This is a genomic window from Chitinibacter sp. FCG-7, from assembly GCF_040047665.1.
Taxonomy (GTDB): domain Bacteria; phylum Pseudomonadota; class Gammaproteobacteria; order Burkholderiales; family Chitinibacteraceae; genus Chitinibacter; species Chitinibacter mangrovi.
Genome location: NZ_CP157355.1, coordinates 1946532 through 2003019 on the forward strand (window position 1 = coordinate 1946532; position 56488 = coordinate 2003019).

Annotated in this window: 57 protein-coding genes (2 of these 57 only partly in view); 24 read left to right on the forward strand and 33 right to left on the reverse strand. The window is 54.8% G+C overall.

Features of this window, described 5'->3' with window-relative positions; all coding sequences use genetic code 11:
• Positions 1 to 165: the 5' end (the start) of a PAS domain-containing protein gene (locus ABHF33_RS09240; protein WP_348943693.1), read on the reverse strand. Its footprint begins 354 nt before the window's first position; only the first 165 of its 519 coding nucleotides appear in the window; it begins with the start codon at positions 163 to 165; its stop codon lies beyond the left edge, outside the window.
• A gap of 12 nt (positions 166 to 177) precedes the next feature.
• A complete protein-coding gene (locus ABHF33_RS09245; RefSeq protein ID WP_348943694.1) occupies positions 178 to 1476 on the reverse strand; it encodes an HD-GYP domain-containing protein in 1299 nt (432 codons plus the stop codon).
• Positions 1477 to 1693: 217 nt separating this feature from the next.
• On the opposite strand from ABHF33_RS09245, the gene ABHF33_RS09250 reads away from it, so the two are divergent.
• Complete coding sequence (locus ABHF33_RS09250) at positions 1694 to 2098, forward strand: carbohydrate-binding protein (RefSeq protein WP_348943695.1); 405 nt, start codon at positions 1694 to 1696, stop codon at positions 2096 to 2098.
• Positions 2099 to 2174: 76 nt separating this feature from the next.
• On the forward strand, positions 2175 to 3329 hold the full coding sequence (locus ABHF33_RS09255) for a glycerate kinase (RefSeq protein ID WP_348943696.1): 1155 nt from the start codon (positions 2175 to 2177) through the stop codon (positions 3327 to 3329).
• Positions 3330 to 3440: 111 nt separating this feature from the next.
• On the opposite strand, the gene ABHF33_RS09260 is transcribed toward ABHF33_RS09255, so the two are convergent.
• The 5 genes from ABHF33_RS09260 to ABHF33_RS09280 form a co-directional block, all read right to left on the reverse strand.
• On the reverse strand, positions 3441 to 5516 hold the full coding sequence (locus ABHF33_RS09260; RefSeq protein ID WP_348943697.1) for a methyl-accepting chemotaxis protein: 2076 nt from the start codon (positions 5514 to 5516) through the stop codon (positions 3441 to 3443).
• A 218-nt stretch (positions 5517 to 5734) separates the two neighbouring features.
• The gene (locus ABHF33_RS09265; RefSeq protein ID WP_348943698.1) at positions 5735 to 6724 is read right to left on the reverse strand and encodes a TDT family transporter; all 990 of its coding nucleotides are present in this window, start codon (positions 6722 to 6724) and stop codon (positions 5735 to 5737) included.
• 119 nt (positions 6725 to 6843) lie between these two features.
• Positions 6844 to 7248 (reverse strand): FKBP-type peptidyl-prolyl cis-trans isomerase, encoded by a 405-nt coding sequence (locus tag ABHF33_RS09270; RefSeq protein WP_348943699.1) that lies wholly within the window; start codon positions 7246 to 7248, stop codon positions 6844 to 6846.
• Positions 7245 to 7697, reverse strand: coding sequence for a hypothetical protein (locus ABHF33_RS09275; RefSeq protein ID WP_348943700.1), 453 nt, complete (start codon positions 7695 to 7697; stop codon positions 7245 to 7247). Before ABHF33_RS09275 ends, ABHF33_RS09270 begins: the two co-directional genes overlap by 4 nt.
• A 15-nt stretch (positions 7698 to 7712) precedes the next feature.
• On the reverse strand, positions 7713 to 8267 hold the full coding sequence (locus ABHF33_RS09280; RefSeq protein WP_348943701.1) for a YaeQ family protein: 555 nt from the start codon (positions 8265 to 8267) through the stop codon (positions 7713 to 7715).
• A 327-nt stretch (positions 8268 to 8594) separates the two neighbouring features.
• Between ABHF33_RS09280 and ABHF33_RS17010 the strand changes: the two genes are divergently transcribed.
• Positions 8595 to 10733 (forward strand): DEAD/DEAH box helicase, encoded by a 2139-nt coding sequence (locus tag ABHF33_RS17010; protein ID WP_432803931.1) that lies wholly within the window; start codon positions 8595 to 8597, stop codon positions 10731 to 10733.
• A gap of 104 nt (positions 10734 to 10837) precedes the next feature.
• Entirely contained in the window at positions 10838 to 11170 is a 333-nt protein-coding gene (locus ABHF33_RS09290; RefSeq protein WP_348943702.1) for an antibiotic biosynthesis monooxygenase family protein, read from the forward strand.
• Here ABHF33_RS09290 and ABHF33_RS09295 read toward each other — a convergent pair.
• The 5 genes from ABHF33_RS09295 to ABHF33_RS09315 all read right to left on the reverse strand — a co-directional run bounded on the left by ABHF33_RS09295 (position 11167) and on the right by ABHF33_RS09315 (position 13943).
• Positions 11167 to 11955, reverse strand: a complete 789-nt coding sequence (locus ABHF33_RS09295; protein WP_348943703.1) for an EAL domain-containing protein — start codon at positions 11953 to 11955, stop codon at positions 11167 to 11169. The two genes, ABHF33_RS09290 and ABHF33_RS09295, sit on opposite strands and share 4 nt — an antisense overlap.
• 233 nt (positions 11956 to 12188) lie before the next feature.
• The gene (gene bamE / locus ABHF33_RS09300) at positions 12189 to 12446 is read right to left on the reverse strand and encodes an outer membrane protein assembly factor BamE domain-containing protein (RefSeq protein WP_348943704.1); all 258 of its coding nucleotides are present in this window, start codon (positions 12444 to 12446) and stop codon (positions 12189 to 12191) included.
• A gap of 75 nt (positions 12447 to 12521) precedes the next feature.
• Positions 12522 to 12698, reverse strand: a complete 177-nt coding sequence (locus ABHF33_RS09305) for a hypothetical protein (protein WP_348943705.1) — start codon at positions 12696 to 12698, stop codon at positions 12522 to 12524.
• A gap of 49 nt (positions 12699 to 12747) precedes the next feature.
• Positions 12748 to 13116 carry a hypothetical protein gene (locus ABHF33_RS09310; RefSeq protein WP_348943706.1) on the reverse strand — a complete coding sequence of 123 codons (369 nt, stop codon included), beginning with the start codon at positions 13114 to 13116 and terminating at the stop codon, positions 12748 to 12750.
• 341 nt (positions 13117 to 13457) lie between these two features.
• Positions 13458 to 13943 (reverse strand): hypothetical protein, encoded by a 486-nt coding sequence (locus tag ABHF33_RS09315; protein WP_348943707.1) that lies wholly within the window; start codon positions 13941 to 13943, stop codon positions 13458 to 13460.
• A 196-nt stretch (positions 13944 to 14139) separates the two neighbouring features.
• On the opposite strand from ABHF33_RS09315, the gene ABHF33_RS09320 reads away from it, so the two are divergent.
• The 3 genes from ABHF33_RS09320 to ABHF33_RS09330 all read left to right on the forward strand — a co-directional run bounded on the left by ABHF33_RS09320 (position 14140) and on the right by ABHF33_RS09330 (position 16784).
• On the forward strand, positions 14140 to 15078 hold the full coding sequence (locus ABHF33_RS09320) for a methylenetetrahydrofolate reductase (RefSeq protein ID WP_348943708.1): 939 nt from the start codon (positions 14140 to 14142) through the stop codon (positions 15076 to 15078).
• 100 nt (positions 15079 to 15178) lie between these two features.
• Positions 15179 to 15682, forward strand: coding sequence for a TerB family tellurite resistance protein (locus ABHF33_RS09325; RefSeq protein ID WP_157670754.1), 504 nt, complete (start codon positions 15179 to 15181; stop codon positions 15680 to 15682).
• A 142-nt stretch (positions 15683 to 15824) separates the two neighbouring features.
• Positions 15825 to 16784: a TraB/GumN family protein gene (locus tag ABHF33_RS09330; protein ID WP_348943709.1), complete on the forward strand. Its 960-nt coding sequence runs from the start codon at positions 15825 to 15827 to the stop codon at positions 16782 to 16784.
• 115 nt (positions 16785 to 16899) lie between these two features.
• On the opposite strand, the gene ABHF33_RS09335 is transcribed toward ABHF33_RS09330, so the two are convergent.
• From ABHF33_RS09335 to ABHF33_RS09360, 6 genes are all read right to left on the reverse strand, one after another.
• Positions 16900 to 17661 (reverse strand): GIN domain-containing protein, encoded by a 762-nt coding sequence (locus ABHF33_RS09335; RefSeq protein WP_348943710.1) that lies wholly within the window; start codon positions 17659 to 17661, stop codon positions 16900 to 16902.
• A gap of 11 nt (positions 17662 to 17672) precedes the next feature.
• Complete coding sequence (locus ABHF33_RS09340; protein ID WP_348943711.1) at positions 17673 to 18518, reverse strand: hypothetical protein; 846 nt, start codon at positions 18516 to 18518, stop codon at positions 17673 to 17675.
• Positions 18505 to 19371: an ABC transporter ATP-binding protein gene (locus ABHF33_RS09345; protein ID WP_348943712.1), complete on the reverse strand. Its 867-nt coding sequence runs from the start codon at positions 19369 to 19371 to the stop codon at positions 18505 to 18507. Before ABHF33_RS09345 ends, ABHF33_RS09340 begins: the two co-directional genes overlap by 14 nt.
• Positions 19368 to 19730: a GntR family transcriptional regulator gene (locus ABHF33_RS09350; protein ID WP_348943713.1), complete on the reverse strand. Its 363-nt coding sequence runs from the start codon at positions 19728 to 19730 to the stop codon at positions 19368 to 19370. Before ABHF33_RS09350 ends, ABHF33_RS09345 begins: the two co-directional genes overlap by 4 nt.
• Before the next feature lie 241 nt (positions 19731 to 19971).
• Positions 19972 to 21129 carry an iron-containing alcohol dehydrogenase gene (locus tag ABHF33_RS09355; RefSeq protein WP_348943714.1) on the reverse strand — a complete coding sequence of 386 codons (1158 nt, stop codon included), beginning with the start codon at positions 21127 to 21129 and terminating at the stop codon, positions 19972 to 19974.
• A gap of 78 nt (positions 21130 to 21207) precedes the next feature.
• On the reverse strand, positions 21208 to 21822 hold the full coding sequence (locus ABHF33_RS09360; RefSeq protein ID WP_348943715.1) for a TetR/AcrR family transcriptional regulator: 615 nt from the start codon (positions 21820 to 21822) through the stop codon (positions 21208 to 21210).
• 110 nt (positions 21823 to 21932) lie between these two features.
• Here ABHF33_RS09360 and ABHF33_RS09365 point away from each other — a divergent pair, with 110 nt between their 5' ends.
• Entirely contained in the window at positions 21933 to 23123 is a 1191-nt protein-coding gene (locus tag ABHF33_RS09365) for a PilT/PilU family type 4a pilus ATPase (protein ID WP_348943716.1), read from the forward strand.
• Positions 23124 to 23226: 103 nt separating this feature from the next.
• Here the strand turns inward: ABHF33_RS09365 and secA are convergent, their stop codons facing one another.
• The gene (gene secA, locus ABHF33_RS09370) at positions 23227 to 25968 is read right to left on the reverse strand and encodes a preprotein translocase subunit SecA (RefSeq protein WP_348943717.1); all 2742 of its coding nucleotides are present in this window, start codon (positions 25966 to 25968) and stop codon (positions 23227 to 23229) included.
• A 124-nt stretch (positions 25969 to 26092) separates the two neighbouring features.
• A complete protein-coding gene (locus ABHF33_RS09375; protein ID WP_348943718.1) occupies positions 26093 to 26977 on the reverse strand; it encodes a M23 family metallopeptidase in 885 nt (294 codons plus the stop codon).
• A gap of 14 nt (positions 26978 to 26991) precedes the next feature.
• Between ABHF33_RS09375 and ABHF33_RS09380 the strand changes: the two genes are divergently transcribed.
• The 5 genes from ABHF33_RS09380 (at position 26992) to ABHF33_RS09400 (ending at position 32548) form a co-directional block, all read left to right on the forward strand.
• Positions 26992 to 27429, forward strand: coding sequence for a DciA family protein (locus ABHF33_RS09380; protein WP_348943719.1), 438 nt, complete (start codon positions 26992 to 26994; stop codon positions 27427 to 27429).
• A gap of 599 nt (positions 27430 to 28028) precedes the next feature.
• Complete coding sequence (locus ABHF33_RS09385) at positions 28029 to 28853, forward strand: undecaprenyl-diphosphate phosphatase (RefSeq protein ID WP_348943720.1); 825 nt, start codon at positions 28029 to 28031, stop codon at positions 28851 to 28853.
• 231 nt (positions 28854 to 29084) lie between these two features.
• Positions 29085 to 30341, forward strand: a complete 1257-nt coding sequence (locus tag ABHF33_RS09390) for a hypothetical protein (protein WP_348943721.1) — start codon at positions 29085 to 29087, stop codon at positions 30339 to 30341.
• A gap of 383 nt (positions 30342 to 30724) precedes the next feature.
• A complete protein-coding gene (locus ABHF33_RS09395) occupies positions 30725 to 31663 on the forward strand; it encodes a succinylglutamate desuccinylase/aspartoacylase domain-containing protein (RefSeq protein ID WP_348943722.1) in 939 nt (312 codons plus the stop codon).
• A gap of 3 nt (positions 31664 to 31666) precedes the next feature.
• A complete protein-coding gene (locus ABHF33_RS09400) occupies positions 31667 to 32548 on the forward strand; it encodes a DMT family transporter (RefSeq protein ID WP_348943723.1) in 882 nt (293 codons plus the stop codon).
• Between the two features lie 16 nt (positions 32549 to 32564).
• Here the strand turns inward: ABHF33_RS09400 and ABHF33_RS09405 are convergent, their stop codons facing one another.
• The 6 genes from ABHF33_RS09405 to ABHF33_RS09430 form a co-directional block, all read right to left on the reverse strand.
• Positions 32565 to 33521 carry a helix-turn-helix transcriptional regulator gene (locus ABHF33_RS09405; RefSeq protein WP_348943724.1) on the reverse strand — a complete coding sequence of 319 codons (957 nt, stop codon included), beginning with the start codon at positions 33519 to 33521 and terminating at the stop codon, positions 32565 to 32567.
• Positions 33518 to 34093 (reverse strand): hypothetical protein, encoded by a 576-nt coding sequence (locus ABHF33_RS09410; protein WP_348943725.1) that lies wholly within the window; start codon positions 34091 to 34093, stop codon positions 33518 to 33520. Before ABHF33_RS09410 ends, ABHF33_RS09405 begins: the two co-directional genes overlap by 4 nt.
• An 18-nt stretch (positions 34094 to 34111) precedes the next feature.
• Positions 34112 to 34834, reverse strand: coding sequence for an SDR family NAD(P)-dependent oxidoreductase (locus ABHF33_RS09415; RefSeq protein WP_348943726.1), 723 nt, complete (start codon positions 34832 to 34834; stop codon positions 34112 to 34114).
• A gap of 307 nt (positions 34835 to 35141) precedes the next feature.
• Positions 35142 to 35510, reverse strand: a complete 369-nt coding sequence (locus tag ABHF33_RS09420) for a hypothetical protein (protein WP_348943727.1) — start codon at positions 35508 to 35510, stop codon at positions 35142 to 35144.
• Between the two features lie 250 nt (positions 35511 to 35760).
• Entirely contained in the window at positions 35761 to 37770 is a 2010-nt protein-coding gene (locus ABHF33_RS09425; protein WP_348943728.1) for a S8 family serine peptidase, read from the reverse strand.
• A gap of 435 nt (positions 37771 to 38205) precedes the next feature.
• Positions 38206 to 40647 carry a methyl-accepting chemotaxis protein gene (locus ABHF33_RS09430; protein ID WP_348943729.1) on the reverse strand — a complete coding sequence of 814 codons (2442 nt, stop codon included), beginning with the start codon at positions 40645 to 40647 and terminating at the stop codon, positions 38206 to 38208.
• A 237-nt stretch (positions 40648 to 40884) separates the two neighbouring features.
• Between ABHF33_RS09430 and modA the strand changes: the two genes are divergently transcribed.
• The 7 genes from modA to eco all read left to right on the forward strand — a co-directional run bounded on the left by modA (position 40885) and on the right by eco (position 46661).
• Positions 40885 to 41610, forward strand: coding sequence for a molybdate ABC transporter substrate-binding protein (gene modA / locus ABHF33_RS09435; RefSeq protein ID WP_348943730.1), 726 nt, complete (start codon positions 40885 to 40887; stop codon positions 41608 to 41610).
• 2 nt (positions 41611 to 41612) lie between these two features.
• Positions 41613 to 42287, forward strand: a complete 675-nt coding sequence (gene modB, locus ABHF33_RS09440) for a molybdate ABC transporter permease subunit (protein WP_348943731.1) — start codon at positions 41613 to 41615, stop codon at positions 42285 to 42287.
• A gap of 18 nt (positions 42288 to 42305) precedes the next feature.
• Positions 42306 to 42668, forward strand: coding sequence for a DUF2750 domain-containing protein (locus tag ABHF33_RS09445; protein WP_348943732.1), 363 nt, complete (start codon positions 42306 to 42308; stop codon positions 42666 to 42668).
• Between the two features lie 35 nt (positions 42669 to 42703).
• A complete protein-coding gene (locus tag ABHF33_RS09450; RefSeq protein ID WP_348943733.1) occupies positions 42704 to 43294 on the forward strand; it encodes a hypothetical protein in 591 nt (196 codons plus the stop codon).
• Between the two features lie 12 nt (positions 43295 to 43306).
• Complete coding sequence (gene modC, locus ABHF33_RS09455) at positions 43307 to 44389, forward strand: molybdenum ABC transporter ATP-binding protein (RefSeq protein WP_348943734.1); 1083 nt, start codon at positions 43307 to 43309, stop codon at positions 44387 to 44389.
• A gap of 184 nt (positions 44390 to 44573) precedes the next feature.
• Positions 44574 to 46034 carry a sensor domain-containing diguanylate cyclase gene (locus tag ABHF33_RS09460; protein ID WP_348943735.1) on the forward strand — a complete coding sequence of 487 codons (1461 nt, stop codon included), beginning with the start codon at positions 44574 to 44576 and terminating at the stop codon, positions 46032 to 46034.
• A gap of 132 nt (positions 46035 to 46166) precedes the next feature.
• On the forward strand, positions 46167 to 46661 hold the full coding sequence (gene eco, locus ABHF33_RS09465) for a serine protease inhibitor ecotin (protein ID WP_348943736.1): 495 nt from the start codon (positions 46167 to 46169) through the stop codon (positions 46659 to 46661).
• A gap of 211 nt (positions 46662 to 46872) precedes the next feature.
• Here the strand turns inward: eco and ABHF33_RS09470 are convergent, their stop codons facing one another.
• The 6 genes from ABHF33_RS09470 to ABHF33_RS09495 form a co-directional block, all read right to left on the reverse strand.
• Positions 46873 to 48342 (reverse strand): alanine/glycine:cation symporter family protein, encoded by a 1470-nt coding sequence (locus tag ABHF33_RS09470; protein WP_348943737.1) that lies wholly within the window; start codon positions 48340 to 48342, stop codon positions 46873 to 46875.
• Positions 48343 to 48685: 343 nt separating this feature from the next.
• The gene (pilV, locus tag ABHF33_RS09475; RefSeq protein ID WP_348943738.1) at positions 48686 to 49786 is read right to left on the reverse strand and encodes a type IV pilus modification protein PilV; all 1101 of its coding nucleotides are present in this window, start codon (positions 49784 to 49786) and stop codon (positions 48686 to 48688) included.
• A complete protein-coding gene (locus ABHF33_RS09480; RefSeq protein WP_348943739.1) occupies positions 49786 to 50991 on the reverse strand; it encodes a hypothetical protein in 1206 nt (401 codons plus the stop codon). The genes pilV and ABHF33_RS09480 overlap by 1 nt, the downstream gene beginning before the upstream one ends.
• 10 nt (positions 50992 to 51001) lie before the next feature.
• Complete coding sequence (locus ABHF33_RS09485; protein WP_348943740.1) at positions 51002 to 51637, reverse strand: PilW family protein; 636 nt, start codon at positions 51635 to 51637, stop codon at positions 51002 to 51004.
• Complete coding sequence (locus ABHF33_RS09490) at positions 51634 to 52257, reverse strand: GspH/FimT family pseudopilin (protein ID WP_348946627.1); 624 nt, start codon at positions 52255 to 52257, stop codon at positions 51634 to 51636. Before ABHF33_RS09490 ends, ABHF33_RS09485 begins: the two co-directional genes overlap by 4 nt.
• A gap of 108 nt (positions 52258 to 52365) precedes the next feature.
• Positions 52366 to 53826, reverse strand: a complete 1461-nt coding sequence (locus ABHF33_RS09495) for a PLP-dependent aminotransferase family protein (RefSeq protein ID WP_348943741.1) — start codon at positions 53824 to 53826, stop codon at positions 52366 to 52368.
• Positions 53827 to 54006: 180 nt separating this feature from the next.
• Between ABHF33_RS09495 and ABHF33_RS09500 the strand changes: the two genes are divergently transcribed.
• From ABHF33_RS09500 to ABHF33_RS09515, 4 genes are read left to right on the forward strand one after another with little or no spacing between them, the layout of a single operon-like run.
• Positions 54007 to 54528, forward strand: a complete 522-nt coding sequence (locus ABHF33_RS09500; RefSeq protein ID WP_348943742.1) for a GNAT family N-acetyltransferase — start codon at positions 54007 to 54009, stop codon at positions 54526 to 54528.
• A 14-nt stretch (positions 54529 to 54542) separates the two neighbouring features.
• Positions 54543 to 54980 (forward strand): rhodanese-like domain-containing protein, encoded by a 438-nt coding sequence (locus ABHF33_RS09505; RefSeq protein ID WP_348943743.1) that lies wholly within the window; start codon positions 54543 to 54545, stop codon positions 54978 to 54980.
• A 1-nt stretch (position 54981) separates the two neighbouring features.
• Entirely contained in the window at positions 54982 to 55563 is a 582-nt protein-coding gene (locus ABHF33_RS09510) for an FMN-binding negative transcriptional regulator (RefSeq protein WP_348943744.1), read from the forward strand.
• Positions 55564 to 55589: 26 nt separating this feature from the next.
• The gene (locus ABHF33_RS09515; protein WP_348943745.1) at positions 55590 to 56294 is read left to right on the forward strand and encodes a GNAT family N-acetyltransferase; all 705 of its coding nucleotides are present in this window, start codon (positions 55590 to 55592) and stop codon (positions 56292 to 56294) included.
• On the opposite strand, the gene ABHF33_RS09520 is transcribed toward ABHF33_RS09515, so the two are convergent.
• Positions 56291 to 56488, reverse strand: partial view of a hypothetical protein gene (locus tag ABHF33_RS09520; RefSeq protein ID WP_348943746.1) — the 3' portion only. 9 nt of this gene lie beyond the right edge of the window; 198 of the gene's 207 nt are visible here — the last part of the coding sequence; its start codon lies beyond the right edge, outside the window — the gene reads right to left on this strand; its stop codon occupies positions 56291 to 56293. The genes ABHF33_RS09515 and ABHF33_RS09520 overlap by 4 nt on opposite strands.

Below are 56488 nucleotides of genomic sequence, written 5' to 3' on the forward strand. Positions count from 1 at the left end.
AATATTGTGCTGTGCGCCCAGTAGCTCGTGCTCGGTATAGCCGGAGTACTCGATAAAGATGCGGTTGCCGTAGGTAATCCGCCCCTTGGTGTCGGTTTTGGAGACGATAAAATCATTCTCGCGCATGATTTTTTCGTGTTGCGTCGGGGTAATGCGGTTTTTCATGGTGAGCCCGCCTTATGACTGTGTGGCCAGTTGCCAGAATTCGATCAAATCCATGCCTTCCTGATTTTGCGCACGAACCCGCGCGGTTTCCACATCGCCCAGATTGGCCTGTAGCGTGGCAATCACCTGCGGATCGAGTTTGCCCTGCTGCGCCAGCTCGTGCAGGTTGTCGAGCACGGCCGCCGGGCTGAGTCCGGGGCGATATGGCCGGTCTTCGGTCAGCGCGGTGTAGACGTCGGCCACCGCCATAATGCGCGAGCCCAAAGTCAGCTCGGCTCCGGTGCGATGGTAAGGATAGCCGCTGCCATCGAGCCGTTCGTGATGGCAGGCCGCCCATTCAGCGACGTCCTCTAGCCCCTTGATGGCGCCCAGAATATCCAGCGTCAGATAGCTGTGCGAGCGAACCCGCGCCATTTCCTGCTCGCCCAGCGTGCCCTGGCGCTCGATGTATTCGCTGGGAATCGCCAGTTTGCCCAGATCGTGCAAATAGCCTGCCATCCGGATTTTGATGCATTCCTGCTCGCTCATTTGCATATGCCGGGCGATGGTTTCGGCGGTGATGGCCACGCCAACCGAGTGCGTGGCTGTAAAGTGGCTGCGCGAATCAATTACCAGCGCAAAAAACTGGGCAAACTGCAGCATCTGGTCCAGATCCAGGTCGATATTATCGAACGGCGCCAGATCCATCAGAATGCGGTCCAGATTGCGCGAGAAAATATCCAGCCAGAAGCTTTCCTGCTGCGCGGTTTTGCAAAAGGCATCGACAAACAGCGGGTGAAATTTGCTGCCGCTGGCGTCGCAAATCTGCTCGACAATGCCGGGTGCCGCGCCCAGGATATTGTCTTGCCCCTGCGCCAGCACCTCGATGCGGTCGGCCAGATAAATCAGGTGGCTCATCAAGGGCACTGTTTCGCCCTCAAACAAGGCTCCCGCGCCGTAATTCCACTGTATATGGTGGTGGCGTACCAGCGCGGCGTAGCGGTCAAAGCCCGGAAAGCGTGACAGCAAGAGCGCGCCCATGTGTGCATGGGCGTGCGCGTCGTGTTCTTCAAAATCCAGCAGGGCGAGCCGGTCTTGCAGGCCAATTGCGCCAATATCATGAAAAATGGCCGCGCCAAATACATCCTGATAATCGCTGTCGTTCAGCGCCATATTGCGGGCTATCTGCGCAGCGATCAGGCAGGTGCGCTTCTGGTGCGAGCCCAGCGCCGGATCGAGCAGGTCAAGCGCGGTCGACAGCGCGCAAACCATGTCGAACAGGTGAATTCGGAAGGTGGAAAGCGCATCGATTCTGACTTGATGATTGTACATAGCCATCCTGACTAGAGCTGAATGTTTACTCTGGGCTTCAGTATAGGCTGAGGAAATTGATCAATACCGGATTGCTGCAAAGATGCAGCCCAGCGCATAAAGTGGGCAGTGACATCAAGTGAGCAGTGAATATTGCCGCTACGCTTGTGAGCCTGATCATCCGCCGCAGCTTAAATCGCTGCGATACTGTGGCCATCGATTGGCTGGGGAAAATAGCATGATGAAAAAATGGAGCCTGGGTGTGCTGGCTTTGCTCTTGAGTGTCTCGGCGTGGGCCAGCCGCGACTGGCGTGAAGGCGTGTATTACCCGCAAGGCGCGCGCGTGCTTTATCTGGGGCAGAGCTATGAAGCGCTGCAAAGCCATCGGGCGGTGAAGGGGGCCAACTGGAATCCTGAAGCTGCCGCCGCGCTGTGGCGCAAAACGGATGAACGCAGCCACGGCGCAGGCGATGGTCAGTGGCGCGAAGGGCGGCATTACAGCGTCGGCGAACTAAGCCGCTATCGCGGCCACACTTATCGCTGCCTGCAAAGGCACAAAGCCGAAAAAGGCGCAGGCTGGAACCCGGAGCGTGCGCCCAGCTTGTGGGAAAAAGTCAGCCACAATCCGGTTCGGCATCATTAATGTATTGATGGGTATATGCTTCTAGATTAATTAAGATAATGGCTGTAGCAATATACCTTGGTATTTTTGGTTGAAAATGAAAAAAATCGTGATCGCGCCGGATTCATTTAAAGAATCGCTTAGCGCCCGGCAGGTGGCGCAGATGATTGCCGATGCTTTTCGCTCCGCATTGCCTGCGGTGGAGATTGTGGCGATTCCGCTGGCCGACGGCGGCGAAGGCACGCTGGCGGCATTGATCGACGCCACAGGCGGGCAGTTTCGCTCTGCCACGGTGCACGATCCTTTGGGCGATCCGCTGCTTGCGCACTGGGGTTTGCTCGGTGACGGTGAAACGGCCGTGATCGAAATGGCCGCCGCCAGCGGATTGGCGCTGATCGCGCCGCAGCGGCGCAATCCCTTATTGAGCTGCAGCGCTGGCACGGGCGAATTGATCAACGCCGCGCTGGACGCGGGCGTGCGGCATTTTATTCTGGCGATTGGCGGCTCGGCGACCAATGACGGTGGCGCGGGAATGCTGCGGGCGCTGGGTGTGCAATTGCTCGATGCCGCTGGCAAGGCATTGCCTGCTGGTGGTGCGGCGCTGGCGCAGCTTAGCCGGATTGATCTAAGCGGCCTTGATCCGCGTCTGGCGCACTGCCGGTTTGAAGTGGCCTGCGATGTGGATAATCCGCTGACTGGCAGTCAGGGCGCTTCGGCGATTTTTGGCCCGCAAAAAGGCGCAAGCCCGGCGATGGTCGCCCAGCTGGACGCGGCATTAAGCCATTACGCCAGCATCATCCGTCAGCAGGTCGGCATTGATATTGAGCACGCGGCCGGGGCGGGCGCTGCCGGTGGCATGGGCGCGGCGGCGCTGGCGTTTCTCAATGCCCGCCTGCGGCGCGGTGTTGACATTGTGCTGGATGCTACAGATCTGGCGAGACATCTGGCCGACGCCGATCTAGTGATTACCGGCGAAGGCCGTCTGGATGGGCAGACGGTTTTTGGCAAAACCCCGCTGGGTGTGGCGCAACTGGCCAAGCAGTTTGGCCTGCCGGTGATTGCCATTGGCGGCTGCCTGCGCGAAGACGTCGATCAGTTGTATGGGCATGGGATTGATGCGGTGTTTTCCTGCGTGCATAAACCGATGACGCAGGATGAGGCGCTAAGCCATGCCAGCGATAATCTGCAGCGCGTGGCGCGCAATATTGCGGCGCTGATCGCCATCTCGCCAATCGCCAGGGTATTGCCCTGAAGTCCTTGCCAGGGTTGAGCTAGATCTATATACATTGCCATGTATTTTGTTGTTCACGGGCATAAAAAAGCCTCGCCAGTTGTCGCTGGCGAGGCCTTGGCTTGCACTCAATCAGGTGCGGAATTTCGAGACCAGATCGGCCATGCGGCGGGCGAGATTTTCCAGTGCGGTCACCGAATGCGCCACTTCTGTGATCGAGTGATTGTTCTCCTGCGCCATATTGCTGATGTGTTCGATATTTTTGGCAATATCGGTACTGGCCGCCGCCTGCTCGCGCGTGGCATCGGCAATCACCGCTACGTCGGAAATCAGGCTGCGTGTCTCGCCCGAAACCGCGCCGATGGCTTCGCTGGCCTGATTCGAGATCGTCAGGCAGCTGGCAATCTGTTTGCGGGTGACCTGCATATTCTGATCCGAGCTGGAAATTTCGCCCTGAATATCGCCGACGATATGGCTGATTTCCTGTGTGGCTTCGCTGGTTCGCGCCGCCAGCTTGCGCACTTCGTCGGCCACGACGGCAAAGCCGCGCCCCTGCTCGCCAGCGCGCGCCGCTTCGATGGCGGCGTTGAGCGCCAGCAGATTGGTTTGCTCGGCAATATCCTTGATCACGCTGACAATGGTATCGACTCTGGCCGATTGCTGATTCAGTTTGCCCATCGAGCCCGATAGCGCATCGACCGATTGATGCAGCTTGTCGATTTCCTGCGCCACATTCTGCACCAGCGATTGGCCTTCTTCGGTCGAGCGGCTGGTGCTGGCCGCGCTGGTTTCAAAATGATGCGCGCTTTCGGCAATATGCTGGATGCTCACCGTCACTTGCTCGACGCTGGCGGCGGTGGCGGTTGACGATTCGGCTTGCTGCTGCGAGGCATGGGCGACTTTGTCGGCCACGCCGCTGAGCTGGCGTGCAGCCATGCCAACCGATTCGCTTTCACTGCGCACCTGCACAAACATCTCGCGCAGATGCTCCATAAAGTGGTTGAAAGCCTCGCTGGTGCGGCCGATTTCATCGTGCGACTTCACCTCCAGCCGCCGCGTCAGATCGCCCTCGCCATGAGCCAGCGTTTCCATCGCGCTGGCCAGCCTGCCCAGCGGCGCGGTCAGGATGGTCAGCATAAAGGCCAGCACCGCCAGCAGCAGCACACCGGTAATCAGGCCAATAATAATCGCATCACGCCGCGCATTGACGGCGTCGGCCACGATCACGTCTTTGGGGATCGACACGCCCAGACCCCAATATTGCCCGGTATTGCCCACCGTGATGGCGCGCCAGACGTGCAATGCGCCGTCGCGTTCAAATTCCAGCGTTTTGCCCGCCTGCATTTGCTGCAGCAAATCAGTAGGATACAGGCTGGCATTGATCGGTTTGCCCAGCAGGCTGCTGTTCTGGTGGACGACGTACAGTCCGCCATTGGAGACCAGCGTCAGATGGCCAACGCCGAATGGCTTGAACTGGCTGAAAATGCTCTGCAGCCGATCCAGCGGCAAATCCACCGCCGCAACGCCCTGAAATGCACCGGCCTGATTTTTAATCACCACGGCCAGCGACGACATCAGAATGCTTTTGCCTTGCACATCGTAGGGGAAAGGCTCGGTAATCGTGTCGCGCTGGCGCGATTTGGGGACAAAGTAAAAATCACCCCAGCCTGCCTGATCATAAGGCGGTTTGTAGCCGGCCGGATTGCTGCGAAACGGCATGGCTTCCTGTTGCTGTTTTTCCCCCATCATGACGTCCTGCGCCACCTTGTCGCCCGAGCGAGTCATATAGGGCATATAGCGCCCGGTTGGATCGTGGCGAGGCCAGTCACTGGCATATTCGGCGTCTTTGCCGTCCAGCGCGTTGGCCTCCATCAGCATCCATAGCCCCGAAGCGTCGGGAAAACCGCCGAGCAATTTCAAAATCAGCTGGTCTATGGTTTTGCGCGGTGGGAAATGCTCGCCCTGCATGCCGGTAACGGCGTCGGCTAGATGTTGCGGCAAGGCAAAACCGATACTGAATTGCGCCTCGATCTGTTTGGCGTACGATTCGGCCTGCTCCTGCGCGCGGATTTTGCCGACGCGCTCGGCATCGGCGTAAACCTGGCTGGCGATCATCCAGATCATCACGGTCAAACCCAGCCCGATGGCCAGCGTGGCGGCAATCAGCACCTTGGTGCGCATTTGAAGGCGGGCAAAAAGTGGGTGCATGATCTTTCCTTCACGTGCTGAACAATCGGCGGATTATCTTGTTCATAGCACGTCGCGCCGCGTTTTGTTACCGTGATCTGACATAGTCGCAGGGCGATAGGGCGGATGCGATGGTGCGTGCGCAGCGGGGAAGTGAGCGTGGTGCGAAGAGCCTGGCCTGGTTTTAATACGGGGTGGATGTATTGCTCTGTAAGTGAATTTGAATAATGACTATAGAGCTATACCCTTGATTTAATCCATTGCCCGAATGATAAGGCATAGCGCAGCGCCACATAGCTAATTACTGCACTGGCAATTGCCAGCTCCAGCGCAGCCATCCAGCCGATTTGCTCGATCATCGCGGTGGGTAAATGCCAGCTGATAAACAGTGCGTGCACTTTGTATAGCGCTGTTGCACCAATCGCCATCGGGAAAGTCAGCGCCGCGTAGCCGGGGGAAAAAGGCAGGCGCAGCAAATGGATAAACGCCGCGTACACGATCAGCGTCATCGTGATTGCCAAGCCCAGCATCACAATCACCAGCAGCGGCTGCGGCGTGATGGCGACGCGCAGATAGGCGGCCAGCGTCAGGCTGGCGGGCGCGGCCAGAATCGCGATGGTTGGCTGCGCGCCTCGGGGAATAGTGTCACGGAAAATCAGGCGGTAAAACATCAGCGGCATCATCAGCGCATAGCAGGCCAGCGCAAAAGCCATACAGGCCCAGGCGATACCGTGCGACCAGCTGCCAGCTTCGCCAGACCAGGTGACGGCCGCCACGGCGATGCCTACAGGTGGCACAAACCAGCTGGGCACCATATGCTGCAGCGAAAAATCGCGGCGGCGATAGCGGATAAATTTCACCAGAAAAAAGACATGCACCCCAATCGCGGCTAGCCAGACAAGCAGGCCACAGGTGAGCAGATACAACGCAATGCCGTGGCTGACGACCATCAGTGCCATGGCAAAAGTGGGTGCCACGCTGCCGACTACCGGATGTTTCAGATCGGTTTTCAGCGTATCAAAATGCAGCGCAAAGCGTCCGCACAAGAGCAAAAGTAGCAGGGCCGACAACAGCATCGTGGCGGTTTCAATCCGCCCCTGTGCTTGCAGCGCCGAGTCAAGACACATACCCAGGCCACCAATACCCAGCGCCAGCCCGCCCAAAGCGGTGGGCAGCTGGCGCAGCTGTTGTGACAGGGCCGATAAATGGCGAAATAGGGTACTTGGCATTTCATTCTCCTTATCGTATTTGTGGATTAATTAAAAAATACGATCTGTTTTATGAATGATATGCCGATGGCAAAGTGAGGGCTAGGCGAAAAATACCAAGGCCGCCACTGCGTGATCAATTACATGATTTTCAGCAATTCCACTTCAAAAATCAGCGTGGCGTTCGGCGGAATCACACCGGGTACACCGCGTTCGCCGTAGGCCAGCTTCGGCGGGCAAACCAGTTTGGCCTTGCCGCCTTCGCGGATTTTCTGCACGCCTTCGGTCCAGCACGGCACCACGCGCGCCAGCGGGAAAGTCGCTGGCTGGCCACGTTTGTACGAGCTATCAAATTCCTTGCCATCGGGCAAAGTGCCACGGTAATGCACGCTCACGGTATCGAGCGCTTTGGGCGCAGCGCCTTTGCCTTCCTTGAGCATGGTGATTTCAATGCCCGATTCGGTTTTGAACGGTTTGGCGACTTCAGTTGCGTGGGCAGAGCAAGTTAGAGCACTAAACAACATCGCGGAGTAAATTATTTTCATTGGTTTTCCTTTGGTTCGGAAGTTTGGTTGAGGTATCTGCAGCAATAGGCGGTTGACCAAAAGATGATGGAGGGAACAATCATCAATGTCGCAATAGCAAATGGTAAATACCAGATGCCGCTCAAGAGCATGAGTAGGGCTGCCCATCCGATCACTAGATGTAATGCAGTAACTCCAATAGCAGTGAAAGTGGTAGCAATGGTGAGGTGTATTGTTTTGGTTTTTTTGATTGTTGTGAGTTGTACGCTCAGCGCTACACAACACACTAGCCCGAAAAAATGCTGTAAAGCTAAATTAAAAATTGATCCCAAAAGCATACTACCAACATCACAGCAAACTTTAGGGGGGAATAGAAATTGATATGGGAAGTATGAAATCAATGCCCCGATTAGATAAATGATGATGACGTCAGCTGTGTGATCATTATCGACTTTGTCATATTCAAACATATCTATTTTTTCTCATCAAACGATCTGCCCCATGCGCAGCAGAGGCCGCGGCTCAACCAGTATATTGTGCGTGTTATCCGACACCCAGGTCTGGCCGTCCTGAATTGTGAATTGCAATTGCATCGTGCGTTCGGTCATCTTGGCCAGCTCTGCCAGCGTGTCGGCATCGACGCCGACGACGTTGAGATGATTAAAGCGGGTGAGTTGACCTTTGATGCCGTCAAACCAGATATCGACCACGCGTGCGCCATAGGCGTAAATCCAGACTTCGTTTGAGCGCCCGCAGGCTTTTTTGATGCGCTTTTCGTCAGGCATGCCCAGGTCGATCCAGTTTTCGATCGCGTCAGTCAGATCGCGCTGCCAGATATCAGGCTCGTCATCGGCGCACAGGCCGCGCGTGAGTTCGAGCGATTCGCTGGCGTGCTGGGCAAATGCCACCAGCCGCAGCATCATGCGCTCGTCGGTTTCGGAAGGGTGGCGGGCGATAGTCAGCTGGTGAGTCGCATAATAATGGCGATCCATATCGCTGATATTGAGTTCGGCTTTGAAAACCGTAGATTTGATGGCCATGAGACAGAGCTAAAGCGGAAAAGATCGTAGTGTAGCGCTTTCGCCTCCGGCTTGTATCAGGCCGCAGCCCCTTGGCGTGATCGCTACAACGCCGGATGGATGTAGCGGCAGAAATCGACCTTTGATCAAATAAAGAGCAAAAAGCCCATTTATTTGCATACAGCGTTTGTTTTTTTGACTAAATATTCTGTAGAATCCGAGTTTTAGCGCCCAACCAATCGGCGCGCCGTGGTTTTGACGTCCTGTCACCCGGCCTCTCTCTTCAATTTACCTCAACCTGCCCTGGATTGGTATCGCGCCCGCGATAGGCCGCAGCAGGAATATTCAATGTCTGAACTGACTTTTGCCGATTTAAAATTGGCCGAGCCGCTATTGCGCGCTGTTGCAGAAACCGGTTACACCAGCCCGACGCCGATTCAAGCGCAGGCCATTCCCCAAGTGATATTAGGCGGCGATTTGCTCGCCGCAGCACAAACCGGTACCGGTAAAACCGCCGGCTTTACCTTGCCGATTTTGCAGCGTCTGGTTGAAAAAGGCGCACCAACGAGCCAGAAAGGCGCGCCGCGCGTGCTGATCTTAACGCCAACGCGTGAATTGGCCGCGCAGGTTGAAGAATCGGTTAAAACCTATGGCAAATACCTGCCGTACACGTCGATGGTGATGTTTGGCGGTGTCAATATCAAACCGCAACATCGTCGCCTGCATTCACCGCTGGACATTCTGGTTGCTACGCCGGGCCGCTTGCTCGATCACGTTGGCCAGCAAACTGTCGATTTGTCGGCGGTGGAAATTCTGGTGCTGGACGAAGCCGATCGCATGCTCGATATGGGCTTTATCCACGACATCAAAAAAGTATTGAAGCTGGTTCCTGCCGAGCGCCAGAACCTGCTGTTCTCGGCCACATTTAGCGACGAGATCAAAGACCTCGCCGACAAGCTGCTCAATAATCCGGCGCTGATCGAAGTAGCCCGCCGCAATACCACCAATGAGTTGGTGAGCCAGCGCGTGCATCTGGTGGATCGCGATAAAAAGCTGCCGCTGCTGACGCATCTGATTAAAGAAGGCGACTGGCATCAGGTGTTGGTGTTTATGCGCACCAAACACGCGTGTAACCGTGTGGCCGAAAAACTGAACAAAGACGGCATTACCGCAATGGCGATTCACGGTAACAAGAGCCAGAACGCTCGCACCGCTGCGCTGGCGCAATTTAAAACCGGCGAGCTGCAAGTGCTGGTGGCGACCGACATCGCCGCACGTGGCCTTGATATTGAAGAGTTGCCGCACGTCGTCAATTTTGAATTGCCGAATATTTCCGAAGATTACGTTCACCGCATTGGCCGTACTGGCCGCGCTGGCTGTACCGGTGAAGCGCTGTCGCTGGTGTGTGTCGACGAGCTCAAATTCCTCGCCGACATCGAAAAGCTGACCAAGCAATCGATTCCAAAATTTACTGTCCCCGGCTATGAAGCCGATCTGAGCGTGAAGCCAGAGCCAATTGTGCGTGGTGGTTTGGGCCGTGATCGCCCACCGCGTACGCCACGCACCAATATGAATTCACGTCCTCCGAAGGGTTGGAACAAAGCCAACGCCGAAGCGCTGCAAGCTGAGAAAGATGCGATGCTCGCCGCTGGGGCCAGCCCGGAAGAAGTCGCCAAAGTGATGGCGGCGAAAAAAGCTGAAGCGGAAAGCAAAATACAGCGCAGCCCACGCAGCGGCCAAGGTCGCCGTCGCCCCGAAGGCAGTGTAGATGCTGTGGTTGCCAGTGCTGACGGTGAAACGTCGCCAGCGCGTGCGCGTCAGCAGCGAGAAGGGCAACCACGCGAAGGGCAGGCCCGTGGCCGTGGTCGTCGCCCGGCTGGTGAAGTGCGTGTTGATGGCGATCAGTCACAACGTGCGCCACGCCAAGAGCGTGCACCGCGGGATGGAGCGCCTCGTCAGGAACGCGCCCCACGTGGCGAAGGCCGTAGCAATGAAGCACGTCGCCCGCGTTCTGAGGGCACAGCTGGCCGTGGCCCGCGTGAGAATTATGACGAACGCCAGCCTATGTCGAATGCCAATGCCCTGCCACCCGAGCTGATGCAGCGCCCGGCGCGTGGCCCGCGCTACGGCAACGGCGGCAATGCTGCCTCGACGCAAGGCGGCTTCCCGCCGATCCCGCGTCAGGGTGGCTATTACGACAAACCGGAAACCGGTGGCCGTGGCGGTTCACGCAGTGACAGCAGCCGTGGCCCGCGTCCGGCGGGGCGCGATGGTGCTCGCACTGATACCCGTGGCGGTCGTCCACAGGTACGCGACGGTCGCCCACCAGCCCGCGATGGTCGCTCTGCCGCCAGCGATGGCCGCCGCACCGACCAGCGCAAGCCGCAAACACACACACCGCACTCCGAAGGCCACGGCGGCCAGCGTCGCCGCTCTGCGCCAACGGCCGCACTACTCGGTGGCGGTAAACCCCGCGACGAAGAGTAATTACCGGGTAGGTCGGGTTAGCGAAGCGTAACCCGACGTGTTGCGATAGGTATTTAATCGAAGGCCATATTTTATATGGCCTTCATTCGTATACGGGACAGGGTATGTATTCCGCGACTTTCATTTTCACCGCTAAACAATACAACGACGAATTTCACGCGCTCGACGCGCTGATTGCCACGGCCGCCAAAGAATCAGTCGGCTATATCGGCGAAGAAGCGTGGGAAGATCCGAAAACGGGCCGCATCGCCAATGTGTATTACTGGGAATCCGAGGCCGGGCTCAAAGCGCTGATCGCCCACCCCGAGCATATCGAAGCCAAAAAACGCTATAGCGAATGGCTGGGCGGCTATCAGGTCATCATTTCACAAGTGTTGAAAACCTATGGCGATGGGCAGATGGGGCACGTACTGGCTGGCTGCGCAGCATTGCGCTAACGAATTGCCTGCAGCAGATTGTCAATTTCCGGTCGGGCGAAGTAGTAGCCCTGAATCAGATGCACGCCCATCTCAGTGAGCGTGCGATATTCGGCTTCGGTTTCTACGCCTTCTGCGATGACCCGGATTTTCAGCCTTGAGCAGGTCAGCAAAATGCCTGCCAGAATAGCCTGACGGCTGGCGCTGCGATCAATTCCCCGTGTTAATTCCATATCGATCTTGATCACATCGGGCTGAAACTCTGCCAGCAAATTCAATCCCGAATAGCCAGCACCAAAATCATCAATCGCCGTGGTAAAGCCACGCCGCCGGTAAGCCTCAAAGATACCGGCCAGATGCTCGCTATCATTGACCCTTTCCCCTTCGGTCACTTCAAACATCAGCCGATTGGTGGGAAAGCGGAATCGCTCCGAGGCCTCCAGCGTGGCGCGAATGCAGGTTTCGGGGCGATACACCGCATTGGGCAGAAAGTTGATCGACAGCAGGCAATCGGTTTGGTTTTGCAGCCCCAGCTTGGACGCCAGCTCAATGGCTTTCACCCGGCATGCCTGATCAAAACGATAGCGGTTGCCATCGTTGACCTGCTCCAGAATGCTGTAAGCAGGCTCGCCATTCATGCCCCTGACCAAAGCTTCATAAGCGAAAGGGCGCTGCAAATCGGTATCCCAGATCGGTTGAAAAGCCATCGTAAATTCAAAGCCCAGACCTTCAAGATTGCGGCACTGATCGCAAGCAATCGGCTTGAATGGTTCGCTAAAGATGGATTTGCTGTGTTTGAGTTCCATATTTGCCTTCGCTGCACTGATATAAACAAGCTCATCCAGCATAGCTCAGCAAAGCCAAAACGGGGTGAATTGCTCCAATGCGTACGCAGATTTTCCACCTTTAATACGTCACCGGGCGTGGTCAGCAAGGGGCGGCAGGCCATGTGCTGCATAGCATTCGCCAACTTACCTTACCCCAGTGAAACTCCACCATTTTGGGCACCGCAGGCTTAGCCTGCGCTGTGATGATCTTATTATTGCTTTTGCATCCCATGCGTGAGTAGCTTGCCGTTGACGAATTGGCCGCTGATGACGGTGTTGCCGTTTTGCCAGCTGGCAGATTCGCTTTTGATGCCCAGCAGGCTGCCTGCATCGCTTTGCGTCGGTTCGCCAAGGATGGCGACAACCTCGGCGCGGCTCATGCCGCTTTCGAGTTTTTGGTAGTTTTCAGCGGTGATTTTGCTGCACGCGGCGAGCAGGAGCAGGGCGAAGAGGACTAGTAGGCGTTTCATATGGGCAGGCACTGTGGGATCAAAGTGCCTGCCAGTATAACGAAAACGCCGCCGCTCTGGCGTGGGCGGCTGGGCTCAGCCTTGCGCCGCATAACGATGGCCAGTGCACGGCAAAAGCTGACCCAGCTGTAGGCATTGCGCTTGAAGCGCCACATCGTCCAGATAGTCGAAAATACTGATTTGCTCGCCATACGGGGTCAGCCCGATCTGCGGGTTGGCGAGTGTTTGCGGCAAGTAAAGGGTGTATGGCACGCCACCGCTGATGTCTGTGATGCGCAGGAAAGCGGAATCGTTCTGAGGTCTACAGCGTGGCGCGGATGCAGGTTTCGGGGCGATATACCGCATTGGGCAGAAAGTTGATCGACAGCAGGCAATCGGTTTGATTTTGCAGCCCTAGTTTGGACGCCAGCTCAATGGCTTTCACCCGGCACGCCTGATCAAAACAATAGCGGTTGCCATCGTTGACCTGCTCCAGAATGCGGTAAGCAGACTCGCCATTCATGCCCCTGACCAAAGCTTCATAAGCGAAAGGGCGCTGCAAATTGGTATCCTGGATCGGTTGAAAAGTCATCGTAAATTCAAAACCCAGACCTTCAAAATTGCAGCACTGATCGCAAGCAATCGGCTTGAATGGTTCGCTAAAGATGGATTTGCTGTGTTTGAGTTCCATATTTGCCTTCGCTGCACCGGTATATGCAAGCTCGTCCAGCATAGAAGGCCAAAAGCAGGGTGAATTGCTCAATTTTGCGAGCAAATATTTAACCTTAATGCGCCACCGGGTGTGGTGATCAAGGTGTGCTTGGGAATGAATAGCTGGCAAGAATATGCTGATCACCCAGCCTAAGCAGAGCGCAGTAAAAAAACGCTGTTACGAATGGCTGGGTGGCTCTCCGATGATTTCGCTAACGCTAGCGTTAAAGCCGATGGCGATGGACTACCAGAGAACGTTTTGGATCAAATTCAGCTGCAGTTTGTTTTACTTCTGTCAGCATAAATTACTTATTCGCAGAGTTAATGCACCATACCACCATAAGTACCCATTCCTGCGGTTAAATAGTCAAGAAGATTATTGCCACCCCAGTCATTCATCCCTTCTGACTCACATTCAGTTAGCTTTGAGCGGCCTCGTTGCATAATTCCGCCTACACCTTTGCTGAAGTAAGCTTCCCCATCAAAGCTTTCAGTGCATTTGCTCCATCTGTAGGCTGTGCCGTCATTTAGATCACTTGAGGCAATTAATTTAACGCGATATCTATCGTTTCCCAAATCCAATAGGGTACCGCTCGCACGAACAGACCCATAAGTCGGGCTATATCCTGGCGGTGCGCAGCCTTGAAATTCAACGGTATAGTCGATAGCGCCACTTACAGTGTTCCATGTGTAGTTGACAACTCGTTTGCCACTACCACCGTACTGGGTTGCACAGCTTAGCTCTATTGTCTCTGCATAGGATTGCATACTTGCCCAACACAGGAATAAGAATAAGGTTTTCTTCATTTTATGTTCGTTAGTAAGAATTGAGTAACAATTATAGTTGTGTACTTAAGTATGAAAAAATACTTAACTTGAATAGTTGTAAAAATCATAATTGAAAGTTGCTGTTTTATTACGCAACAGCATGACTATCATCCTGCTTTGTCTATACCGAGCCTGAAACAGCGTAAAATCCCGCCAAACGAATTCGAGCCTGCTTATGCCTACTACTCTGCACACCAAAATCACCCAGCGCCAATCCGGTATCTTGCTGTATGGCATTACGCCGCCGAAGGCGAATAACACGCCGGAGAAAATCGCCGAGATTGCTGCTTTGCAGATTGAGCGCATTGCGCCGCTGGGCGTCGATGGGCTGGTGCTGTATGACATTCAGGACGAGGCTGATCGCACCGATGCGGCGCGGCCATTTCCGTTTATGGCGACGCTCGATCCGCTGGTTTATAGCCGCGACTATCTGGCTGCGCTGGCTGTGCCGAAAATCAATTACCGTTGCGTGGGCAAATATTCGCCTGATGCTTTTCGTGCTGATGTGAGCGCGATGGCGGACGGTGGAGAAGGCGTCTCGGTGTTTGTTGGCGCGGCTTCGCGCGAGCAGCAGGTGTCGCTGTCGGTGGCGCAAGCGTATGCGTTGCGCCGCGAAACCAATCCCGATCTGCTCGTGGGTGGCGTGGCGATTCCGGAGCGGCATTTGGTCAAAAACGACGAACACCTTCGCGTGGCGCACAAAGTCGCCGAGGGGTGTTCTTTCTTTGTGACGCAGTGCGTTTACAACGTCGAAGCGGCAAAAAATTTCCTGTCAGATTACTTCTACGCCTGCGAGGCCAGCGGCACGCCCATGGTGCCGATTATTTTCACCATCACGCCGTGCGGCTCGGTGAAAACGCTGGAGTTTATGAAATGGCTGGGCATCAGCATTCCGAAATGGCTGGAAAACGATCTGGTGCATTCGGGTGATATTCTGGCCAAATCGCTGGATGTATGTAGGGGTATATTCTCAGAGCTGATGTCCTATGCTGCCGAGAAGAAGATACCCGTCGGGTGTAATGTCGAAAGCGTGGCGATTCGTAAAGACGAGATCGAAGCGTCATTGCAATTGGTCCGCGATGTGCAGGCGATGTTTGCCAGCGCGTCAATGTAAAATCCAAGCGCAAAAATTGTTCGCGCCGCGATGGAACCAAGCTCATGCCGGGCGAGTCCGAGCAGTTCTTTTCTACTTAGATTGAACTGGAGTCGTAGTCATGGGTTTGTTTGATATGTTCAAAAGCGATAATAGCCAAACCATTACGCCGCATTTTGCTTTTGCGACGGGCTTGCTCTACATGATGTCGGCCGATGGCGAAATGGATAATGAAGAAATTGGCCATTTGCTCTCGGTGCTCGGTGGTGCCAAATCATCCAGCGGTGCAATTGGCGTTGGCGCGCAAAACAAGCAATTGCTCGATCGCGCGATCAACTATCGCCAGAAAAACAGCCTTGATCAATATCTGGCCGATGTCACCCCGATTCTGACCGATGCACAGAAGATGTGCATTCTGATGAATCTGCTGGATTCGGCATTTTCCGACGGCGAAGCCGAGCCGGAAGAACAAGCGATGTTTGCCAAAATCCAGGCCGCCTTCGGCATTAGCGACGAGCGCTTCAAGCCTTTCTTTGAAGTGCTGATGATCAAAAACGACCGCTCGGTCTTCGTAGACCAGAACCACCCGCACAATCAGGCGGGCTATACCGTTCAGCTTTCCTGACCCACGTTAGGCCCAGAAAAAGCCCACCAGTTTGGTGGGCTTTTTCTGTTAGGCTATGCGCCTTGAGCGTGCCTGACTGTTGCTGTGAATCGGCATGCTCAACCATCATCGAGACTTCAATAAACCACCGATAGGGTCGGTCATGACATTCTTTCACCGTGCCACCTTGGCTTTGGCAAGCTGCCTGTTGCTGATTAGCTTCTCTGGTCATGCCCAATGCCCACCTGCTGCTGAGTTGCCTACGCCGGAGCACATGCCGGCATTGTTGCAGAGCGCCAAGGATCGGGGCTTTTTGTGGAAGATCAGCAAGCAGGGGCAGGATTCCTGGTTGTACGGCACGATTCATGCCAACCGGCTGGAGGGAATGTTGCCCGGCCCGCAAACCCGGCAGGCTTTGCAGCAGAGTGATGTGATTGCGCTGGAGCTGAATCTGGCTGACCCTGCGACGATCACGCAGATTATGGCGCTGTCCAAGCGTGGCGCTGGCCGTGTTCCTGCGCAATTTCTGCCCCGGCTAAAAGCCCAGCTGAATAAAAACTGCCTGCCGCTGGAGCTCATTGGCCAGCAGCATCCGTCCTTGCTGTTTAGCAGCATCATGCTGACCGATGCGCGCCACGATGGCATTGAGCCCGCGTTTGGTAGCGAAATCATGTTGCTGGGGCTGGCGCAGGGTAGCAATAAACCCGTGATTGCGCTGGAAACGCCCAAAGAGCAAATGGGCGCCATGCTGGGCGAGGGCGACAAAATCCTGCCCGAGCAATTTGAGGCCGGTTTGGCTTTGCTGGAGTCAGGCCAGGGGCGAGCGCAAGTCGTGAAAATGGTCGATGTGTGGAATCGCTCTGATCTGGCGGTGTTTGAAAATTATCGCCAGTGGTGCCAGTGCGTTGAAACCGCGGCGGATCGGGCGATGATGAAACGGATCAATGATGATCGCAATGTGGTGATCGCCCAACGCATCGCCCAGCAATACCGCCAGGGGCAAACGATGTTTATCGCCGTGGGTAGCTTGCACATGGTCGGTAAAACAGGATTGCCCAGCTTGCTCAAGCAGCACGGCTTCACGGTTGAGCGCGTGGTATTCGATGATGGGGCAGGGCAGTGATCTAGGCCATAGTAAACTGGCTGGCGGCTTGCTTGAGTTGGCTTGATCTGGCTTTTTATGGGTATATGACTGCAGACTATGATGGAAATGCTCTGTAGCCATATACCCTGATTGATTATTGATAAGGATGCGGCGCCTTGGTTTTGATGACGCCGATTCCCCTAATGGTGGATGTCATTTCCGGCTCGTTTTTAAATGAGACCGTTCCCACGCCGTAGAGCGTGACATCGGCTTTGGCCGCTTCACCTACTGCCACGCTGCCCGTGCCACGGCTGTCGATTTTGACGAGCTTTTTGATGTTGGGCATCACCACATCGCCAACGCCTAGATTTTCAACAATGGCATTCTCCAGATACCCCGTTAATATCTCTACTCGGCCCGCGCCACGGTTGCTGATTTTGACGTTTTGATTGCTTGGGCAATGTACTTTGATGTAGGCGGAGCCGTTATTTTCTACCTCAGTCAGGCTGGTTTCTTGCGGACCTGCAGATAGTAGGCTGTAGAACTTAATCGCAGGCATTTTAGACGCGATATTGGCATCGCCCTTTGGCTTTATGATGCCTTGAGCGAGTAACTCTTGATCAAGCACGTCCAATAATGCCGAGTCCAATTCGATATAGGGCTTAATTGTACAAAACTGTTCGATGTTGGCCGGGGAATAATTTTGCAACTTTTCGCCTTTATTACGAAGGCTGATTTCAACCATTTTCCCACTGGGTTGAATTGCATCTTTGTTCTGGAAGGCGTACTCAAACGCCGCTGCGCCATCGTTGATCACAAAATGCGGGTTGGGTTTTGAATAGAGGACGGTTGCTGCTCCCAGCGCGAGCACAGCTAGCACTGCAGCAGGAAAAATCCATTTTTTCTTGATCATCATGATTCCTTTATTTAAGCAGCGTGGCCGGTTTTGCGACGCCAGATCAGTACGGTCAAACATATGGCGCTGACGATGATGGCGGCGGCAAATTGCGGGTTGGCGATAAAGCGGGTTAGCATGCTGATTTGTTCGGGCAGATTGGCATTGGCGTGTAGAAAGCCCAGAAAGTCGACACGGGTCATGATGCCAAATAAGCCGGAAAAATAGATGTCGACAAAATTGCTACCGGTGGCGTAATTGCTCAGGCGCATCAAGGCGGTTTCAAATAGCACCCCGCCAATCAGCACAATGGCCATGCCCCAGCGGCGAATCACGCTATTGCCCAGCGCCAGCAGCAGGACCAGCGGTGAAAACCACAACAAGGTGAGCAAGCCCTGCAAGCTGCCGCCGAGTAGCGCCAGCATCATGTTTTTCACGAGCTCAGCATTGGCGCTGGCGATCCACAGTGGGGCAGACAGCAAGAAATTCAGCACTATCGCCGATACGATGGCCATTAGCGGCAGCAATAAGCCATTCATCAGCATCGGGGCGATGACGGCGGCGCGATCATCTAGCGGTAGCGAGCGCCAGAAGGCCAGTGATTTATCGTCTTTATCGCGGTGCGGCAGGCCGGGGATGGTCAGCAATACGCCGATTAGCGCCAGATAAAAGACAAAGCCCGATTGTGCATTGATCCCAAAGCTGGCGATTTTGGCGGTGTCGGCCATCGCGGCGTCATTAAATTGCGGCAGCCCTTGGTAAAACAGCACCAGATACAGCAGCGCCCATGCAATCACCGGCGTCCACAGGCCCAGAATCAGCCACGAGCGGCGGTGCTGCATCCATTCGCGCAGCATAAGGGTTTTAAACTGTTGCATGGCGCTCTCCTTGGCTTAGAGCCACAAATAAATCGGCCAGCTCAACGCGGAAGGTCTGGCCGAATTGTTCAAGTTCAGGCGGGAAGGGCGCGGCGAAAATCGCACATTCGCCACCCATTTGCCGGAAACGATGCAGCGGCGCAGCGGCGGCTACGGCTGCGCTGTGTTCGTTGCCAAAACGCAGGCCAAGATAGCGCTCTTCCAGATGGCCCAACTGATCGTGTAGAACCAGCTCGCCGTCGTTGATCATCATCACGTCCGAGAGCAGATTTTCGATTTCGTCGATCTGGTGCGTGGCGATCAGTACGGTGCGTTCATCGTTGCACCAGTCGCTGATCAGCATGTCGTAAAACGCCTTGCGCGCCGGAATATCGAGGCCGAGCGTCGGCTCGTCCAAAATCATCAGCTGCGCATCAATCGCGCTGATGATGGCCAGATGCAGCTGCACAATCATGCCGCGCGACAGTTGTTTGACCTTGGAATCGAGCTTGATCGTCGTGCGCGAGAGCTTTTGCAGCGCCAGCTCACGATCAAACTTCGGATGCAGGCCGCTCATCAATTGCAGCAATTGCTGCACTTCAATCCACGGCGGCAGGATCGCCACGTCGGGTATGTAGCACACGTGCTGCAGCATCGCTTCGCGTTGCGTGCGCGGGTCAAAACCCAGAATATTGATCTGGCCGCGAAACGGAATCAGCCCCATCATCGCCTGCATCAGGCTGGTCTTGCCCGCGCCATTGCTGCCCAAGAGGCCAATAATGCGCCCGGCGGGCAATTGCACCGATAGATTTTTGACGGCGGCTTTTGTGCCGTACGAGACATTAAGATTGTCGATGTTGACTAGTTGCTTCATGCGGCATCGTCCTTTGAAGGCCAGATGAGATCCGTCGGGCTGAGCCCGAGGCGCTGTAATTTAGCGGCCAGAATCGGCCACTCGGTATTTAAAAAACGCTCGCGCTCTGCCAGCCGTAGGCGCTCGCTGGCTTGCGGCAGCACGAACATGCCTAAGCCACGGCGGCTTTCGAGCAGCCCCGCGTCAACCATAGACTGCAGCGCGCGATTGACGGTGAGCGGGTTGAGGCCGTATTCGGCTGCCAGCATTCGCACCGAGGGCATGGCTTCACCTTCCGGTGGTGCGCCATCGAGCAGCGCCTGGCTCAAGCGGTCGGCGAGCTGCAGATAAATCGGCGATTGATTATTCCAGTCTGCCATGATCTGTGCTTGTGTGTTAGTTATGTAGCACACTATATGTTTATCGACATTGGTTTGCAAGCATTGTCAGTAAAATAGCTGGGTATTTTAATCTTGCCTAAGGGTATTGCTTTGAAGGCTTTATCTGAATTGACATACAGAGGTATACCATTGACGGTATAAAGCCGCCTCGTTGGAGGCGGCTTGAGTGGGGGCTGCGAGCGGTGGCCACAATCGACAGCGGCCTTGCCGCTGGGGAGTATTACAGAGCGGCGTTCAGAATTTGGCGGCTGATGGCGGGAGTGACATCGCCTTGCTCGCCCAGCGCACTCATCCCGTGTTTTTCCAGCTGAGCGACAACGGCGTCAACGGCTTCGGCGCCCAGCTTGTAATCGGCCAGCTTGGTTTTGATCCCCATGGCCTCAAAGAACTCTGCGGTTTTGGCAATCGCCGCGTCGATCCGTTGCTCGTCGCTACCTTCATGCAGGCCCCAGACGCGTTCAGCGTATTGCAGCAATTTGGCGTGCTTGCCCACGCGGCGCACGGCGAGGCTGGCTGGCAGCACGATGGCCAGCGTGCGCGCGTGGTCGATGTCGTATAGCGCGGTGAGTTCATGGCCAATCATATGCGTTGACCAGTCTTGCGGCACACCTGCGCCGATCAGGCCGTTCAACGCTTGGGTGGCAATCCACATCAGATTGGCGCGCAAATCATAATCATTTGGCGTGGCGAGCACTTTGGGCCCCAGCTCGATCAACGATAGCAGCAGGCCTTCGGCAAAACGGTCTTGCACCATGCCATTGGCCGGGTAGGTGAGGTATTGCTCGATGATGTGCACATAGGCATCGACCACACCGTTGGCGATCTGGCGCGTTGGCAATGTGAGCGTTTTGTTCGGGTCCAGAATCGAGAATTGCGGGAAAACATGCGGGCTCATAAATGCCAGCTTGCTGTGCGTCGCTTTGCGGGTAATCACCGAGCCGCTATTCATTTCCGAGCCGGTGGCAGGCAGGGTGAGTACCGTGCCGAAAGGCAGCGCGGTGCTGACCTGCTGGCCGTAGCTGAGCAAAATATCCCAAGGCTCGCCAGTAAATGGCACGGCGGCGGCGACAAATTTGGTGCCGTCAATCACCGAGCCACCACCGACTGCCAGCAGATAGTCGAGCTTTTCGCGGCGGATCAACTCAACCGCTTGCATCAGGGTTTCATAGCTTGGGTTGGGCTCAATGCCATTGAATTCTTGCACTTCACGTGCGCCGAGTGCGGCGCGCACTTCGGCGAGCGTGCCGTTTTTGCGCGCGCTTTCACCGCCCAGCAAGATCAGCACGCGGGCGTTGGCGGGAACGAGTTGATCAAGCTTGGCAATGGTGTCTGCGCCAAAAACGATTTTGGTCGGGTTGTGAAATTCAAAATTAAACATTAGGGGGTTCCTTTATTAGACCAGTCGGCTAGTTGTCGACAAAAAATAGATCGCTCTGCGGCGAGCGATCTGTGTTGATTACGGTGCTGCTAATTGCAAAATCTTTAGCGTGCTGTCCATCGCACAGCGCAGCGAGCTATGGTCGCGGCGCACTTTGGCGAGCAAGGTGGCGCCTAGCCACATCTGGTACAGCGTTTCAGCGACTTGCGCGGCATCCAGATCGCGCGACAGGGAGCCATCGGCAATGCCTTCGTTGATGCATTGCGCCAGGCGGGCGATCAATTGATCGGTGCCACGGCGCAGGCTGTCGCGCATGGCTTCGGATAAATCCGATACTTCACCGGCCAGTTTGACGGTAAGGCATTTTTCTTCGCAGCAATCACCGGCCTGGGTTTCCAGCCAGCGCGTCCAGTAGGCCACCATCCTGCTGGCCGCATCGCTGCCGTTGGGTGCCAACATGCCTTCCAGCCGGGTGAAATAGTCGTCGAAATACGCGTCAAGCAGCGCCGCGCCAAAGGCTTCTTTGGATTTGAAATAATGGTAAAACGAGCCTTTGGGCACATTGGCGGCGCTCAGAATCTCATTCAAACCGACGGCCGAAAAGCCTTTGCCGAGGATAATGGGTTTGGCGGTGTCCAGAATGTGCTGGCGCATGGATTGGTGTTCGGTCGTCATGTCGGTGATCATAAACATAACTAGACCAGTCGTCTAGTTAATAATTGTTGTAAAAAATGCCATCCATCTATCGGGCTAGCCAGCATTTGGCGCGCAGTCTATATCCTGTTGATACAGGAGAGCACGCTATGAACGCAGAACAAGCATTAAAAACCATGCACGACTTGTTGCGCATGATGATACAACACAAGGCATCCGATCTGTTTATCGCCGATGACTTCCCGCCCGCACTGAAAATCAACGGCAAAATGACGCCGGTTGGGCAGCAAAAGCTCAATGCGGTGGCAACGCGCGCGCTGGCCTACGCGATTATGCGGCCCGATCAGAAGGCCGAATTTGACGAAGAATTCGAGTGCAATTTTGCGATCAGTCCCGAAGGCATCGGGCGTTTTCGCGTGAATGTATTTATGCAGCAGGAAAAAGTTGGCATGGTGCTCAGGACGATCACCAGCAAGATTCCCAATTTTGACGAAATGGGGCTGCCCAAGATTTTAAAAGAAGTCGTGATGAGCAAACGCGGGCTGGTGCTGCTGGTGGGTGGCACGGGTTCGGGTAAATCAACGACGATGGCGGCGATGATTGATTATCGCAACGAGCACAGCCACGGCCATATCATTACGATTGAAGATCCGGTTGAATACCTGCACAAGAATAAGAATTGCCTCGTCACACATCGCGAAGTCGGTCGCGATACCAAGGGCTGGTTTGCCGCGCTGAAAAACACGCTGCGCCAAGCGCCCGACGTGATCCTGATTGGCGAGATTCGCGACCGAGAAACGATGGAATACGCGATGAACTTCGCCGAAACCGGCCACCTGTGTATGGGCACGCTGCACGCCAATAGCTCGAATCAGGCGCTGGAGCGGATTGTGAATTTCTTCCCCGAAGAGCGCCATCCGCAGCTGTATATGGATTTGTCGCTCAATATGCGCGGCATTATTTCGCAACGGCTGGTGCCCACCCCGGATGGCAAAGGGCGCTGCGCGGCGATCGAGATTTTGCTCAATACGCCGCTGGTGGCCGATATGATTTTCAAAGGCGATGTCGGCGGTGTGAAAACGGCGATGCAAAAATCCAAAGAGCTGGGGATGCAGACCTTCGATATGGCGCTGTTTGATCTCTACGAAGCGGGCAAAATCAGCATGGAAGAAGCGCTGAAGAATGCCGACTCGCTCAATGAATTGCGGCTGAAGATCAAGCTCAATAGCCAGCATCACCGCAAGGAAGAGCACAGCAGCGGGCTGGATCACTTATCGCTTGAAGTGCACGAAGAGCCGGAAGTGGTGGAAGAGGCCGCTGAGGGGGAGAAGAAAGAGTAGGGGTATATGCCGATAGATCAATATCAATAAGCTCTTGGTTGATATACCTAATAAAAAAGCGATCTCCGTAGAGATCGCTTTTTTTGACTGACTACTTAGTGACTTAAGCCAGCTGGCCGTGGCAGTGCTTGTATTTTTTGCCTGAACCGCAAGGGCAAGGATCGTTCCGGCCAACGCCGCTAAACTGGATTTTCGGGCCACCTTCCTGCTGCATGGCTGCCATCAGCATTTCGCGGATTTTTTCTTCGTCACCGCTGGCCAGTACGGCTTCGATGTCTGCATGCGTAAATTGCATGTCCGATTCTGCAATCGCATGCTGCTCAACCGGTTGCACGTCTTCCGGGCCACGGATCTGGACGGTCATCACGATCTGCAAGACATTGCGCTTGATCTGATCGAGCAAGGCCGAGAACAATTCAAACGCTTCGCGCTTGTATTCCTGTTTCGGGTTTTTCTGTGCATAGCCGCGCAGATGGATACCCTGACGCAAATGATCCAGCGCCGACAGGTGTTCGCGCCAGTATTGATCAACGTGCTGCAGCAATACCGAGCGCTCGAAATTGCGGAAGTTGGTTTCGGAAGCCTGTTCAACCTTGGCGTCGTAAGCGGCTTTCGCAGCTGCAACCACTCGCGCTTTCATGTCTTCGATGCTGAGGGATTTCTCGTTTTGCACCCACTCGCTGACATTGACGCCCACGTGCAATTCGTTCAGTGCGCGTTCAAGGCCTTCGGCATCCCATTGCTCTTCCATTGAATCAGGTGGAATGAACTGGTCAAACAGATCAGCCACAAAGCTGTCGCGCATCGCGGCAATCGTTGACGCAACTTCGGCGCTTTCCAGAATTTCATTGCGCTGGCTGTAGATTGCTTTGCGCTGCTCGTTGGCCACATCATCGTATTCCAGCAGCTGTTTACGCATGTCGAAGTTGCGGCCTTCCACTTTGCGCTGCGCCGATTCAATGGCGCGCGATACCATGCCCGCTTCGATGGGCTCGCCTTCCGGCATTTTGAGCTTGTCCATCACGAAGGCCACGCGATCACCGGCAAAAATGCGCAGCAAAGTGTCTTCCAGTGACAGGTAGAAACGGCTTGAGCCTGGGTCGCCCTGACGGCCTGAACGGCCACGCAACTGATTGTCGATCCGGCGTGAATCATGGCGCTCGGTACCGATGATGTGCAGACCACCCGCCGCCAGCACTTTATCGTGGCGCTCTTGCCATTCGGCTTTGAGCTGCGCGATTTTCAGCACTTTGGCTGCTTCGTCGAGCGCTTCGTCGGCTTCAATATCCTTGATGTCGCGCTCGATGCTGCCGCCCAGTACGATGTCCGTACCGCGACCAGCCATATTGGTCGCAATCGTAACCTGACCGATATTGCCGGCCTGCGCCACGATTTGCGCCTCTTTGGCGTGGTGTTTGGCATTCAGTACATTATGTGCAATGCCTTCCTTGTTCAGAATGCCGGAGAGCAATTCCGATTGCTCGATCGAGGTGGTGCCGACCAGAGCAGGCTGGCCGCGCTCGACGCAGCCTTTGATGTCCTTGATGATGGCGTTGTATTTTTCGTTGGCGGTTTTAAATACCTGATCCTGACGATCTTCGCGCAACATCGGTTTGTTGGTGGGGATAATCACCGTTTCCAGGCCGTAAATCTGCTGGAATTCGTAGGCTTCGGTGTCCGCTGTACCGGTCATGCCCGACAGCTTGCTGTACATACGGAAGTAGTTTTGCAGCGTGATCGTCGCCAGCGTCTGGTTTTCCTGCTGGATTTCCACGCCTTCTTTGGCTTCGACAGCCTGATGCAGGCCTTCTGACCAACGGCGGCCTGACATCAGGCGGCCGGTATGTTCGTCAACGATGATGATTTCGCCATCCATCACCACATAGTGCTGATCTTTGACAAACAGCGCGTGCGCACGCAAGGCGGCGTTTAGGTGATGGATCAGGCTGATGTGGCTGGCCGCATACAGGCTGTCGCCTTCAGGCAGCAGACCCATCTGGGTCAGGATTTGCTCTACCCGCTCATGGCCGGCTTCGGACAGCATGACGGTATGGGCTTTTTCATCGACCCAGTAATCGCCTTCGCCTTCTTCAGTGGCTTGACGCGTCAACTGACCCGGAATGCTATTCATGGCCAGATACAGATCGGTATTGTCGTCAGCCGGGCCGGAAATAATCAGCGGGGTACGCGCTTCGTCGATCAGGATCGAATCTACTTCGTCGACGATGGCAAAATTCATGCCGCGCTGTACGCGCTCTTCCACGCTGAACACCATATTGTCGCGCAGATAGTCAAAACCGAATTCGTTATTGGTGCCGTAAGTAATATCGCAGGCATAGGCGGCTTTTTTGTCTTCGTGCGCCATCTGGCCCAGATTCACGCCACAAGTCAGGCCGAGGAAATTGAACAATTTGCCCATTTGCGCCGCATCGCGTTGCGCCAGGTAATCATTCACGGTAATCACATGCACGCCCTGGCCAGTGAGGGCATTGAGGTAGGCGGCCAGCGTTGCCACCAGTGTTTTACCTTCACCGGTACGCATTTCGGAAATCTTGCCCTGATGGTGAACCAGACCACCGATCAGCTGCACGTCAAAGTGACGCATGCCCAAAGCGCGCTTGCCGCCTTCACGACACACCGCAAAAGCTTCAGGCAGAATTTGATCTAAAGTCTCACCTTTTTCCAGACGGGCTTTGAATTCATCGGTTTTGCCACGTAGATCAGCATCAGACAAGGCCGAAATGCTCGGCTCTAGCGCATTAATCTGCTTGACGATGGCACCGTATTGTTTCAACAAACGGTCGTTACGGCTTCCAAATACTTTTTTCAGCAGATTCGAGATCATATTGCTACCACGTGACGGCCTCGATGAGGCTCAGTTTTTATAAATAGACAAAGGCCTAAGCCCGCTTTCGGGCTAACAGGCCTTAGTTGGCTCCACCCTGTCTTTTTTCAAGACTTACTCAGTGTTACTTAGTGGCTTGAGCATAGTTTGATTGACCTGCATCAATAAAGCGCATGGGGTTTTGCGCCACGCCGCGATAGCGGATTTCAAAGTGCAGATGAGGCCCTGTTGAGCGCCCAGTACTGCCTAGCAACGCAACTTTCTGCCCTGCCTGCACCGTGTCTCCGCTTTTGACCAGCAACTGGCTGGCGTGGGCGTATCGGCTGGTCAAATCTTTACCATGATCAAGCTCGACCATATTACCATATTGGGGATGGTAAGCTGCATACACGACCTTACCTGTGGCGGCGGCTACAATTGGCGTGCCGGTATCGCCCTGATAATCGATGCCTTCATGGAAAACCTGCGTGCCGCGAAACGGATCAACGCGCCAGCCAAAGCTGGAAGATTGCGGTGCAATGGAGAGCGGCGAGCGGCGTGGCAGATAGCTGGCATCCGGGGCAATCAGGATAGCCTCGGCTAGGGTAAGCTGATCGATCATCGCCGCCATTTTGGCGTCGGTATCCTGCAGCAGATTGCGCAGGCCGGAGACCGCAAACGGTTGGCCATCGTGCGCTAGGCCGCCTTGTGGTGCGGGGTTTTTGCTCAGGAAAGGCTGGATGTCGATACCGGTTTTATCGCCCACGCGATTGGCCAGACTATCCAGACGCGTCAGCTTGGCTTGCAGCTCGCCCACCTGGACAGCCAGCGCATCAATTTCGTTTTGCCGCGCGTGCTGGCCGGGCATCAGGCGCAGTAATGGCTCTACCCGGTTGGGCGCAAACAGCATGCCCAGACCAAAGGCGGCGGCACCAATCAGTACGGTGATAGCCAGACTTAAAGCACCCAGCTCGCGCGGGCCCAATGAAATGGCTTTGTCCAGCCGATGCGAGACCACAATGATATTCATTGGAATCCTTTGAAATGACTAAAAACGCTAATTTTTCCCAACTGGTCGAAGGCGATTACCAACTTAAGCGGCTGGTCAAACAGCTCGATCAACTCAATCATTTGCTGCAGATTGTCCGCTCGGCCGTTGCACCGGAATTAGCCCGGGTGTGCCAGGGCACGGCTTGGTCGGGCAGCACCTTGCTGGTGGCGGTGCCCGGTAGCGCAGCGGCCACGCGTTTGCGACAGGCCGAGCCAGCGATATTGGCTGCGTTGGGTCAAGCTGGGGTGCACGCTACCGCAATCCGCGCCAAGGTGCAAGTATCACTGCAGCAGGGAAATCCGATGCAAACCAAGACCTTACGCATGACTGAACCCGCCAAAGCCGCGTTTGGCCAGCTGCAAACCCAAGTCGATGATCCCGAGCTGAAAGCCGCGCTGGCCAATCTGCTGCGCCACCATCAGAAGAAGTGATCGCGTCTGGGTTTTTGTCAGTGATTTGTTTGTGGGGTATGGGGTATTGCCATGTGGCTATTGCTTGACATTGCTTGCAGCAATATACCCGTATTCAAGGCGCAATGTTCAGATGACGTGTTGATGGTTTTTTGGACTGCGGAATCGCTTTTATTCCCTCTCCCTTGACGGGAGAGGGCTAGGGTGAGGGTGTAATGTTGAATTGATCGTTAAGACCACCCCCATCCCAACTTTCCCCGGTTAAGGGGGAAGGGGCTAGTTCAGCTCATTTTCAATCATATCAACACCAAATCCGACCTCAGGCACAAATCCCGGGCAAAAAAAACGGGCGCCGATTTTGCAAAAGGCGCCCGGTCAACAGGGAGGAGATGAGCAAAATGCACACTTGCATTGCACACATGAAATCAGAGTGGGGGTGCGCCCCGTGGTTCCCAAGCCCTAGTGTAAATATTCACATCTTTACCCCTGTTTGATGACGGACTTCAGTGCAGGGCCGCCGGGCTGATAGAGGCAAGGATAAATGTGAGCCTGCCCGCCACATTTGACAGTGCTTACGACTATAATCGCGCACCATTGACAATCAACTGCACGGGCAAGACATGGATCCGATTCTGTTATTTCACTCCCTGATCATGGGCCTGGTCGAAGGGATTACCGAGTTTTTGCCGATCTCATCCACTGGCCATTTGATTCTCACGGGCGATTTGCTCAATTTCCTTTCCAAAGACAAGCGCAATGTCTACGAAATCTTTATCCAGCTCGGCGCCATGCTGGCGGTAATCTGGGAATACCGCGCCAAAATTGGCCGCACTTTTCAAGGCGTCAGCCATGCGGGCAGCGAGCGCAATTTGCTGTTGGGCATTGTCATCGCCTTTATCCCTGCTGCGATCTTGGGCAAGCTGTTTTCCGAGCACATCAAGGCGGTATTATTTAACCCGATTGCCGTCTCGATTGCCTTTATCGTCGGTGGCCTGATTATTCTGTGGGCGGAAAAACGCCAGCACACGGTCAGCGTGGAAACGGTGGACGACCTGAGTTTGAAAGACGCGCTGAAAGTCGGTCTGTGCCAGTGTCTGGCGCTGATCCCCGGCACCAGCCGCTCGGGCGCGACCATTATTGGTGGCATGTTTCTGGGGCTCTCGCGCAAGGCAGCCACCGAATTTTCCTTTTTTCTGGGCATCCCCACGCTGGGCGCAGCGTCGATTTACAGCTTGATCAAGCACCGCCATGTGCTCGATAGCCCCGACATCGGTATCTTTGCCGTTGGCTTTGTCTCGTCGTTCATCTTTGCCTTTATCGCCATCCGCGCGCTGATCCGCTTTATCTCAACCCACACCTTTGTTGTATTTGCTTGGTATCGCATCGCCTTTGGCCTGATCGTACTGGCCACCTGGCATTTTGGCTGGGTGAACTGGAATGCCTAGGGGGTATTTCTCTTTAGGCCTTGATTGATATTTGTTTTAGTTAGATACCCCATGTGATGCATGGGGTTTTTTTATTCGCCACATTTTTGGCAATCAATCCGCCACAAATCGGGTTGTTGGTGATTGTTAGAGTCGTCCCGCTTGCCGCATTACAACAAATCCACATTGATCGCTTACAGATTTAATTTAAATGAGTAAGATTTGTGTTTTATTTGATCAGGTCATCCAGTCATGAAAAGCGTTGCTTGTGCATTTTCGGTACTTATTTTGGCTGCATGCGGTGGTGGGGGTGGTAGTGAGATTGCTGGCGGTAGCAACGAAATAAAAAAAGCCGCTCAGGCGTTCTCTGCCAGCAGTCTGGATAATATTGCCGATAGCGAATTGGCCGCTTTTGGTAACGCGGTGGGTGACAAAAAAATTGTGGTGCTCACCGAGCCGACTCATGGTGTGGCGCAGGCGCTGGACCTGAACGCGCGTTTGATCCGCTACCTGCACGAGCAAAAAGGCTTTGATGTACTGCTGATTGAAAGTGGTCTGTTTGATGTGGTCAATATGAATGAGTTAAAGCAATCGCGTGCCATTCCGTTTACCCAGTCTGCGCCCGGTCGTACTTATTATGGTTTTTCGCGTGATGCGCATGGGCAAAAAATCTTTGCTTATGTCGATCAAACGCAAAAGACCAGCAAGCCACTGAGCTTGGCCGGTATTGAAGTGATGATGGAAGGTGTGGCCTCAACGGGATTATTTGTTTCCCGGCTGGAAGCTAGGCTGCAAGCGCGCAATGCATCGCTGCTGCGGGATCCGGAATGGCAAACGTATAAAGTGATCGCTCAGCGCTTAACAAGCAATCCGGAATACACCGATGCGCCAGTTGAGCTGCCTGCCTTTAAGCGGGTGCAGGAGCTAGTTAAGGCGGAGTTTTGTACTGCGCCAGCAAGTCAGGAATCGCACTTTGAATCGGACGGCTTCTGGTGCCGGGCAGTCCACAGCCTGAGCGGCACCATGGGCTATGTGTGGAGCAAGCCCAAGCAGCTTGATTACAATGAGCGCGGTTTTGTCGCTGGCCATAACGCCGCCTGGCTGATAGATCGACCTTTTGCGGGTAAAAAAGTAATCGTACTGACCCATGCCCTGCATGGCTTTGCAGCGGGTTCCGAGCTGAAAACCAGCACAGGCAAGGTTTTGGCTGATCGTTATCCGGGGCAAATCCACACCAGCCATATCACGGCCAGCAAGGTCTTTGATCCTAATGAGGCAACTGTCAAAGGGACGCTAGAGTTCGAGCTCGATCAGCTGGGCCAATTTGCCTACATGAGTTACCCGGCTGATGCGGCAACACGCAATCTGCTGCAAGGTAGCAGTGTGCGGGAGGTCAATTTTGTTCCGCAAACCCCTAACCGGTTTGGTAGCGCTTATCAGAGCTTGTTTTATGTGCGGCAAGTGAATTTCACGACCCCAGACTGGAGTGGCTACCCAACTATCTATTGATGCGTGCAGTCAAGGTACGAGTGCTGGTTCGGGTCGGGCGAGCAATAGCAATGTAAGTGGAAATGATGGGTATTGCCCTGTAGTCTTTTAATTGCATGGCATATGGAGCAATACCCGGTGAAGATGGTGTTTTTCTCACTGCATCGATTCCCGTAAAAAGTGGCTTACGACAGCTCTGAATGTCTTGGCAAAGCCTAGGCCTAGAAATAGGGCTTTGAATTTCAACGCCTTGTTGCTTTGTGCCCCTGGCGTCTGCTCCCAGAGGGCGTTGCTTCGAGGGCTGGGGTTGCTATTGAAGCCTCGACCTATTGCGATGACACGGAGTTTCACCAATCCCGTTGCCGGACTTTGCAGTGATATAGTGGCCTTTCTTTTCCGGGGGCATGATGCAGTCACACACTCTTTATCCGATTGGTACACCCGCTCAACCCTGGTCGGCAGCCGAGCGGGCGCAGTGGTTGAGCCGTCAGCAGATTCGGCGCAGTTACGCGGATGAGGTTGTTTCGCGTTTGCAAGCGAGCATGCCCGCAGCCGGGGTGCTGGTGCAATATGGCGAGCTGGATTATCCAAGTCTGGGCTTGCCGCGCTATCCATTATTTGCGGTGCGCAGCCGCGTGTGGCAGCCCCAGCGCCCAACTGCGTTGATTACCGGTGGCGTTCATGGGTACGAAACCAGCGGTGTCCATGGCGCTTTACAATTTATTGCCGAGGCTTTTGAGGTCTGCAGCGAGCGGCTTAATCTGCTAGTGCTGCCGTGCATCAGCCCGTGGGCTTATGAAACCATTAATCGCTGGAATCCGCTGACGCTCGATCCAAACCGGCATTTCTATTCCGCCAGCCCGGCGCAGGAGGCGGCTGCGGCAATGGCTTGTGTGGCCGAGTATGCACCACACGTTGATCTGCATATTGATCTGCACGAGACCACCAATACCGACAATAGCGAGTTTGGCCCGGCCAAGGCCGCACGGGACGGTGTGGCGTTTGACTGGCATGAGATTCCGGACGGGTTTTATCTGGTGGGCGACACCGAGCGCGCCGAGCCGCAATTTCAGCACGCGCTGATTCAGGCCGTTGCGCAGGTCACTCATATTGCGCAGCCTGACAAGCACGGCTGCCTGATTGGTGAGCCGCTGCAGCAGCATGGTGTGATCAACAATCCCAAGCGTCAGTTGGGGCTGTGTGGCGGGATGAGCGCTGCCCGCTATGTCACAACTACCGAGGTTTATCCCGACAGCCCGCAAGCCACGGCGGAGCAATGCAATCGCGCCCAGCTGGCCACTATTGTGGCGGCGATTGATTATCTACTGCGTGAGAGAGCGTGAAGGATGAGCGCACAACGCCGTACCGGCCTCTTGCTGATCGTGATTTCTGCCATCGCCTTTGGCTGGATGCCGATTTTTGGCGTCTGGGCTTTGGGCGCAGATGGGGCTGGCGGGGTCAATACCCAAGGCTTGCTGCTGATCCGCTTTAGCGTGGCGGCGCTGGTGATGGCGGTGGTGATGCTGCTGCGTCGTGCGCAGTGGCCGCGCGGGCGGGTGTTGCTCGGTTTGATGGCAATGGGCGGTTTGGGTTATGTCGGGCAAGCCTTTTGTTATTTTTCAGCGCTGCAATATGGCTCGGCCGCACTGGCGGCCTTGCTGCTGTATGTGTATCCGGTTCTGGTAACGCTGGTGTGTGCATGGTGGCTGAAAGAAAAACTCTCACGCCGCACGATGGTTGCGCTGGTGCTGGCCTCGGTCAGCCTGCTGCTGACGATTGGCCCGGCAGGCGGGCAGGCGCTGGGTGTGATGTTTGGTTTGCTCGCGGCGCTGATTTATTCGGGCTACATTCTGCTCGGCAGCCGCCTGACCCCCATCGCCGGGGCTTTGCCAGCAGCGACGGTGGTGATGATCTCGGCGGCGGGGAGTTTGTGGCTGACGACGCTCTGGCATAGCCCAAGCTGGCCGGTTAGCGCCAACAGCTGGCTGGCCTGTCTGGCCATTGCGCTGGTTTCTACCGTGGTGGCGATTTTTGCCTTTTTAGCCGGGCTCGATTATCTATCCGCCAGCGAAGCCTCAACGCTGTCTACGCTGGAGCCGGTGGTCAGCGTGCTGCTGGCCGCGCTGATTCTGGGCGAGCACCTGTCATTCTGGCAATGGATAGGTGGGGGTGGTATCTTGCTGTGTGCCATTCTGATTGCGACGAACAAGGTAATACCCTCTGAGTAATCGGCCTAGCTTGGCCTCAGTGTTGCCCCGCGGCGGGCGAGGTTTGGAATTGGCGAAACTCACCGGGCGTCATGCCGGTCCACTGCTTAAATAGCCGGGAAAAATGCGCCTGATCGGCAAAGCCGCACACAAAACCAATTTCGGCGGTACTGATTGTCGTCGATGCGAGCAGCAGCTCACTGGCGGCCTGAACGCGAACGCTTTGCACTAGCGAGGAAAAATCAGCGCCGCTGTGCTGCAGCTGACGCTGCAAGGAACGCGGCGACAGCGCCTGCGCTTGAGCCACCTGGCCCAGCGTCAGATCGAGTAGCCCCAGTTGGCGCATGCTCGCCTTGGTGCGTTCGATCACCGACTCCGACTGAGCAGGCCTTGCATCTGCTGCTTCGGGCTGGTTGCAGCCCGTCGTCCAGTGCAGATACCAGTTGGTCCGCACCACCAGGGCGTCGGTATTGACCGTCTGCGCGGGATAAATATACACCGCCTGATCAGCTTGCCCGCTGGCGCTCAGCCGAATCTCGCGCAGGCCCAGCTGGTGCAGTAGCGCGCACAGCACGCCGAGAATCAGCAAATCTTCTTCTAGGCTCGGCGGCGGGCCGCTGCGGGCGTGGTGGCTAATGCAGGCTTGCTGATGCGTGATCTCGCAACGGGTGTAATGCCGACTGTGGACGTATTTTTCGAGGCGTTGCCATTTGCCCAGCAAGGTGTCGGGCGTACTGCCCTGTAATAGAGCCTTGCCGATTGGCGAGTCGACCAGCTGCTTCACGCCTGCGCCCACGCGCAGCAGGGCAGGCAAACCGTAATCACGGTGGATTTGCTGCAGTAAGGCCTGCTTGCTCGCGAGGGGAATCCGCTCATGGGTGCCACGGCCCAGCGGAATTGAGGCTTGCAGTGTCAACAGATCAAGCCCCGCGCTAATAATCTGCAACATGGTGCGGCTGGCAAAATCAGCCTGCATGGTGGCTGGGGTATTCATTGTTTGATCCGCGTATCAAGGTTGGCAATCCATCGTGCCAGCTTTTTTCCTACGAATGGCAGACGAAGCAGGCGGGCAGGGGCTTTGATGATCAGCGTGGTGAGCGCAGTAAACCAGATCAGTTTGCCGATCAACACCGCGAGCACGATGGCCGCCTCGTGCAGCCCTGACATCACCCCCAGCACAATCAAGCTACGAGGTGGCGCTGGCCAGACCGAGAGTACGGCCAGCGCCAGTATGCCATGTGTTTGTAGCAGCTGTTGCCCAGTGAGCCAGAGCGGGGTGGCGGGCAGGCTAAGTGGCAGTTGCGCAAGTATGGCGAGCACACCGCTGCTGAGCGCAATCAGGAGTATCGCACCGATTGCTGCAGCGATGGCGAAGGCCAGCACAATCGCGGCTTGCCGCCTAGCCTGCAAGAGACTGAGCACAATCACCGAGCTTTGGCCTGGCAAGGCCGGAAAAAAGTAGTCGCCAACCGAAAGCGCGGCCAGTGCCGGAATCGCCGCCGGATGCCGTCCATGCTGCTCTAGCCAGGCCAGTAGTCGTGATCCACGTAGGTGCGGTTTGCGCATGTCCAGTATCCGTAGTCCTTAGTGCCTGATCATCAGATTTTCCGCGCCGTTGGGCCACAGCGCCCGCAAGCGCATCAGCCAGCGGACTTTGCCGACGTGAATTTCGGCCAGGCCACGCTCTACGCCGCGAATGATTTCTGCGGCTGCCTGCTCCGGGCTGATTTTGCCCCGCCCCCGGCCTTGTGTCATGGCCGTATCAACCAGCGGCAGAATGGCTTCGCACACTTTGATCGGGCTGCCGGTTAGCGCGATCTGTCCATTCAGTGATTTGCAAAAAACGTGCAGCGCCGCCTTGTTGGCGCAGTACACTGCCGCGCTCTGTTTGGGGGCGATTGCCAGCCCTGAGGTGATAAAAATCCAGCGCCCGCGCGCGCTATGCACATTGTCAAATAGCGCCTGGGTCAGCAAAACCGGTGCAGTAAAGTTGATCTGGGTTTCGTCTTCAATACTGAGCGCTTCACCCCCGGGCGAGAACCAGTTGCGTGCCTGCTGGACACCGGCATTGTGCACCACCCGATCCAGCGCTCGCCGACCAATATGCTGGCACAAGGCCGCCAGATCGGCCTGCTCGCGCAAATCGCAAACCTGCCAGTCGACTTGGGGCAGCGCCGCGCGCGCCTGATCGACGCTGTGCGGCGTGCTGCCCGTTGCGATGACCGCAAAGCCCCGTGCCAGATATTGCTCGACCAAAGCACGCCCTATGCCTCGCGTGCCGCCTGTGATGAGAATGGTTTTCGCCACTTTGCCACCCTTGGATATTTAAATCGGATCAGGGCAGCATACGCAGCAGTCAACGAAAAAGATTGAATAAACGCGCCAATATGCACGCTGGGCTGATGCGGCTATTGATTGATCGCATGACTGGTATCGGGCGATGGCTTGACGGCAAAGCGGATGTGCTCAATTGACGTGATCAAGCAGTCGAGTTTGTGGCTTTTTGATGGGTATATGGCTGTAGTACTTTTAGCTATTGATCTACAGCAATATACCCAATGCTTATGTGAGTCCCGTATCCGCCCTTGGGCGGCAGTATGGTCATGGCTGCTGCTTATTGGACGGGCATGGTGTGCATAGGCAGATCGGCTTCGATACTGGCGACAGCCGGGTCCTGAGCGATTTGGGCTAGATAGGGTTGCAGGCTGTCATTGCTGAGCGCAGGTTTAAGCGTGGCAACATAAAACTGGCTGCCCATATCGCGCTCGTACTCCATGCCCAGCTGGTAGTGCTCGGCGAGCCGGGCAATCTGGCTGGCCGGATCGGTGGGCGATTTTAATTGCACAATCACGCGTTCGATCAAGGCAGCTTTTGGTGAGCTGGGGAGCGTGTTGCTGTTACCCGCAGTGACGCAGGCGCTGATGGCGCAGCAACTGAGCAGCAGGGCGATTTTTTTCAACAAGTCGGTGCAGTTTTTCAGCATGGTCGGTCTCCGGCAAAACAGTCTGGCCCCCGCCGGAGCGGGGGCTTGGGCTTTAAATGCTAATTAAATACTCAGATTGATGGCAAACCCCACTCGCGCAGCGAGGCTCCCCTCAAGGAGGGGACGGGAGGGGTGGAAATAAAACGTAAAGGCTGCAGATTCAAGGCCTTATTTCTTAGGCTCGGCTTTGCCGAGACTTAAAAATCGTGATTTTCCACTTTGTCAGCAGCCTGTAGTTAAATACGCCGCATTACTTGCGTTTGACTGCCGCATTAGCCTGCGGTGCCCAAGGGCCCCACTGGGCTGCGCCCGGCTGCTCGCCGCGCGTCCACCATTTGGCAGCAAAGGTCTGGCCGTTGAAGCTGACGCATTGGCCTGCCGTATAGATCGTGCTGGCCGACCAGGCCGGGCAAGACGGGCTGGCGCTGGGGGCTGCCGTCGGTGCCAGTGTTGGCGCCAGCGTCGGTGCTGGTGTAATCACTGGCGTGGCCGTTGGCTTGGGCGTGATCACCGGGCTGCTGGTTGGTGCCGGTGTTGCATTCCCGCCGGTGCACGCGCCGATGTCCTGCCACAGGGTTGGCGTTGATTTCGGATTCCAGTTGGCACCGATATGCGCTGTGTGTGTGCTGGTAGCGCGGTAGTTGCGGCCTGCGTAGGTTACCAGATCACCGGCAGCAAAGGTTTTGCCTTCAAGCCAGGCGGCATGGCAGCCGGTGACTGGCGCTGGTGTCGGGGTAATGACCGGGGCTGGCGTTGGTGTTACCACGGGTGGCGTCGGGGTTGGGGTGATCACGGGTGTGGGCGTTGGATTGGGCTCGGTGTTGTCGCCCGCCGACTGCTTAGCCAGACGTACAGCCGCTGCTGCATTCAGAATCCCCGAGCCGCAGTTGCTGGTGCTGCAGCCGCCAGAGGTCGGGAACGCCGTGGCCGATTGGCGCAGCAGGCTGACCACGTCGTTATATTTCAGTTTCGGGTTGGCACTGAGCATCAGCGCGACTGCGGCAGCCACATGAGGCGTGGCCATTGAGGTGCCGTTCATGCCTTTGTAGCCTGCGCCATTGGCCGACAAATCCACGCGATCCGCGCTCAGATTCACGGTGGAGGTAATCCGCGTATTGCCATTGCCGCCCGGTGCGGCCAGCGTGACTTTACTACCAAAATTCGAGTAGCTGGCTTTTTCACCGGCTTTGCCCGTCGCGGCCACGGTAATCACATTGGCGCAATTGGCTGGGGAGACTTTGCTGGCGTCCTGGTTTTCATTACCTGCGGCCACGACCACAATCGCGCCGGCATTGCTCGCGTCGTTGATGGCCGACTGGTAGAAGCTCGGGCAAGTGCTGGAGCCGCCGCCCAGACTCATATTGATGACTTTGGCCGGGTTCGGGTTGGGAATGCTGGGGTGAACACCGGCAGCCCAACGGATGGCATCGGCAATATCAACGGCAGAGCCGCCGCCTTTACCCAGTGCGCGCACAGGCAGAATGCGGGCATTGTAAGCGCCACCAATCACGCCAACGCCGTTATAGCCCAGCGCGGCAATCGTGCCGGCCACGTGCGAGCCGTGGAAAGAGCTGCTGCCGGTACGCTGGCAAATCTGGTTGCTCACATCGCTGCTGGTACACCAGTCGCCCTGATCCAGGCCGCTTGGAATCGGCTTGATCGTGCGCGAGCCAGTGGTCCAGTCGCACGTTGCGGCGCGGTAGCAATCGCTGATAAAGGTGTAGCCAGCGGAAACATAATTGCCGCTGTATGGGCTGAGCTGGCCCAGATCGGCGTGCGGTACCGAGCCGGTATCGACTACGCCGACCACGATGCCCTCGCCAGTGGCAAATTCCCAAGCGCCGATAAAATCAGCGCCGTAGCTGCTGCCCGGCACCACTTGCTGCATGCCCCAGAGCGAATTCCACAGGCTGTCTGTCGGTTGGGTGACGCCCATCGGGTACATCCAGACGTCGGCTTCAACCGCTTCAAACTGGCCTGATGCCTGCAGCTTTTGCAGATAAGCGTTCAGCTCGGCGCCAGACAGGCCTTTGGGTAGCTGTAGAACGTGTGATTCGCCGTCGGCCATGGTAAAGCTGTGCTGCGCTTTGCCCTGGGCGGCTTCTTTGAGCGTTTGTCCCAGATCTTCGGCGTTCATGCTGCGCATCATCGGCGATGCTTTGAGCTTGACGACAATCCGGTCTACCGTGTTGGCGTGTGCGCCGATGGCCATGGACGCAAGGGCGCCAGCCACCAGCAATGAGCTGCGTGTGAATTTCATTTCAGGATCTCCATCCATTTTTGGTAAGGTAAATTCCCCATTGCACCGTTTGCGCCGGTTTTATAAGTATCGCGTGATGGGGAGAGCGCAGCTTATTGCATTTGTCATATTGCCAAGACTTGAGGATTTCCCTAATGCAGACCAGTGTTGTGGGCTGGCTAACACGGCTAGCAATGCTCAAGGGGTATCAGCTTGAAATGGTTGCTGGATAAGTGCTGCAGCGTCATACCTTGATGGTGTAAGTCAAGGTGCAAGATAGCTTAATACCACTTTGTCGCAAAAAGTGTCATCAGGCGGTCATCTGCCCTTGGCGCTGCGTTGGCCGTGACTAAAACTGGCAGGCAAAGAAAAACCCCTTGCCGGGAGATTGGCAAGGGGTATGTTGATACAGCTATTAATCAATAATGTTTTGGTGTTGATACTACTAGGTGGTATTTATTGCATCGCCAGCAATCTGGGCATTCCGGCGTCCGGTTGGGCTGCTTTGCTTAAAATGGCTTGAATACCACTGGGTGTGGCGTGGCTGAGTTTGAAGACGCTCACCGCCGCCGACAGTGCTTTGGCCTGCTCTTGCAGCGATTCGGCTGCGGCGGCGGCTTCTTCCACTAGCGCGGCGTTTTGCTGCGTCACTTCGTCCATATGCGTCACCGCCTGATTCACCTGCGCAATGCCCGCGCTTTGCTCGATGGACGCGTTGGCGATTTCACCGATCAGGATGCGCACGCGTTCGATACTCGATTCCACTTGCGCCATTGTTGTACCTGCTTGGTTGGCTTGCTGGCTGCCGTGGTCAACCTGCGCCACCGAATCGCTGATCAAGACCTTGATTTCCTTGGCGGCCACGGCCGAGCGCTGCGCCAGATTGCGCACTTCAGAGGCCACCACGGCAAAGCCGCGGCCTTGCTCGCCAGCGCGCGCGGCTTCCACCGCTGCGTTCAGCGCCAGAATATTGGTCTGGAAGGCAATGCTGTCGATCACGCTGATGATGTCAACAATCTTGCGCGACGATTCCTGAATCGAGCCCATGGTCTGCACGACCTGCCGCACCATCACGCCGCCATCCTGCGTCACTTGGGCTGACGCATGCGCCAGCTGATTGGCTTCTTTGGCGTTATCGGCGTTCTGGCGCACGGTACCGGTTAACTCCTCGGTGCTGGCGGCGGTTTCTTCCAGATTGGCGGCCTGTGATTCGGTGCGGCGCGACAAATCGGCATTCCCCTGCGCGATTTCGCCAACGGCTTGCTGGATCGTAATGCCGGCCTGCTGAATCTCGCCCACCAGATGCTGCAGATTATCTACCGTGGTATTGACCGCATCGCTGGTTTCGCCAAACAGCCCCGGATAATGCTGGGTGATTTTCTGCGTCAGATCGCCATCGGCCAGCGCCTGGGCAACGCGCATCACGTCGCGCAGGCCGGTATCTGTGATGCGGGACAATTCATTGAGCCGCTCGGCCAGACTGAGCGAAAAGCCTTTTTTGTCGCCGGTATTGAGCCGCGTACTGAAGTCGCCATGCTCGGCGGCTGCGCTGACCATGGCGTTGACTTCATTAATAATCGTATTGAGTGTGCCCACGGTGGCATTGACACCGGTTTTGGTGCGGCCAAATAGGCCTGGGTAGTCCTTGCTAATGCTCTGGCTTAAATCACCCTGCGCCAACGCTTCGGACACGCGCAGCACGTCGTTAAAACCCACATCGCAGGTGATAATTAGCTGGTTGAGATTTTCCAGCATCGCTTTGAACATGAATTGATACTGGCTGGCGTCGCAACGCGGACTAAAGTCGCCGTTGGCACCGGCCTCGGCCAGCCGCTGGATGTCGCTGCTGATCGCCAGCAAGGCGCGTTTGACTTCGGCAATTGACTGCGTGATTTTGGCTTTTTCACCGGGCAGGGCGGGCATATCCGGCGTGAAATTGCCCTGGGAATACTGGCCGATGACGTCAATCGTGGTCTCGATAACACGGATATGATCATCCACCAGCGTGTTCACCTGAGCGGCCATCTCGCCAAAAGTGCCGGGGTACTGGCGAGCATCCAGCCGCGCGCTCATCATCCCGGCGGCATGCTGGCTCGCCATACTTTGCTGGGCGCGGACAAAATCCTGAATGGCGCTTTGCATCTGCTGCATGGCCAGCATGAGCTGGCCAGTTTCATCACGGCTGTGAATCTCGATCTGATTATCCAGCCGCCCCTGTGCGATATTCTGCGCAATCGTTACCGCGCGTGACAAGGGGTTGGAGATGGCGCGAATCAGTAGCACACCGGATAGCGCTGCCAGCGCCAGCCCCAGCAGGATCAGACCAATCGACAGCGTGCGCACCGATTCAAAGGTGGCTTGCGAGTTGTTAAATTCGGTTTTGGCCACTGTTAGCTGCAGATCGATCAGCTCGCTGACTTTTTCACTGATCGGATCAATGCTGGCATACAGCGGGCCGTCGAAGGCGATCAGCTCGCCCTGAATATTGCCTTGGCGGCCTTTTAAGTAGCTTTCCAGCTTGGCAATTTCGGCATCGGCGTGTTGAAACAGCGTCAGCGCCTGATTGGAGAGCTGCTGCTCTTCGGCGGTGAGCGTGGTGGATTGGTATTTATCCCATTCGCTGTGGATCAGGGTATTGGCGCTGGAGACTTGCTTGAGCGTGGTTTCGGCGTCAACCAGCCCGGCGTTGGCTTTGTTGACGGCATCAATCACGCTGACGGCGTAGGCGTCGGCGATGATTTTAAGCTGCTGCAGCGGAATAACCCGGTCTTCGTAGACAGTTTTGATCGAATTATTCGTTTTGTTCAGGCTGTAAATGCCCAGAGCGCCAATGCCGATCAGCAACAAAGCCAGAAAGGCGATGGTGTAGATCAAGCGCGATTTGATTGAGAGCTGCATCGGTATCACCTTTGTTGATTTATTTTTGTAACTTACACGTTTGAATACGGTAAGCATTCTCTGTGATAGCTGTATGTATTTGGAATAGCAAAGGCCTTATCCGGTGTTTGCGCTAATACCACTGACGGGCGGCGGGCTTGACACTACTTCTTTGGAGGCATGCCTGCAGACGAGCGACACGGTATAGTTTGGGGTATATAAAATGCGATCAAACCGGGGGTGGAGCAGATGTTCAGAGTGCTGATTTTGAGTGTGGCCTTGTGTCTGGGCATGCCAGCTACGGCAGCAACGGTGAAGGTGGCGGCGGCTTCGAATTTTGTTGCACCACTCAATGCACTGGCGGCCGATTTTGCCAAGCGCAGCGGTCATCAGTTGCAGATCAGCAGCGGAGCGACTGGCAAGCTGTTTGCACAAATCAGCCATGGCGCGCCATTTGAAGTTTTTCTGGCTGCCGACGATGAAGCGCCGGGCAAGTTGGCGGCGGAGGGTTTGGCCAGAAAAGATACCCTGTTTACGTATGCGACTGGACGTCTTGTTTTATGGTCTTCTACGGGCAATACCCCGAATGAAAACACTCTGAAAACGAGCGATTTAAATAAACTGGCGCTCGCCAACCCCAAAGTTGCGCCCTATGGCCGCGCGGCGGTGGAATATCTGCAGGCGCAAGGCCTGTATAACGGGCTGAAGAGCAAGCTGGTCTATGGCGAAAATATCGCGCAGGCACTGCAATTTGTTGCTACTGGCAATGCCGAGTATGGCCTGATCGCCGCCTCGCTGGTGATGCTCGATGGTCAGTTCACGTTGGGGCAGGGCTGGCTGGTGCCTGCGCAGTATCATCAGCCGATTCGGCAAGATGCGGTGTTGCTTAATCTGGGGCAGGGCAACGCCGCCGCGACGGCCTTTTTGCACTATCTGAAATCCGCGCCCGCCCAGCAGATTATCCGCCGCTATGGGTACCAGTAATCATGCTTAATGCAGACGACTTGGCCGCCATTTACCTGACCATCAAGCTAGCCGCCACCACCACCGTGATCTTGCTACTGCTGGCCACGCCGCTGGCCTGGTGGCTGGCGCGTAATCAGGGCTGGTGGGCCAAAGTGATCGGTGCCGTGGTCACATTGCCGCTGGTGCTGCCGCCCACGGTGATTGGCTTTTATTTACTGATTACGCTGGGGCCAAATGGTGGGCTAGGGCAATTCACGCAAGCGCTGGGGCTGGGCTTCTTGCCGTTTACTTTCTGGGGGCTGGTACTAGCGTCGATCATTTATTCGCTGCCGTTTGCCGTGCAACCCTTGCAGCAGGCCTTTGCTGTGATCGGTGCGCGGCCGCTGGAAGTGGCCGCTACTTTGCGCGCCTCGCCGCGCGATACGTTTTTTAGTGTGGTGTTGCCGCTGGCCAGACCCGGTATCATCACCGCCGCGGTGATGAGTTTTGCGCACACCGTCGGCGAATTTGGTGTCGTGCTGATGATAGGCGGCAATATCCCGCACGAAACGCGCGTGGTGTCGGTGCAGATTTATGATCATGTCGAAGCGCTGCAATATACGCAGGCGCACGCCTTGGCGCTGACGATGCTGGTGTTTAGTTTTATCGTCTTACTCGCACTGCATGTATTAAATAAGCCGGTGCGAACCATTTAATTCATTTGGAAAAAAGCAATGAGTACTGTTGAAATCGAAGTGGCCAATTTTTACCGCGAAGTCGCGCAAAGCCAAACGATCTGGAGCATTAAAGACGACGTCGGTTTCCCTGCTCCCATCGGTGGCAAAGGCAAACGCGCGATGCCATTCTGGTCGAGCAAAGCGCGCGCCGCAGAAGAAATCTCCAACGTGCCATCGTTCAAAGGTTTTGAGCCGGTGGCGATTGCATGGGATGTTTTCGCGCAGCAAATGCTGCCCGGCATGGAGCGCGATGGCCTGCTCGCCGGCGTGAATTGGTCGTCGATTGCTGCGGTGTCGGTGGATGTGACGCCTTCGGAATTGCAAGCTTTGGTTGAAAGTGCACGAATTAAATCACATTAGTTTCCAGAAGTAATTCCTGACCAAAAGAGGTATTAATGCTTGAAGCCTTGATCGTTAATTTTACAAACTCTAGTGATGGTGGATTTAATTATTCTGATGGGATCGCCATTGCGGCTGTACTAGTTTCAATGGCGGCTTTTTTTTATTCAATTTGGGCAGCAAAAACTGCAAATGCGATTGCTCTTCTTGATGTTCGGGCGAAGATCGCTATGGAGCTTGATGATTTTGTGATGCTACTAGAAATTGGGCGTGTCACAAAGGAAGATGGAGTGATGATTTGCCCATTTAATGTTTCTGCAATAAATGATGATACTATTAAAATTACTACTTGTTGGGCTATGGTTCGAGACTTTCGCAAGAGGAGCTTCAAGTCTAAGTATATATTTGATGTTGAGGTTGCTAAAAGAGTAGAAGGCTACCATGGTTTAATTCATATATATTTAGTTGAACTGGAGTGCGCTAACAGGGATTTTAAAATTTATAAAGTCATTAGTAAATCAATAGTTGAGAAGTTAGATGATTTATATTATGACTTAATACGTGAAGGGAAGGCGATTCGAGACTTGATTGATAAAGAAGCTCGAGTTGTAATTAAGTCGCCTTTTGATACCGATTTTAATCCTTAGTTATAGATGGCGATGAATTTATTGCATCTACAACTATCAGCTCAGCTGGGCGACTTTTCGCTCGATGTTGACTTAACGCTGCCTGCTACTGGCGTATCGGTACTGTTTGGCCCTTCAGGTTGCGGCAAAACGACCGTATTGCGCGCGATTGCGGGGCTGGCGCCGCAGGTGCGTGGCGTGGTCAATATTGCCGGTGCGCTGTGGCAGGACGAGGCGAGCTTTGTGCCGCCGCATTTGCGCGGCGTCGGGATGGTGTTTCAGCAGCCGAGTTTGTTTGCACATTTATCAGTTGCGCAGAATCTGCAATTTGGGCTTAAGCGCACGCCAGAGTCGCAGCGGCGGGTGAGCTATCAGCTGGCGCTGGACTTGCTGGGTATTGCAGCGCTGTTGCCGCGTAAACCGGCGCAGTTATCCGGCGGCGAGCAGCAAAGGGTGGCGATTGCGCGTGCGTTGCTGGCGTCCCCGACGCTGTTGCTGCTTGATGAGCCGCTGGCAGCGCTCGATGCGCCGCGCAAGGCCGAGTTGCTGCCCTATCTGGCTCAGCTTAATCGTGAACTCAATATCCCGATGGTGTACGTGACCCATGCGATGGATGAAGTCAGCCAGCTGGCCGATTATCTGGTGCTGATGAGTGCCGGGCGGCTACTTGCACAGGGCGAGCTGGCCAGCACGCTGGCGCGGCCGGATTTGCCTGCGCAGTTTGCCGAGGAGCGCTCGACGATTCTGGACACCCGCGTGGTTGAGCTTAATGCCGAGTTTCATCTGACCCGTTTGGTCTTTGGGCTTGATGGAGAGCAGGGGGCGCTTTGGGTGCCGAACAAACAGCATCAGCTGGGCCAAGCCCAGCGGCTGCGGATTATGGCGCGCGATATTAGTATCGCGACTTCGGACGAAGCGCACAGCAGTATCGTGAATCGCTTGCCAGCGCGGATCACGGCGCTATTGCCGACTACGCATCCGGCGCATGTTCTGGTGCAAATGTCGGTGCATGGTGTGAGCTTGACGGCGCAAATCACCGCCTTGTCGCAAGCGCGGCTGCAACTGGTGGTGGGGCAGGCGGTATGGGCGCAGGTGAAGGCGGTCGCTTTGTTGTAATCTTTGGGTATATGTTTGTACGGTATAGTGGGCATGCCCTGCAAAGATATACATGAGATATGTATGTGTTGGCGTAAGCTTTGGCTTGTCGCACAACGGTGCATGCGCGCTATGCCCGGCTTTGCAAATGACATTGGGCTACGGATAATCAAGAACTTATTAGATATTGCTAATCGAGAATGGCGTGAAATTGATTCCCAAACGTTTGCACCTACTGCTGCTGGTGGCAACCTTGCTGGTGCTGGGTTTTCTCACGACCAGCCTGGCTAGCTACTGGGTTTCGCGTGACGAGATTCATCACGGCATTGTGAGCAACGCGCTACCGCTGACCGGCGACAATATCTATTCCGAAATCCAGAAAGACATGCTGCGTCCGGTGTTTATTTCGGCGCAGATGGCGCACGACACCTTTGTTCGCGACTGGATTCTGGATGGCGAGCGCGACGTAAACCAGATTGTGCGCTACCTCAAGGAAGTGAAAACCAAAAACGGCACGCTGACCAGCTTTCTGGTCTCCGAGCGCAGCCGGCATTACTACCATGCCGGGGGAGTGCTCAAAGACGTGAGCGAGCAGGAGCCGCGCGACGCCTGGTATTTCCGCGTACGGCAAATGAGCCAGCTATTTGAAACCAATGTCGACCCCGATCTGGCGCACCGCGACAAGATGACCATTTTCATCAACTACCGCGTGCTCGATTATCAGGGCCAATTTATTGGGGCGATTGGCGTGGGCATTACGCTCGATACCATGTCGCAACTCTTGCAAAGCTACGAGCGGCGTTTTGCGCGGCAGATTTATTTTGTGAATGCCAAGGGCGAGGTGGTACTCACCGGGCAGAGCAAGCAGCATCGCGGCTCGATTCGCACCCAGCCGGGGCTGAGCGAGATTGCCGGGCAGATTATTAATCGCAGCACCAAACCCACGCAGCTCAATTACCACCATCAGGGGCAGGATATTCAGGTTAATTCGCGCTATATCCCCGAGCTGGGCTGGTATCTGATTGTTGAGCAGAACGAAACCGAAATCCTGCGCCCTGTGCAGCGCGTTCTGCTGCTCAATTTGGTGATTTCGGCGCTGGTGACGCTGATGGTGATTGCGCTGGCGCTCTACAGCATCAATCGCAACCAGCGCAAGCTGGAAAAAGTGGCGACAATTGATGCGCTGACCCAGCTGTACAACCGGCAGGCGTTTGAAGTGGTGCTGGCGCAAAAGCTGAACGAGCTGGCGCGGCGGCCACGCGCGATTTCGGGGGTGTTTGTCGATATTGATCTGTTCAAGCAGGTGAATGACGAATTTGGCCACGCCGCAGGCGATCAAGTCTTGCAGGAATTTGCCCAGCTGCTGCGCAATGCTGCACCGCGCACTTCGGATATTCTGGCGCGCTGGGGCGGGGAAGAGTTTATTCTCATTCTGGATGATTGCGATCTGCTGCACGCCGTTGATCTGGCCGAGCGCCTGCGCCTGAGCGTGGCCAGCCACCATTTTGATCTGCCTACCGTTCGCCCAATCACCATTAGCGTGGGCGTGACGCAATGGCAAAATGGCGAGTCACTGGCCGACTTTTTCCAGCGGATTGATAGTTTGCTCTACTTTGCCAAAACCCATGGCCGTAACCAGGTGGTTGATCGTTTGCCTGCCGTGTAATTAATTGACGTGATAGAGCGGCAATAGTGCATAGGGGCAGATCGCCAATCGGTTTATGCTGGAGTCATTGTTTGGATTGATCAACCCGATTCCCGCCGAGCGGGAAGCTCAGCACCATGGAGAACAGTCGCAATGAAGAAAAGTACGATTAAAACCCTCCCTTTGACCGCGTGTACTCTGGCCATGACTGCGCTCGCCAGCATGGCGGCACACGCCCAGAGCGACCCGCTCAAGGCTTTTCCAGCTGCAGAACCTGGCTATCAGCGCATTGTGATCAAGCTGCCGCCAGTGAAAAATCCCGATTTGTATCGCGTGCAACTGATTCCGGGCAAAGTGATCGACGCCGATTGCAATACACGCGGTTTACGCGGCGAAATCGACGAAGAAACCGTCAAAGGCTGGGGATATAACTACTGGAAAGTCGAAAAAGTCGGCCCGGGCCCGACCACGATGATGGCCTGCCCGCCGGGCACCAGCAGCCGTAAATTTGTGCCGGTGTATTCCGACGACGACCTGATTCGCTACAACAGCAAATTGCCGGTGGTGGTGTACGTGCCGAATGATGTTGAGCTGCGCTACAAAATCTGGCGTGCCCCGGAGAAAGCCAAAGTGGGTTCGGTAGAATAAAAACAACGGGGCTTTCGCCCCGTTGTTAGGCTGTAAATAAAGTGAGAATCCGTGATTTTCAAGTCTCGGCAAAGCCGATCCTAAGCAATAAGGCCTTGATGTTTTATTCCCACCCCTCCCGTCCCCTCCTTGAGGGGAGCCTCGCTTCGCGAGTGGGGTTTATCATTTGATATAACAACGGGGCTTTCGCCCCGTTGTTATATCAATGCGTCTACTTGCGGTGATCGGCTTCAGACAATTGTGCTTTGCGTTCTACCCAGAAATCGGCGTCAGCAATGCCCAGTTTGACCGGATCGAAATCCGGCTCCAGCCCTTGTGCCTGTTGTGCTTCGTAATCATTCAGCGCTTTGAGCGCCGGTTTTTGCAGCAACAGGATGGCGATGATATTAAGCCAGGCCATCAAGCCCACTCCGATATCGCCCAAGCCCCAGGCCAGATCCGAGCTGCGCACCGCGCCGTAAACCACGGTAGCCAGCAGCATGAATTTGAGCAGAAATAGCGCGGTGCCGCTGCCTCGACGGTTGCGCAGCAGATAAGCCACATTCGTCTCGGCGATGTAGTAGTAGGCAATAATGGTGGTAAAGGCAAAAAACAGCAGCGCTACGCCAACAAACATCGCGCCAAAGCCGGGGAAAATACTCTCCACTGCCGATTGCGTGTAGCCCGTACCGGCTTCCATATTGGGCAAACCGTTAAACAGGAAACTGCCAGCCTGATTCGGATCGGCGACGTTGTATTTGCCGGTAATCAGGATCATAAACGCTGTGGCCGAGCAGACAAACAGTGTATCCACATACACGGCAAATGCCTGCACGATGCCCTGTTTGGCTGGGTGGCTCACCTCAGCCGCCGCCGCTGCATGCGGGCCGGAGCCTTGGCCTGCTTCGTTGGAATACACGCCACGCTTCACGCCCCACATAATAGCCATGCCGATCATTGCACCAAATCCGGCATCAAAGCTCAGCGCCGAGCTGATGATCAGGCGCAGCACTTCGGGCAGCAGGCTGATATTGAGCGCGATTACCACGCAGGCCATCAGGATGTAGCCCAGCGCCATAAACGGCACGATGATTTCGGCAAAGCGTGCAATGCGTTTCACGCCGCCGAACACAATCAGACCCAGCGCAATCACCACGCCCAGCGCCGTGGTTTCAGGCGGAACGCCAAAAGCATTTTGCAAACCGCTGGCGATCCCGTTGGCCTGCATGCCCGGCAACAACAGGCCGCAACCCAGAATGGTGGCCAGCGCAAAGGCAATGGCGTACCAGCGCATTTTCAAGCCACGCTCGATGTAGTAAGCCGGGCCGCCACGGAATTGGCCATCGACGCGCTCTTTGTAGATCTGCCCTAAAGTGCACTCCACATACGATGTGCTGGCGCCCAGAAAGGCCATCATCCACATCCAGAACACCGCGCCCGGCCCGCCAAAGGCGATCGCCGTGGCTACACCGGCGATATTGCCTATCCCCACCCGGCCCGACAGCGTCATGGTCAGCGCCTGAAACGAGGAAACCCCTTCGCTTGATGCTTTGCCGTCAAACATCAGGCGAAACATTTCGCGCAGATGCCGTACCTGCATAAAGCGGGTGCGAATTGAAAAATACACGCCCACGCCCAGACACAGATAAATCAGTGCCGAGCTCCAGACATACGAGTTAATCAGATTGACCAAATCCTGCATTGCCCTCTCCCAGTATGCTTTTGCTATTTGATCAGCTGATTGTCGGCGTCACGCCATAGCCCAGCTATTAGGAAAAACCGACATGGGGGATTGCCGTAGAGGCGGGGAGGGGCTTACTCGAGGTTGTATATATGAACATTGATGGATTGTTAAGTAGGTCTGCCAAGCTTAGTTGGAATGATGAGAATCTAAGTCTTTGATTTACATAGAGTCATGGTCAACAGTATTCAAGCTATCTGTGGCGTGCGTACTTATACGTTATACGTACAATCAAGATTGCAAATGCGTGTATTAAATTAACAAGCCCTCATACTGAGGGCTTGTTGGCTAATTGACTAATTCTTCAATTACATCCTGCTGTTGCTTGAGTAATCTCGGTCCATGGTTTACCTGAGCCGGAAGGGCCATTGTTAGAGTTTGGATTTTGGCCTTGTGTCCATTGTTTTGCTAAGTAGTATTTAATGCTTTGGCCTTGCGTATGTTTGACAATATTGCCTGCGGTGTAAACGAGAGATGTGCTCCAAGTCGCGCAGAGTACCCCAGCAGGTGTAGCTGTTGGTGCGATAGTGGGTGCAGCTGTAGGCGCCGCTGTTGGTGCATTCGTAGGTGCATTTGTGGGGGCTGATGTTGTATTTGGGTCTGTTGTTGTGGCAGGTGTGACTGCTGGTGTTACAGCCGGAATGACGCCGCTATTGGCAAAGATGTCCCGCGAACAATAAGGCGCTTCACCGACTTTCTTCCAGTAGTCTGGATGATTGGTATCGCCGTCTGCATCATTATTTTTGGGCTGGTTAAAGCCGGGCTTAGGGCAGCCTTCTGCTTTATAACAAATGAAATAGCGATTTTCTGCCTGATTGCCTTGTCTGACAATATCGCCCTCTTCCCAGCCATGCGAGGCATTCCAAATTTTAAAAGTGAGGGATTTGCGATAATCAGTGAGTAGAATACGAGCCTCAACATATTGATCGGCCACCGGAGCAACCTCACCTTGCCCACCCCAGCTTGCGCCGTCCCAGCGCACTTTGGAAACAACTTCAGCGGCAGAGACACCTGTCGGACATTTGCCTGCGGTCACCGCTTGATCTGACCCATCGGCCTTTGCCTTGCAGGTTAACGCAATACTGCAAGTGCGGCTCATCTTATTATGTGAGCCATTGACGCTACCATTGCATAATGTATCGAGATCTATAAATCCCATCACCTTCATTTCTTCAGTGACTGTAGCGGTCGTATCTGTCAAGCTGCAATTGGCACGCTCGGACTCAGCTCGAATCCTTTCTAGGGCCTGATAGGCATAAGCCTGTGCCTCTACCCTCTGCTTGTTATAGGCCGATGATTTCAAGGTTTGCCCCTGCAAGCTGGTTAGTGCCAATACGCTGATGCCAATGACCACGAGTGCAATAAGGACTTCAATCAGGCCTATGCCTTTTTGTTTATGGCGCATTAGAAATCCCTCCAGCCTGATTTACCCGCATAGGATAGAACGATGAATTCGTCAAAAAGGCTTTTTGCCCCGGGATCGGCCCAGAAATGAAGCGAGCCATAAACATTCATATTGCCTTCGACTGCCATCATTCCTTTTATCCTGCAATCGCAGCTGAGATTGACGTCTCCGCCGACATAGACCATTCCCCATGAATGGTCAGTTACTTGTTGAAACCAGTTTGATGGGCCGCTGTTTAGATTTCCTGTAATAATGACAATCTTGCCTTCCGGATCGATTGGATTGCCATCGGGTTTATAAATTAAGTGGTCGCCTTTGGTCGTTGCATCGCCCTCAATCCAGATGTATTTATTTGGATCTAAGTCGCCGCTATCGATTCTTGCTTTGATTTCATTTTTGTCTTTGGTGCCAAAATACTGCTTGAAATAATTGCTATCCGATTTTTGCTCCCGGTCGGTTGCCGCTTTTTTGGTTGGGCTTTCTTGGCAATTGGGCTGATTGCCTGGCAAGGTGCAGTCATAGCCTGGTGGCATGCCTGTTTTGGGCTCCCAGTTGGTGTAATACATTGTGGTGCTATCAAATAAAGATCCTGCTGATGTGGAACAACCCGATGCGGTAGCGGGAGCATATTGGCCTGCAGTACAATTATTAATCGTATTACCGTAACCAATACCTGAGGCTCCATTCGGGGCTGAATGTACGGTCACTGATGTGCCAGATACCCGGTTTAAAGTGTCATTGATACTTAAATAATCGTTTACAACCCCGCCGACCTGTTCATAGCTAATGTATTGTGTCACCACGGCTTTCGCGTCGCTGCAATCAGCAGGTAAACAGCCGGTGCTGCTTAATTGCAATCTGGGCAGGCCAGTTACCGGATCGTTGGCAATGGTATTGGCTTTCAGTGAATATGCTAGATTGCTGAGCGCGTATTTTGCATCCAGTGTCACGGTGCCGGGTGTGGCGTTGAGCCCATTCAAAAGTGTTTTATTTTTATTTTTATCGATTAGCTGTGCGGTAAATCCGGCGACGCCGGCATTCGCTGCTTCAAGGGCTTTTGCGCGGAAAAAGAGTTGGTTGCTGGCCTTGCTGTCCTGAATGACCTGCCGACTTAGCGTCAAGCCGCCCAGTGTGATGACAATTAATAGCAAGGATGACACCAATAGCGTTGTTGCGCCGTGTTGACGATATAAGCTTGGGTTCATTTTTTTGTCCTTAGTCTGCTGCGGTCAATGTATTGATTACACTGACGTTAAACATGTCGACGGCCAGATTGTTGACTTTGATTTTTGTCGAATCAAGGTTACTGAGCGCTGCGTCACTATGCTCATTTTTTGCTTCTGCTTCATAACTCAGATTGAGAGTACCTGCACTATTGGGATATTGGCTGATTGAGAATGAGGTCACCTTGATTCGGGTGCCATCAATTAATGATTCCCAATTGTTTGAGCCGGCCTCATCACTGCATTTGCCAGCCGGGTTGTTGCGCATTTGAATCTGATTATTAATAAATCTGAATCCTGAGACATTCAGGATAGAAGTTGCGCCATTATTATTGTAGTAATTGCTTAAAATGCAGCTTGTACTAAATATGCCGGGTGTTAAGGCATTTAAATCCGGAGCTGCTAATTCAACAGGGGCGAATCCCGATCTTCGTAATTCAGAAATCATCAGGTTTTCAGCAAAACGCATTTCTTTACCAAGGCTAATTTCTCTCAGTGTGTTTTTCTGAGCACCCACGCTGCCATAGAAATAGGCACAGATTGCAGTAAGGAGAGACAAACCGATGCCAATTGAGATCAGTAGTTCGATCAGTGATGTCCCGCGCTGCTGTTTGATGGATCGTTTCATAGACAATCTCCTCCTGTACTAACAGCGGTGTAACGGCCAACTTTCTTTGTTGAGGTACTGTTGGTGCATACTTTGACTCGGCCACTGCTGCCAATCGTGATAAATAGTTCCTGGCCTAGCGATGAACTGAGCGTTAAAGATTTTTTGCCGCTGCCCGTCCATTTGCTATTGTCCAACTCTCTGGGCATGCCATTGATAGGATCAAATTTGAAATCATTGTCAAAAGCTGCTGTGTTGGCTGAAATGTTGCTCCAGTCGCTACTTTCTTTTGTAAACCTGCGTTTACAGCTGCCTTTTGTTGCATTGAGTGGGGTCGTCGAATTGCAGGTACAGCTTGCTGCACCATTTGCATTGCATACCGAGTATTTCCAGCCCGTTTCCAATGTAAAGTAGCTGGCTTCATTGGTGCGAATGGATTCATTGCGCGCTAAAACCAAGTCTGATGAAATGCTTTCTGCTGCTGTAATTATCCGTTCTTGTTCGATCATTTTATTAAAGCTGGGAACTGCCACCGCCAATATGATGGCCATGATGGCAACCGTAATCATGAGTTCAATCAGTGTGAAGCCCGTGGAGTGATATCGCATGATCAGATCTTGGCGAATTAAATGACTTTGCATTCTAACCAAGATTTTTCTTCTTCACTATTTCGCAGGGGTTTTTGTCAGTAAATTGTTGAAATGATGAAGGTATTTTGTCAGCTGTTGGTTGACGAAATGGCATTCGATTTAGGCCGTACGCGGCGCTGAGTTATCGACTATGTTGCCAAGGGTATAGACTTGCAGCCTAATTTCATCATTGCTTAGCGATGAATACCCCATTAGAAATCCCTCGCCTTGCGGCTCACCCAGATAAAATTTGCTCAATGGTCGCATTGGCAGGCCTTGGGCGATCCCAGCGGCTGCCCATTTTGCCTCGCAGCCCGCCGGGCACCAGACGGCAAATTGCAGGCCGCCGCTGGTATTGACCAGCGTGAGCTGCGGGCAATGCTCGGCGAGCTGGGCGATTAGCAAATCGCGGCGACTTTTATAGAGCGTGCGCATCTGGCGCAAATGGCTGGCGAAATGGCCGCCATTGATAAAATCGGCCGTCACCGCCTGCATCAGCTGATTGCTATGGCCGTCAAATGCCGTGCGCGCCAATGTAAACGGCGTAACCAGCTCGGGCGGCAGCACGAGGTAGGCGAGACGCAAAGAGCCAAATAGCACCTTGCTAAATGTCCCCATATAAATCACGCGGCCTTGCGTATCGAGCCCTTGCAGCGAGGGTAGCGGGCGCTGCTCGTATTGAAACTCGCCGTCGTAATCGTCCTCGATAATCCACGCCTTCATCGCCGCAGCCTGCTCCAGCAGCGCCATGCGACGCGTCAGACTCATGGCCATTCCCAAGGGGTATTGGTGTGAAGGTGTTGTGTAGATGAGCTTTGGCACGGGGTACTTGGTGGCAGTATCTTCATCGATTTGCATGCCTTCGGCATCCACCGGAATCGGGCAAATCGCGGCACCGGCACTTTGCATCGCATTGCGCGCGCCCAGATAGCCGGGGTCTTCGAGCCAGACCGTATCGCCCGCGTCGATCAATAATTGTGCCGTGAGCTGGATCGCCTGCTGCGAGCTGCTCAAAATCACAATCTGGCTGGCGTCGCAGACCACATTGCGCGATTGCGCCAGATAGCTGGCAATGGCCGCTCGCAGCTCGGGCAAGCCTTGCGGATCGCCATAACGCATCAGTTTTTCGCCGTCTTTTTTCCAGCGTTGCTGCATCAGCTTGCCCCACAGCTCGCGTGGGAAGGCGCAGCTATCGGGCTGGCCGGTGAAAAAAGACGTTTGCGTGAGTGGATTCACCCCATCTCGGCACGCGCCCATCTCCGCAATCGCCTGCCCGCGTTGTGATAATCCGGCCGCTGCTTTGCGCGGCGCAGCGGTTTGACGCTGAGCGGCAATCGCGACAAAGCTGCCCGCGCCCACTTTGCGTTGCACATAGCCTTCCGACTCCAATCGTGCATACGCTAATTCGACCGTACTGCGCGACAGCTGCAAATCGGCGGCCAGCGTTCGCGTCGCAGGCAGGCGGCTGGCCAGCGTTAAATGGCCATCCAGAATGGCATGGCGCAAAGCGCGGACCAATTGCTCATGCAAGGGCAAATCGGCTTGGGCGTGGCTGGCGAAGAGCGTGGGGAGGGCGGACATTGGTCTGGCCTGCTTGCGTAAATTGGTTTGTAGTTCAAAACCATTATGCCCTTACAGTAGAGGCATGACTAGACGCGCCAATCGGATGTAAATGAGGCGAGATTTTTTACTTAACGCTGCATTTTCCGCTTGAGAGGTTGGCGCGCTCCAGCGTGTTTTTTTTAAAGATGGAGTATTGCCATGCAAATCCGCTTCGCAACGGCCAACGATGCCGACGCCATTGCCCGCCTGCATGTGCAAAGCTGGCAGCAAACGTATCGTGGGACTTTAAGCGATCATTATCTGGACGAGCTGGCTCTGGCGGAGCGCAGCCAGATTTGGCAACGGCGCTTGAGCGCGCCAGCGGCTAATCAGCGGGTGTGGCTGGCGTGTGACGATAAGCTGTTATTGGGGTTTTGCTGCCTGTATTTGGCACAGGATGCGCAATGGGGCTCGTATCTTGATAATTTGCACGTGGCCGCCAACGCACAGGGTTTGGGTATTGGCACGCGATTGATGGCGACTGCCGCTGTCTGTGTGCAGGCGGAGTATATCAAGCAAGGGCTTTATTTATATTGCAATCAGAGCAATACATCCGGGCAGTATTTTTATCGGCAGCGCGGTGGCCAAGTGTGTGGCAGTGAAATCTGGCATGCGCCTGACGGTAGCGCGGTGAAGGCTTGGCGCTATGTGTGGGCTAGTGCAGCTGAATTGATTAAATAATTAGGAGAAAAAACATGAGCGCAGTTTTATCATCCGGGTTGGCGACACCGCAGGCGGCAGAAGCCTTTTTTGCCGAGCAATTAAAATACCGCACTGATCCCGCCGATCTGGCTGCCGATTTGGTCGCGGGCGAGGTCGGCATTGTGGTGCTCGATACCCGCTCGCCAGCGCACTATCAGGCCGCGCATATTCCGGGGGCGATTTCGTTTCCGCATCGCACGATGAATGAGGAAAGCACCCGTGAGCTCGATCGTAGCAAAGTGTATATATGCTATTGCGACGGCATCGGTTGCAATGGTTCAACCTGGGGCGCGTACAAAATGGCTAAGCTGGGCTTTCAGGTCAAAGAGCTAATTGGCGGCATTCACTGGTGGCGGCAGGATGGCTTGGCGGTGGCGACGGGCGATGAGCCGGGGGTATTAACTGAAATTTCAATCCAGTGTGCGTGTTGATATGTATACCCCTAAACATTTTCAGCCGGTTGATCGCCAGAGTGAGTTGCAACTGATGGCTGATTTCCCGTTGGCCACCATTGTGCATGGCGGCACAGCAGGGCTAGAGGCGAATCTGATCCCCTTGTATTCGCATGACGATGGTAGCGAGTTGGGCGTATTGCGTGGGCATGTGGCGCGCGCCAATCCGCTGTGGCAACAGGCGGGCGCTGAGGTGCTGGTGCTGTTTCAATCGCCTAGCCAGTATATTTCTCCCGGTTTTTACCCTAGTAAAGCGCGTGATCCGCGAGTCGTGCCGACGTGGAATTATTCAGCGGTGCAAATTCACGGCCAGTTAAAGCTGATCGAATCGGATGAGGTGCTTTTGCAGTTGCTGACTGAAGTCACGGCACGGCATGAACGACAGCAAACAATGCCTTGGCAGGTCAGCGATGCGCCTGCGCCTTATCTGGAGAAAATGCTGGCGGCGATTGTCGGCATCGAAATTCAGATCCAGCGGCAATCAGGTAAATTTAAACAAAGCCAGAATCAAAGCACTGAAAATCAGGCTGGCGTGCGTGCTGCTTTGGCGGCCAGCGTTTGATGGTTGGCAGATAGGGAAATCGCGATATGTATATTAATGAATTCGGTCAGCCACTGGGGCCAGTCGTCAACAACTGGCAAGGCGCGCGCTTTCCAGCCCCCAAAGTATTAAGCGGCTGGGGCTGTCGTCTTGAGCCGCTGGATGCCGCTGTGCACGCGGCTGATCTCTGGCAGGCATTCAGTGCCGACAGCGGCGCAATGTGGACATACTTTAGTGCAGGCCCCTACGCGAGTTTGGCCGAGTTTCACGCGGAACTGGCAGAACGTGCGCAGCAAGCTGACCCGCAGTATTACACGATCATTGATGCCAGCTCAGGTAGGGCGTTGGGGTTGGCCAGCTACTTGCGGATCATGCCCAGTGGCGGCAGTATCGAGGTGGGCTGGCTGCATTTTTCGCCCGCACTGCAGCGCACCCGATTAGCCACCGCAGCAATGGTGCTGATGATGGAATACGCCTTTGAATTAGGTTATCGCCGCTATGAATGGAAATGCAATGATCTAAATGCACCTTCCAAACGTGCCGCAGAGCGATTGGGTTTTACCTTCGAGGGTATTTTCCGCAATGCCACGGTCAATAAAGGCCGTAGTCGTGATACGGCATGGTTTTCTATTCTGGATAGCGAATGGCCAAAGTTACAAGAGGCATACGAAGCTTGGTTGGACGATGCCAACTTCGATGGCACCGGTCAGCAGAAACGAAAATTAGCCGAATTTATGCCTCAGCACAGCTAAAACTCAGCCCGCGCCAGCGGGCTGAGTGCTTTTCGAATCTGGTTTTGCTCGGTTTGAGTGTTCTGTTTCGTTGTTTCTGCCCACTGCGCGCAATTTTTGCTGGTTTTTCCGCGTTTTGCTGAGCGTTTCGCTGGTGCTGTTGTTTGTCTTTCTGCGCTTTTTGCCAAAATAATTCGATTTTCGTTTCCTTTCCG

Bases quoted from the DNA above. Each gene is read 5' to 3' on its own strand.
- ABHF33_RS09445 (WP_348943732.1), top strand. From the start codon at position 42,306: ATGAGTACTGTTGAAATCGAAGTGGCCAATTTTTACCGCGAAGTCGCG.
- ABHF33_RS09255 (WP_348943696.1), top strand. From the start codon at position 2,175: ATGAAAAAAATCGTGATCGCGCCGGATTCATTTAAAGAATCGCTTAGC.
- ABHF33_RS09480 (WP_348943739.1), bottom strand. From the start codon at position 50,991: ATGAACCCAAGCTTATATCGTCAACACGGCGCAACAACGCTATTGGTG.
- modB (WP_348943731.1), top strand. From the start codon at position 41,613: ATGCTTAATGCAGACGACTTGGCCGCCATTTACCTGACCATCAAGCTA.
- eco (WP_348943736.1), top strand. From the start codon at position 46,167: ATGAAGAAAAGTACGATTAAAACCCTCCCTTTGACCGCGTGTACTCTG.
- modC (WP_348943734.1), top strand. From the start codon at position 43,307: ATGAATTTATTGCATCTACAACTATCAGCTCAGCTGGGCGACTTTTCG.
- ABHF33_RS09250 (WP_348943695.1), top strand. From the start codon at position 1,694: ATGATGAAAAAATGGAGCCTGGGTGTGCTGGCTTTGCTCTTGAGTGTC.
- ABHF33_RS09500 (WP_348943742.1), top strand. From the start codon at position 54,007: ATGCAAATCCGCTTCGCAACGGCCAACGATGCCGACGCCATTGCCCGC.
- ABHF33_RS09495 (WP_348943741.1), bottom strand. From the start codon at position 53,826: ATGTCCGCCCTCCCCACGCTCTTCGCCAGCCACGCCCAAGCCGATTTG.
- ABHF33_RS09245 (WP_348943694.1), bottom strand. From the start codon at position 1,476: ATGTACAATCATCAAGTCAGAATCGATGCGCTTTCCACCTTCCGAATT.
- ABHF33_RS09420 (WP_348943727.1), bottom strand. From the start codon at position 35,510: ATGCTGAAAAACTGCACCGACTTGTTGAAAAAAATCGCCCTGCTGCTC.
- ABHF33_RS09295 (WP_348943703.1), bottom strand. From the start codon at position 11,955: ATGGAACTCAAACACAGCAAATCCATCTTTAGCGAACCATTCAAGCCG.
- ABHF33_RS09290 (WP_348943702.1), top strand. From the start codon at position 10,838: ATGTATTCCGCGACTTTCATTTTCACCGCTAAACAATACAACGACGAA.
- ABHF33_RS09325 (WP_157670754.1), top strand. From the start codon at position 15,179: ATGGGTTTGTTTGATATGTTCAAAAGCGATAATAGCCAAACCATTACG.
- ABHF33_RS09505 (WP_348943743.1), top strand. From the start codon at position 54,543: ATGAGCGCAGTTTTATCATCCGGGTTGGCGACACCGCAGGCGGCAGAA.
- ABHF33_RS09510 (WP_348943744.1), top strand. From the start codon at position 54,982: ATGTATACCCCTAAACATTTTCAGCCGGTTGATCGCCAGAGTGAGTTG.
- ABHF33_RS09425 (WP_348943728.1), bottom strand. From the start codon at position 37,770: ATGAAATTCACACGCAGCTCATTGCTGGTGGCTGGCGCCCTTGCGTCC.
- bamE (WP_348943704.1), bottom strand. From the start codon at position 12,446: ATGAAACGCCTACTAGTCCTCTTCGCCCTGCTCCTGCTCGCCGCGTGC.
- ABHF33_RS09265 (WP_348943698.1), bottom strand. From the start codon at position 6,724: ATGCCAAGTACCCTATTTCGCCATTTATCGGCCCTGTCACAACAGCTG.
- ABHF33_RS09390 (WP_348943721.1), top strand. From the start codon at position 29,085: ATGAAAAGCGTTGCTTGTGCATTTTCGGTACTTATTTTGGCTGCATGC.
- ABHF33_RS09470 (WP_348943737.1), bottom strand. From the start codon at position 48,342: ATGCAGGATTTGGTCAATCTGATTAACTCGTATGTCTGGAGCTCGGCA.
- ABHF33_RS09400 (WP_348943723.1), top strand. From the start codon at position 31,667: ATGAGCGCACAACGCCGTACCGGCCTCTTGCTGATCGTGATTTCTGCC.
- ABHF33_RS09310 (WP_348943706.1), bottom strand. From the start codon at position 13,116: ATGGAACTCAAACACAGCAAATCCATCTTTAGCGAACCATTCAAGCCG.
- ABHF33_RS09340 (WP_348943711.1), bottom strand. From the start codon at position 18,518: ATGCAACAGTTTAAAACCCTTATGCTGCGCGAATGGATGCAGCACCGC.
- ABHF33_RS09410 (WP_348943725.1), bottom strand. From the start codon at position 34,093: ATGCGCAAACCGCACCTACGTGGATCACGACTACTGGCCTGGCTAGAG.
- ABHF33_RS17010 (WP_432803931.1), top strand. From the start codon at position 8,595: ATGTCTGAACTGACTTTTGCCGATTTAAAATTGGCCGAGCCGCTATTG.
- ABHF33_RS09355 (WP_348943714.1), bottom strand. From the start codon at position 21,129: ATGTTTAATTTTGAATTTCACAACCCGACCAAAATCGTTTTTGGCGCA.
- ABHF33_RS09485 (WP_348943740.1), bottom strand. From the start codon at position 51,637: ATGAAACGATCCATCAAACAGCAGCGCGGGACATCACTGATCGAACTA.
- ABHF33_RS09335 (WP_348943710.1), bottom strand. From the start codon at position 17,661: ATGATGATCAAGAAAAAATGGATTTTTCCTGCTGCAGTGCTAGCTGTG.
- ABHF33_RS09330 (WP_348943709.1), top strand. From the start codon at position 15,825: ATGACATTCTTTCACCGTGCCACCTTGGCTTTGGCAAGCTGCCTGTTG.
- ABHF33_RS09430 (WP_348943729.1), bottom strand. From the start codon at position 40,647: ATGCAGCTCTCAATCAAATCGCGCTTGATCTACACCATCGCCTTTCTG.
- ABHF33_RS09375 (WP_348943718.1), bottom strand. From the start codon at position 26,977: ATGAATATCATTGTGGTCTCGCATCGGCTGGACAAAGCCATTTCATTG.
- ABHF33_RS09405 (WP_348943724.1), bottom strand. From the start codon at position 33,521: ATGAATACCCCAGCCACCATGCAGGCTGATTTTGCCAGCCGCACCATG.
- pilV (WP_348943738.1), bottom strand. From the start codon at position 49,786: ATGCGCCATAAACAAAAAGGCATAGGCCTGATTGAAGTCCTTATTGCA.
- ABHF33_RS09380 (WP_348943719.1), top strand. From the start codon at position 26,992: ATGACTAAAAACGCTAATTTTTCCCAACTGGTCGAAGGCGATTACCAA.
- ABHF33_RS09385 (WP_348943720.1), top strand. From the start codon at position 28,029: ATGGATCCGATTCTGTTATTTCACTCCCTGATCATGGGCCTGGTCGAA.
- ABHF33_RS09490 (WP_348946627.1), bottom strand. From the start codon at position 52,257: ATGCAAAGTCATTTAATTCGCCAAGATCTGATCATGCGATATCACTCC.
- ABHF33_RS09275 (WP_348943700.1), bottom strand. From the start codon at position 7,697: ATGTTTGAATATGACAAAGTCGATAATGATCACACAGCTGACGTCATC.
- ABHF33_RS09365 (WP_348943716.1), top strand. From the start codon at position 21,933: ATGAACGCAGAACAAGCATTAAAAACCATGCACGACTTGTTGCGCATG.
- ABHF33_RS09395 (WP_348943722.1), top strand. From the start codon at position 30,725: ATGATGCAGTCACACACTCTTTATCCGATTGGTACACCCGCTCAACCC.
- ABHF33_RS09315 (WP_348943707.1), bottom strand. From the start codon at position 13,943: ATGAAGAAAACCTTATTCTTATTCCTGTGTTGGGCAAGTATGCAATCC.
- ABHF33_RS09345 (WP_348943712.1), bottom strand. From the start codon at position 19,371: ATGAAGCAACTAGTCAACATCGACAATCTTAATGTCTCGTACGGCACA.
- secA (WP_348943717.1), bottom strand. From the start codon at position 25,968: ATGATCTCGAATCTGCTGAAAAAAGTATTTGGAAGCCGTAACGACCGT.
- ABHF33_RS09450 (WP_348943733.1), top strand. From the start codon at position 42,704: ATGCTTGAAGCCTTGATCGTTAATTTTACAAACTCTAGTGATGGTGGA.
- ABHF33_RS09260 (WP_348943697.1), bottom strand. From the start codon at position 5,516: ATGCACCCACTTTTTGCCCGCCTTCAAATGCGCACCAAGGTGCTGATT.
- ABHF33_RS09350 (WP_348943713.1), bottom strand. From the start codon at position 19,730: ATGGCAGACTGGAATAATCAATCGCCGATTTATCTGCAGCTCGCCGAC.
- ABHF33_RS09270 (WP_348943699.1), bottom strand. From the start codon at position 7,248: ATGAAAATAATTTACTCCGCGATGTTGTTTAGTGCTCTAACTTGCTCT.
- ABHF33_RS09280 (WP_348943701.1), bottom strand. From the start codon at position 8,267: ATGGCCATCAAATCTACGGTTTTCAAAGCCGAACTCAATATCAGCGAT.
- ABHF33_RS09515 (WP_348943745.1), top strand. From the start codon at position 55,590: ATGTATATTAATGAATTCGGTCAGCCACTGGGGCCAGTCGTCAACAAC.
- ABHF33_RS09360 (WP_348943715.1), bottom strand. From the start codon at position 21,822: ATGTTTATGATCACCGACATGACGACCGAACACCAATCCATGCGCCAG.
- ABHF33_RS09320 (WP_348943708.1), top strand. From the start codon at position 14,140: ATGCCTACTACTCTGCACACCAAAATCACCCAGCGCCAATCCGGTATC.